Below are 57,671 nucleotides of genomic sequence, written 5' to 3'. Positions count from 1 at the left end.
TATCATCAATGTTCCCGCTCCTGCCGATGCAGAGCCCGAGCCTCCGACTCCTTCCGTTTCGTCTCAGCTGCGTGAAATAGCCCAGAAAGCGGAAAGTATCGCGCTGTCAGTATGCGCGGATGCCGAAGCGGGACGATTTAACGGAAAAAGCGCGTATGAATCCGCGTACAGCGGCGGATATGCGGGAACGGAAGCTGAATTCAATGCCGTTCTTGCCGGAGTTCTCAATCGAGAGATAGGCGCTTACATACGTTCCGAAATTCTTGACGAGGCGGTAAACAGTATAGAATATACGAATATAGGCGAATTTTCCGAATTTGATATTATTTTAGACGCTCCCGCGGCAGCAGCTTCGACAGCTTATATATATCTCACAATAAACGGATCAAAGTACTCTATGCTTGTGGGAGGCTTTGTAAAAACAAACGCTCCGTGTCAAACCAGCTTCACATTTAGAAAAATAGGCGATACCTGGATTAGTATGCTGCGCGCCGGGGGCAGCAATACTTATATCAAAATCAGCGACAGAGCATGGTGGGACGGATCCGACATAGCATCGTTCAAGCTCGAATGCTATGGCTCGACCGTATTCCCGGCGGGAACAAAAATCATAATGAAGGGAATTTAAAATATGAAAAAATACATAAACGGAAAGTACATTGAGCTGACCGCGGGTGAAATTTCGGAATTAGAATCGGAAGAAGCAAATGAACCGGTTATACAGCCGACGACCGAAGAGCGAATCGATGCGCTTGAAACGGAAAATTCACAGCTAAAGGCAGCGATCAATCTGTTAATTTCCGGGAACGCTTGACAAGCTGATATCTGATTAAAAATAAAAAAATGAGCGCCCGGCAGAAATATGTCTGCCGGGCACTTATTTGTTATTAAATCGGCAGAACGAGCTTATAGACTGAACGCAAAAACCCAAAAAATAACACCGGGCATGAATTCATACCCGGTGTTTTAATGGTGATCCATCGGAGAGTCGAACTCCGGACACCATGATTAAAAGTCATGTGCTCTACCAACTGAGCTAATGGATCATTTTTGTTTACTTTTTTACGCGCTTGTATATAATATCACAGGCTATAATGTTTGTCAAGTGCTTTTTTATGTTTTTTTAAGCCGTATTTTCTTCATATTACTTGAAATTCTACGCTGTTTGAGGTATACTTATTCTATTACAAATATTCTGCTTTGCGGCAGAAGTTCGGAGGCAAGTTATGGCACAGGATAAAAAGCCGCTCGAAATAACAATACGGCTTACCGACAAAAAGAAGACAAAGCCCGATTATACAAAGCTCGGCTTTGGCAAGTACTTTACCGACCATATGTTTTTATGGGACTACACCGAGGGAAAGGGCTGGCACGACGCAAGAATCGTTCCGTATCAGAACATTTCTCTTGATCCCTCCGCAATGGTCTTTCATTATGGCCAGGAAATGTTTGAAGGTCTGAAGGCATATAAAACCAAAGAAGGAAAGATTCAGCTTTTCAGGCCTCAGAAAAATATAGAAAGAATGAACAACACAAACGAACGCCTCTGCATTCCGCAGGTGGATCCGGATTATGTTCTCGACGCCATTAAAGCGCTCGTAAAGGTCGACAGCGACTGGGTTCCGAACGATGTCGGCACCTCGCTTTATATCCGTCCGTTTATCTTTGCGACGGATCCTCATCTCGGCGTATGCCCGTCCGACACATATATTTTCTCAATCATCCTTTCTCCGGTCGGCGCATATTATGCCGAAGGATTAAATCCGGTCAAGATTTATGTTGAGGACGAATATGTCCGCGCCGTCAAGGGCGGAATCGGCTTTGCGAAAGCCGGCGGAAACTATGCGGCTTCGCTCCGTTCGCAAAAAAAGGCGCATGACATCGGCTATTCACAGGTTCTCTGGCTCGACGGCGTTCACAGAAAATATGTCGACGAAGTCGGCACAATGAATGTTTTCTTCGTGATCGGCGACGAAATCGTCACACCGATGCTCGGCGGAAGCCTTCTTCCGGGCGTTACGCGTGATTCCTGTCTTGCCGTCCTCAGAAATTGGGGACTCAACGTATCTGAGAGACTTATTTCGATCGACGAGATCAAGGACGCGTATAAAAAGGGCGAGCTTAAAGAGGTGTTCGGCACAGGCACGGCCGCCGTTATTTCCCCTGTCGGCGAGCTTGCCGAGGGAAATTATAAAATGATAATCAACGACGGAAAAATCGGAAAGCTTTCACAGAAGCTTTACGACACTATAACCGCCATACAGTGGGGCAGCGCCGAAGATAAATTCGGCTGGATAGTCCCGGTAATCTGATCCGTGGAATATATTATCGGTGAGGAATGCGCCGGTATGCTTCTCCGCACCTTTGCCAGGAGCAAGGTGGGGATGGGGCGTATGGCGCTTTCCTCTCTGAAAGCGAAAAAGACCGGAATAACGGTGAACGGTGTTGAGGTTACCGTAAGATATATTCTGCGCGCCGGAGATATTGTCCGGCTTGAGATTGAAGACCTGCATTCATCCGCGGGAGTGGAACCATTTGACGCTCCGCTTGATATTATTTACGAAGACAGCGCGCTTTTATGCATAAACAAGCCGCCGTTTCTTGCCGTACATCCCGTAAAAAAGCTGCGTGGCGACACACTTGCCGCGCGCGTCACGGCTTATCTGCCGTCGCCTTATGTTTTCCGCTGTGCCACACGGCTTGACCGCGATACGAGCGGGGTTGTCGTCATATCGAAAAACCGCGTCGCCGCCTCGAAAATTTCCGGGTTGCTCGCTCTCCATGACGGCCGCTTTAAAAAGAAATATATTCTCATTGTCCGCGGAGCTTTTCCGGAAAACAGCGAAATCCGCGGAGAGATATCATTGAATATCCGTCGCGTCCCGGGCAATCCGATAAAGAGAGAGACGATTGAAAAAAAAAGCGATATTGCGGGAAGCGAAAACGATCCGGAAGGCTGTTTCGCTTTGACGAAATACCGCGTTTTGGTGTCTGTAAACGGATATCACCTGGTTCTGGTGAATCCGGTCACCGGGAGAACACATCAGATAAGAGCTCATTTTGCCGGTATAGGACTTTTACCTCTCGGTGACGCGCTTTACGGCGAAGAAAGCCGGCTGATCGGACGGCAGGCGCTCCATTGCCTGTCCGTTTCGTTCCCTCATCCGGAAACCGGAGATGATGTCGTTGCGGTCGCTCCTGTGCCGGAGGATTTTCGCGTCTGTGCGGAGGCTCTTTTCGGAGCTGAATATGTAAAATATTTTTCCGCAGCTTTAAACGCGGAGCTGAACTGATAAAAAGAACACGCCTTATTGAATCGCAGACAATATTATCCGCCGCGTTTCTCCTCAATGTCACGGCAAAGCTCGAGCTGAATAATGTATACTGAATAATGCCGTTTTTTAACGCAAATCGTTGATTTTGGAGTTCAGTATCCATTGATTGCCACCTGCGCAATCATTGTTTTATCATATTTTCCTCACTATCGTATGCGTTTTTATTATTTTTATATAAAAAATCATAAAATTTAATATTATTTCAGAAACAATCAGATAATAATTATTAACGCGTATCATTACGTCAAAAAGAGAACGCCTTTGACACATCGGCTTAATTATTATTTAATTAACAATAAACAGAATAACAAGTTATTGCGGGATCTTTTCATATTGTCACCGCAATTACCATATATACACGATCCGGGATCAAATGATCCCCTTATGATAATGAATAAGAAAAAGGCATCAAAAATCAAGAAGCAGCCAGGAAAACCGATTACTCTTTTTATAAAACGGCGTCCGGTTTTCTTTTCTCTCATATGTTTTTCCGCCATTTGCGCCGTGCTTTATGCCGTAATGGCTTATAACAGGGATTTTGCTGAATGGTTTTCTTCCCAAGCGGCGTCAAAAGTCAGATGGACTCTTGGAGCCGTTATGTCAGTCGCTCCGTTTTCGGTGGCGGAGGTTCTGACTTTGTTTTTCTGTGTCTTCACGGTTTTTGTGCTTATATCGCTTATAGTATACCTGTTCCGCGTGATATTCGGCGATGCGAGAGCACGGTTCCCACGCGGATTTTCCGTTATCGTTATGGTGTGCCTTGTCGTGCTTGACCTGTTTGTCATAACCTTTGCCCCATGTTACAGGCGCGTAAGCGTCGAGGAGCATCTCGGCATAGGCGGTGACATAGACGAAGATAAGCTTTTTAATGTGCTTGACTGGTTTATCGACGAGCTGAATACCTCCTGCGAAAAGGTTACATATAACGAGCGCGGAGCGTCCTTATGCCTGACGAGCTTTGCGGCGCTGTCCTCAAAAATCAACAATGCCGTTGATTCACTTTGCTCAAAATATGATTTTTTACAGAATAAAGGCTTCAGAGCAAAGCCTGTGATGCTTTCGGAGCCGTGGACATATACTCATGTATCCGGCGTATATACATTTTTCACCGGAGAATCAAACGTAAACATAAATTATCCTGATTATGTGATAGCATATTCCGCCGCGCACGAATGCGCGCATCAGCGCGGAGTCGCGTTTGAAAACGAAGCAAACTTTATCGCTCTTCTCGTGTGCCTTGAAAGCGATGACGATTTTATAAGATACGCCGGACTTTGCGATGTCTATTCAACGATAGCGAATTCCGCGTATAAAACAAACAAGGACCGTTATTACACCGCCGCCGCGAGGTTAAATAAAAAAATATCAGGCGAATACAGCGCTTTTTCGGAATTTTTCAAAAAATATGAAAAAAATATTTATGCTGAAACGGCCTCAAAAATAAACGACGGCTATCTTAAGAGTCAGGGGCAGCAATCCGGAGTGGTCAGCTATTCATTGATCACAAAAATGACCGTCAACTATATATACAAAACGTATCTTGCGGAGTAACGCCAATAATGCGGAGTAACGCCAATAAAATGAAAAACACTCGTGAGAAAAAGAAAAGATCCACAATCCATAATAATCGCTCGATGAAGCTCATTGCGTCGGTTTTATGCGTCGCGATGTGCCTTTCGGCCTCTCTGTTATTTTATACCGCACCCGGAGCGGAAGCCGCAGATATTCCAAAAATGTATGTAAACGACCGCGTCTTTACATCAAATCAAACTCAGCCGTATTTTAAAGACATTAATGAAAACTTATATATTCCGGTGGATATGTTTCTCGAGTTTTCTTATATAACATGGAGCTCGACGGGAGTTGGAGCATTTTATATAGAAAACACCCGAACACATTCTTACATTTCATACACCTCTCAACGGCCCGATAGAATCAAATATAACAACGGCTGGCTGCCTGTAAACACGGTAACCCACAACGAAGTGTCTTATCTGCCCGCTAAATATGCGCCGATTCTGGATGTAAAATTAGAAACTGACACATATGACGGAAAGCTTTATGTGAGGCTGAAGGATTCGTCGGCACAGCTGACGCTTCTTGAGCTGACAGAATCGTTCAGACCTGTTGTGATCCCCGATCCTCCCGATCCACCTGATCCTCCCGATACAACGGATCCGACGGAAACCATAGATCCGACGGAAACCATGGATCCTCCCAATCCCCAGGAGCCGGAGGTAAACACCAGCGCGATCGCGCTCACTTTTACGGATTTTTCCGGTGACAGAGCGGAAAGCATATTAAAATATTTGCGCGAGAATGATTTATCGGCAACAATATTTTTTACAGCTGACGAGATTATATCATCGCCTTCGCTTGTGAGAAGAGCCGCCATTGACGGTCATGTCATAGGAATAAGGATAGATTCCGGAAACGAATACAATGCCGTAATCGAGATAAACAGCGCTCAAAGCGCGCTGTTGAAGGTATTAAAGCGAAAAACTCGCCTGATCAGAATATCCGACGGAGTTGATTACGATGCGGATATGCTAAATAATAAGCTGTCGGCGATGGGATGTTCGCTGTGCGAGGTTAATATCCCGTCCAAGGACGGTAAGTACAAAGTTTCCGCCTCATTTGAAATGCTGAAGAATCAGATGAATGAATCGGACATTTCAATAATAGGATTTACCTCTGCAAACAATACATTGGAAATCCTGAAGCTTTTACACGATTATGTCGGAGAGCATGACGTGCTGTCGTTTTTTACCGTAGACGAAACCAACGCGGTAATTTTTGATAAGGCAAATTAATTGGGGGAAGAGGTACGCCCGGAGACTTTTTCGCGAAAAAGTCCCCGGCCCCAAAAAGCTCATTTTAAAGATATCAATTCCGCTTTGCTTTTTCAAACGCAACCGCCTTACCGGCATGTGAATTCAAACTTTGTCCTCTAAAGAATTCCCTATTCTTATGACCCCTCTCCAAAAATAGCTTTAACATTATCCCTCAGTATAAGCGACAACAACACATACAAACCCAATATGAGTTTTAGGGGATTCTTAAGGCCCCTTTTCCAAAAAAGGCTTTAACATTATCCCTCAGTATAATACAACAACACGTACAAACCCAATATGAGTTTTAGGGGATTCTTAAGGCCCCTTTTCCAAAAGGGGCCTTAAGCGTTACCCCGAAGGAGCATAAAATGTTTTTGCATGCGGGCAATAATTTTTCGATATTGAAGCGCGATGTAATCGCGATAATCGACGCTGATAATTCAACAGTGTCGAAGGTGACACGCGCTTTTTTAAAAAAAACACAGGATGACAAAAAGCTCACGGTAATTTCCAACGACATACCCAAATCCTTTATCCTTGCGGGTACGCGCAAAAAGGGCGTGCGCCTCTATCAAACGAATGTTTCTCCCGCCACGCTTGCCGGAAGGGTGGAGCGTTATTAAAACGGCAATAAGATAATAATTTATTAAAAGCGCGGGTTTATTAACTCGGCAATTAAATAATTACCGCTAAAAGAGAGAAAAGGCTCTTGTATATGGATTTTCTTTCTTATAAAACAAGACTTATTTAATTACTGTTTTAATAATCGCCGCGTTAACAAATATAACCGGAGGATAAGCCTTAATGGATAAAAAAACCAGTTCACCGGCTGTTGAAAAAAAGAGAATACTCATTGTCGAGGATGAAAAGAACATAGCCGAGATATTATCATACAACATAAAACGTTCCGGCTTTGACGCCATGTGCGTTTATGACGGAAAATGCGGACTCGAAGAGGCTCTTGACGGCAAATATGACCTCATTTTACTCGACCTGATGCTGCCGATAATGGACGGCTTTGAGGTATGCCGCCGAATCAGAAGACAAAAGGACACGCCGATAATAATGCTTACCGCAAGAGAAGAAGAGACCGACAAGATAACGGGGCTCGAGCTTGGCGCGGACGATTATCTTACAAAGCCCTTCAGCATACCAGAGCTTATCAGCCGCATAAAGGCGAATATCAGGAGATATTCGAACGAGCTTGTTCAGGAACGCCTCAGCGCGGATATAATAAAGGTCGGAGAGCTTGTGATAAACAATACGAGCTATGAAGTAACGCGCGCGGGAGAAAAGCTATCTCTTTCGAAAAAGGAATATGAGTTGCTTGTTTTCCTGGCGAAAAATGCAAACCGCGTTTATACCCGCGAGGAATTAATGGAAAAAGTGTGGGGATACGAAGGGTTTTACGGCGACATACGCACGGTTGACGTTACCGTGACCCGCCTGAGAAAGAAAATATCCGGAAATTCCGAATATCCGGAATATATAGAAACGCGGCGCGGAACAGGTTATATATTTATAGCCCCGTAATGCACAAATGGAATTATGTATAAACGCCTTCGAGTTAAAATCGTTCTGATTCTCGTTCTGTTCATCTTTTCTGTCATGACCGTCGTAGGAACAATACTTTTAAACAATGTGTTTGTTTTTTACACAGACGGCTTTGTCAGGCAGATGGACCAATGCTTTACGCCCAAAATGAAGGAGCGGCTTACGAAGGCGCTTGCCTCGGTTAATTACGAGACAGAGCTTTACGATATACTCAACGCCTTTTCCGGACAGCTCGGAATAGATGTCAATCGTGATTTTTATGTGCTCGACGCTTCTGGCGAGGTGTTGAAAACGTCGTCCTCATCGACAAATTCGGTTAAAAAAACAAACAACCTGCTGTCCGCCATCAACGGCAGGAATTCTTCAAAACAGCTCGTCGGAAGCGACGTCATGGATTATGCCCTCTGCCTTTCCGCAAATCTGACAGAATCTGACGATGTCGTTTCCACGCGCTCGTGTATTATTTATATTTCAGATACTCGGGAGGAGATGCACGAATTCGCATGGACCGTTTTTACCATTATAATGCAGGCGCTTATCATCGGTCTTGTTATAGCGCTTGTGCTGTCGTTCTCGCTTTCGCGGGCGATCACTTCTCCGATACTTGATATTACCAAAGGCGCCGCCAAGCTTGCGTCGGGAGACTTTTCTGAAAAGCTTCCGGTTCATTCGCGAGATGAGATCGGAGTGCTGACACGGACGTTCAACAAGATGGCCGGAGAACTGAAGAGGACGCTGGACGAGGTGACGGGAGAACGCGAAAAACTCGAAACTATTTTTGCTTATCTGAACGACGGCGTCGTCGCCTTTGACCCCTCCGGCGCGCCGATACAGATAAATCAGACGGCAGTGAAGCTGCTTGATCTTTCCGAGACAAAAAAAGGAATACCGCTTGGCGAGTTCATATCGCTTTTATCACTTCCGACATCGTCAGAGGTAATATTTTCACCGGATTTCCGTTCTATTGCTTTCAGAGAAATTTCATACAAAGGTAAAATGATAGACATAAGCATAGGCAAATTCAATATAGAGCTCGATAATAAACCGTATGGCGGAATCATAGCCGTTCTGCATGATGTTTCGGAGCATTTCGAACTTGAAAAGTCAAGGCGTGAATTTGTCGCGACCGTTTCACATGAACTGAGAACCCCGCTTACAGGCATAAAAGGCGCGACAGAAAGCGTGATAGAGGATCCTGATATGCCGCCGGAGATACGAGCGCATTTTCTTGAAATGGTCGTAAACGAATCAGACAGAATGACGAGGATCGTCCGCGATTTGTTGATGATCAGCCGGCTTGACAACAACCGTCTATCCTGGGATCCGTCGTATTTTGATCCTGCCGCGTTAATGCGCGACTGCGTGGAAATGCTCGGCACCGAAGCCGGACAGCACCGGCACAGCCTTGTTGCCTCCTGCTCAGACGAAAGCGTTCCTATGCTTTACGCCGACCGGGAACGAACAGCGCAGGTGATGATCAACGTGATTCAAAACGCAATAAAGTACACTCCGGACGGCGGAAATATTGCAATCAGCGTATTCTACAGATATTGTGATAATATTGAAGGACTGCCAAAGGCCAACTATGTTGTATATATCGTAAAGGACAACGGAATCGGAATACCAAAGGAGGATATCCCGCATATTTTCGATCGTTTTTACCGTGTTGAAAAGGCGAGATCCTCACAGACAGGAGGCACCGGGCTCGGCCTTTCGATCGCAAACGAAATCGTCTGCGCACACGGAGGCAAAATCGTCATAGAAAGCGAGCTTGATAAGGGAACGACGGTATATATATTCATTCCGGAGGCGCACACGGTGAATTCCGCAGGGAAAAACGGCGCGAATACGGAGATTAACGGAACAAGAAAGCCTTGAAAAACGAAAGATCAAAGCAAAGGATCAAACAAATGGGTAAATTATGACAGACAAAAAAACAATAAATGACAGCTTGCCCGGAAGAATAGCCGTGCGACATGTATTGTTCGACAATGTCACTATGGATCAGGCCCGGGACGTTGTCGCCGCCGCTCTGGAACGCAGGGAACATACGGGCTTTACGGTTTTCACGCCAAACGCGGAGATCGCGCAAATATGTGAGGAAGACGCGGAGGTCGCCAAGCTCATAGCATGCGCCGATCTTGTTATACCGGACGGAGCCGGAGTTGTTTTAGCTTCAAGAATTCTCGGAACTCCGCTGAAACAAAAGGTCGCGGGATATGATCTCGGATTGAAAATGTGCGAATATGCCGCGAATCACGGCAAAACGGTATATTTCTTCGGAGCGAAGCCGGCACGGGAAGGACAAAAAGCGGTTGCGGAAACCGCGGCGGAAAAGTTGTGCGAAAAATATCCGGGGCTGTGTGTCGCCGGATGGAGAGATGGATTTTTCAAGCCGGAAGAAACGCGGGAAATAATAAAAGAAATAAATGCGGCGTCTCCCGATATTCTGTTCGTATGCCTCGGCGCGCCGCGCCAGGAAAAGTGGATATGCGAAAATATTAAAAAAATCAATACCGGCGCGATACTTGCGCTTGGCGGAAGTCTTGACGGGTATGCCGGACTGGTAAAGCGCGCGCCCCGACTGTTTATAAAATGCAACGCGGAATGGCTTTACCGGCTTATCAAACAACCGTCGAGAATAGGACGCATGATGAAGCTGCCTAAGTATATTTTTGGCGCGGTCGTATATAAAATCAAAAGAAATCACCGGAAGGTTAGATAGATAATGGGAATAATGATAGCCATAGACGGGCTGGACGGTTCGGGTAAAAAAACCCAGTGGGAGCTTCTGTATGAAAAGCTTATAAGCGAAGGACTCGCTGTCAGAAAGCTCACTTTTCCTCAATACGGCTCCCCGGCTTGCGCATGTGTGGAGCAATATTTGTCAGGAGCTTACGGTACCGATCCAAACATCGTCAATCCATATGCCGCATCCTCGTTTTACGCGGTCGACAGATATGCGTCATATATGCTTGACTGGAAAAAGGATTATGACAACGGAACTATAATATTATCAAACAGATATACCACCGCTAACGCCATTCATCAGCTTGCGAAGCTGCCAAACGAAAAGAGAGACTCTTTCCTGGAATGGCTTTACGGATATGAATTCGGGCTTTTGGGGCTGCCAAAACCGGATATGACGCTGTTTTTTGACGTACCGGTCGAAAATTCACTCGCGCTTATTGAAGCGCGCGGAGATAAAAAGGATATCCATGAGACGCGCGTCCATCTTTCCGCCGCGCGCTCCGCAGCTATCTTCGCCTGCGAAAAGCTCGGATGGACGCGGATAATATGCACAGACGATGGCAAAATGCTCTCACGTGAGGAAATTGCCGACCGTGTATATGTTTACGTCAAGGGATTTTTCGAAAAGAAGGAGCTTATGTGAAATGAATTTGCCGGAATTCAGAGAAGCCGGATTACACGATATACCGAAGCTCGTTGATTTATGGATTCAGGCGTTCGGAGAAAATGACAGAGCGTTTTCCGAAAGATTCTATAAAATAATCTGGAAGCCCGGCATGACGCTCGCCGCTTTTTACGGAGCGGAGCCGGTTTCAATGGCGCAATTCGTACCTGTTATAATCAAGCTCGGAAAGCGTGAACACAGGGCATCGTATATGTATGCCTGCGCAACCGCTCGCGAATTTCGCGGGGGAGGGCTGTTTTCCGGGCTGTATGCGTTCGCTTCCGAAAAGCTCAGAACCGAAGGCATCGAAGCGATTATAACGATTCCCCAAAGCCCGCCGCTGTTCGGCTTTTATTCCAGGTTTGGATTCAAGACCGCTTTCGATACTGAATATACGGTGATCTCCGAAGACGAATTCTCTTCCAGGCAGGGAAAGCCCCGCGGATTTGTACGTCTGAGTGATAAGTTTACAAATATTTCACCCATTGACAGTCGAATAATATTATTATTATATGAAGAATATACTTCCGCCGCCAAAAGATCGTATGCCTCCGTTATTTTTTCTCCCGAAGCATACGCGCTGACATTGGATTCAAAAACAGCTTATTCATTTTCATTTTCATTTGGCGAACAGCTTTTACTGGCTGAAAAAATACATGACGGGATCAAGCTTACGTCGGCATCCGACAGCGCTTTTCCCAAAGGAACCGGACTTGCTGTACTCAGAAAGCCATGCGCGATGGCCGCGGTGATATCCCGGGACAGTGGGCTTGATATAAAAGATATCACCGACTGCGGCGGAACGCTTAATTATCTTCTTAACTGATGTGGAAAGGCTGGTATAAATAGATTTGGATACAATATACGTTTTTTTTGCCGACGGCTTTGAAGAAACAGAGGCTGTGACCCCTGTCGATATACTCAGGAGAGCTGGAGCGCAGGTGAAAATGGTTTCGGTTTACCCGCAGCGCAAAACCGTAAAAGGCTCGCATGGGATAGAGATTGTTTGCGACATGACAATTTCCGAATCTCACGCCTTTGCCGATACATGTGTGATGATCCTTCCCGGCGGAGGGCTGGGAGTTGAAAACTTAAAAAAATGCGCCGCCCTTTCCGCTTTATTGACGGAAGCGGATAAAAAAGGTGTCATGCTGGCCGCGATATGCGCGGCTCCGACTGTTCTTTCCGATCTCGGAATATTGAGAGACAAGTCGGCAACATGCTATCCTTCAATGACCGGAGAGCTTGAATGCGCGGACATACGCGGCGAAGCGGTTGTAATAGACAAAAATATCATAACCTCCCGCGGAGCCGGCACCGCGGCCGATTTCGGATTCGTCATAACCGCCGAAATATCAGGTGATAAAAAGGCCGAAGATATCCGCCGCGCCATGTGTTATCCTCCATCAGCTCCCATATACCGCGTAAAATGAACACAAAGGCACAAAAAGCACTTATAAGGCGCGAATATCTTAAGCGCCGCGCTTCTCTGGAAAGCGGATATATAAATTCCGCTTCCGCCGATATTTCCGCCAGGATTTCCGAACTGGACGAATATCTGGACACAAACATTATACTTTTGTATTATCCGATCAATAACGAAGTCGATATACGGCATTTATTCAGAAAAGCCATTTCTGACGGTAAGACAGTCGGATTCCCAAAGTGCATTAAAGGCGGAAAAATGGATTTTTATGCCGTCAAATCAGAAAACGAGCTCGAACCGGGACTTTTCGGAATTCCCGAACCGACAGAAATATGTCCGGTGATAACAAATCCGTCGGGCGCTCTTTGCGTAACACCGGCGGTCGTCGCGGGATGCGACGGACGAAGGCTGGGATACGGCGGGGGATATTACGATAGATTTTTCGCAAAATTCAACGTCACCGTGCTGTGCGCGATCTTTGAAAAGCAGCTCGTTCCTGCCGGAAATATACCTGAGGGAATTTACGACGTCAGATTCGATATCCTTGTCACCGAAAGGAGCACGATCCGTCCATGAAGGTAAAGCCCGCGCTTACCACGCCGCTGTATATCTGTGTCATATTCATACTGACGAGCTTTTCGCCTTCGCTTATCAGCTTTGCAAACAGCATAAGCGCAAATCCGTTCCTGTCTGTGGCGATCATTCAATTCCTCGTATTTCTCCTTCCCACGGCGTTCTATTGTCAGGTCAGGAAGATTCGCTTTTTCGGAGCGTCGGGATTTAAAATAAAAGATATAAACGCGGTCCCGCTTACCATCGAGGGCTTTCTGATGTATTTCGCAGGCATAGCGATTCTTAAATATGTCGGATATTTCTTTCTCGACGGCGCGTATGTAAACACTCCGAACGCGGTTGACGCTTCGGTATACGGCTCTAATAAGTTGCTTGTCGTGATTTGTCTGATTGCGCTGCCCGCCATTTTGGAGGAGCTTGTATTCAGACGCGTGATCCTCGGCGAATACAGGATGTACGGAGGCGGCGTCGCGGTGATCGTCAGCTCGCTTGCGTTCGCGATGCTCCATTTTTCCTTTGAAAACTTTTTATTTTATTTCTATGCCGGGCTTGTATTGGGAATGCTCACTGTCGTATGCGATTCGTGCCTGCCAGCCATAATACTGCACGTAGCAAACAACGCGATAAATATCACGTTTGAAGAGAGCTTTCTTGTATACATACGACAGCTTGGCGGAATGGTCGTATTCCTGTTTGCCCTGATTGCGATATTTTTAATTTTTTTAATTCTCATGCTCTCAAGAGCAGAACATATGTATTTCCGTAAATCGGAGCATACGCGCGCGGGAAAGCGGCACGCGCTCGAATCCAGGATGATAGCCGCGGAGCCCGCAGGCGGCGACGGCGGCGAAAGCGGGATCGAATTGACTTTCGGAAAGCTTCCGGCGCGTTTGCGCGAGGTATTTCTGTCTCCAACGCTGTTTGTTATGATCGCTTATTTTCTGCTGAAAGCAGCGGAATTTCTATAATAAAAGCCTCCCGGCAAAAAAGCCTCCGGCATCAGACCGTGAGGCGGAAAGGTAAAAATGGCCGATAATTCTGAACATATGAATAAAAATGTCCGCCGCCGTGCCGTAAGAGACATTGCAGCCGACTCAAAAAAAGCGGATGGCGAGCTCCGGACTCCCGATAAAGCGGCGAAGGTCAAAGCTCAGGATAAATTTGAAGAGAACATACTCATATCCGATGTCATAAATCGGAAAAAATCCGAGGTTATACCTGAGGCGGCTTCAAATGCGGTACGTAAAACCGAAACCGCGGCAGTATATGAACGCGACACAGCATATTCAGGTAAAAATGCCGCGGCGAAGGAAATTTCCGACCCGGAGCTTAATAAGGCTGAACATAAATCAGACTCAGAAAACAAGTCGAAAAGCAAGAATAGTCCGCGCAGACACATCAGCCCGGAAAACAGGAGCAAATCCGAAAAAGCCTCGGTGAAAAAGCCCGGCATATCAGCATTAAAAGCGAGCAAAACGCTTAAAACCGCGTTTGCCGCGGCAGCGGCCATGCTTTATGTCTTCTGGAGCTTTATTAAAAAGCAATGTGCCGCCGGATGGCGGTCTATAAAAAAAGCCTTATTGAAATTCATGTCAAAAAACAAAAAGAGTCCGAGGGGGAAAGCCGAAGCCTTCGAAAAACGCTCTCGGCATCCGCAGGAAAACCGCTCCTCCGCGGAGAAGCAGACAGAAAAAGCTCATGGCACTTCCGGCTTAAATACCGGTGTCGCCGGTGCGGATGACTTGGGAAAAACAAGAATATCGACGACAGTAAATACGGTGTCTTCATTTTCAGAAAGAGACTCGCGGACAGTCATCGGAACAAAAGCAGCCCTGGTCAAAAAACCGGACATCGAAAAGCCCGCGGTATATGATCCGTCCGCAGCAGAGACAAAAAAGAAAAAATTCAACGAAACGGATGAAAATGTCGAGGTGCGCGACAAGGGCGGCGTAATCGCGGTACTTATAAAGGCCTTTGTATATCTTGCGGTCATTATTGCCATTTCGGTGGGACTTGCCATCGTCGGAATACGCACGGCAAACGATGTATTTGCCTTTGTAAAGGATGATATAACCTCGGAGGTCACTATCCCGGAACTGGCGACAGTGTCGGAGGTGGGCGATATACTCGAATCTGACGGTTTAATTAAATATGCCGACGCATTCAAGCTTTATATCGGATATAAATACCGCAACAAAAATCTTACCTTCGTGGCGGGAACATATACGCTGAACGCTAAGATGAATTATGACGAGCTTGTTTATGAAATAAAACTCAAAAAGCCAAAACGCACGATTAAAACAATCGTCTTTGCCGAGGGCATGACCGTTGATGAGATTATAGATATGCTTGTCTCCAACGGAATCGGCACCAGAGAAAAATATATCGATGCCATCCAGAATTATGATTACAAATATACCTTTATGGACAATATCGATTTCGCGTCGCTTTCTTCTGACAGAAAATATCGCCTTGAAGGATATCTGTATCCGGATACGTATCAATTCTATTCCGATTCGGGAGAGGTTGCCGTAATAGACAAGTTCCTCTCCAATTTCGAAGGCAAATTTACGCAGGCAAAATATGACCGGATCAAGGAGCTGGGCATGACGCTCGATCAGGTTATAACTCTTGCGTCGATAATACAAAAAGAAGCCAAGTTTTACAGTGAATTCGCCAATGTTTCAAGCGTCTTTCACAACCGCCTCAATTCGTCGGCATTTCCAAAGCTTGAATCAGACGCCACGATCCAGTATTTGCTGCCGGAGCATAAGGAAGTGCTTACGCATGATGATACGCTGATCAATCATCCGTACAACACATATCAGATTAACGGGCTTCCCCCCGGAGCTATATGCAATCCGGGACTTGAGGCGATAAACGCCGCGCTTGACCCGGCAAATACGAATTATTATTACTTCCTCGCCGCGACCGACGGCACGACCGTATTCGCGAAGACGCTTGCCGAGCAAAACGAAAACATCAGGAAGAAAAAAGAAGGATCGCTTTGAGCTTGCAAGCTTTGCCCGGGACGCGGACGCAGAGTCTTCTGCCCGCGTGGCAGCGTATTGAGCGGTAACCCGGACAGGAAATAATATCCGAAGGATATAAAGAAATGAAGGCAATATGGACACAGCAGCAATAATTCTTTCGGCGGCCGCTCTTGCCGTTTCGATCACCGCGTTTACGATTATTTACATCCGCCTTTTGAAAATCAAATCGGATTCCGCCGGAAGCGAGGATATCAGAAGACTGATGATCCGTTTCGAGGAGAGCGACCGTCGATCCGGCGATGAGCTGTCCCGGCTTAAGCAGGAAACCTCCGGAGCATATCAGACCGCGATGAACGGCTTTGCCGCAACCCTTTCAGAATCCCAACGCGCCGTGTTCTCCGCGCAGGAAAAGCGCATTGAGGATATGCGTGTTTCGCTCACCCAAAGCCAAATCGCATTAAGAGCAGCCGTTACGGAATCAATCGCCTCGCTTGACGAGCGCAGCGCGCAGCTCAGACGCTCGCTTGAGCAGAACAGCGAGGAGCTCAGACGCTCGCTTGAAACAACGTCAGAAAAGCAAAGAGCCGAAAACGCAAAGAGCCTTTCGGAGATACGCTCCACTGTAGACGAAAAACTGCAGACGGTGCTTGAAGAAAGACTAAGCCGCTCTTTCAAGGATGTCAGCGAACGGCTTGAGCAGGTTTACCGCGGACTTGGAGAAATGCAGACGCTTGCAAACGGTGTCGGAGACCTTAAAAAGGTGCTGTCAAACGTAAAAACGCGCGGCATATTGGGAGAAATACAGCTTGGCGCGATCCTCGAGCAGATATTGTCGCCTGAACAATATGTTTTAAACGCAGAGATCGTAAAAAACCGCCGGGTTGAATTCGCGGTGAAGCTCCCCGGAGCGGAAAACGGCGCACCCGTGCTGCTTCCTATCGATTCAAAATTCCCCACGGACGCTTATCAAAGACTGCTCGACGCGTATGAAACGGGATCTCCCGAAGCCGTTGAAAGCGCACGCGCGGTTCTGGAACGAAGGATAAAGGATTTCGCCAAAGAAATAAGAGATAAATACATATGCCCGCCCGCGACGACTGATTTCGCCATAATGTTCCTCCCGACCGAGGGACTTTACGCTGAGGTCGTCAGGATGGGAATGATTGAAACACTCCAGAATGAGTTCCGCGTGAATATTGCCGGGCCGACGACCACCGCCGCGCTGCTGAACAGCCTGCAGATGGGCTTCAAGACGCTCGCCATTCAAAAGCGCAGCTCGGAGGTATGGGAGACGCTGGGAGCGGTCAAGACGGAATTCGGAAAATTCGAACAGGTGCTTCAATCCGTCAGCACGAGGATCGAGGCCGCGCATGACGATCTGGACAAGCTCATTACCACCCGTACCCGCGCAATAAACCGCAGGCTACGCGATGTCTCCGCGTTGGAATCCGAGGAGTCGGCAAAGCTGATTGACGAATAAGCCAGCCGGAGACCTAAAAGAAAACCGGAAATACCGGTCATGAAAGGAATCGTTGATTATGCCGGAGAAGACAGGCATTAAGATAATATCAAACAATAAAAAAGCGTATCACGATTACTTCGTAGAGGAAAAATACGAGACCGGCATAGAGCTTTGCGGCACCGAAGTGAAATCAGTCAGAGCCGGTAATGTCAATCTCAAGGATTCCTACTGCGAAGTAACCGGCGGACAGATATTCGCGTTGAATATACACATAAATCCATATGACGCCGGGAGCTTTTCAAATGAAGATCCGAGAAGAAAACGCCGGCTTTTGATGCATAAGCGCGAAATTCTCAAGCTCATGAGCCTCTCCCAAAAGGACGGATATACGCTCGTGCCGCTGGCTGTTTATCTGAAGGGATCGCTTGTCAAAATGGAAATCGGTCTCTGCAAGGGTAAAAAGCTGTATGACAAGCGTGAAGCCTCAGCCGAAATAGACCGCGAACGCGAAACACAGCGCTTTGAAAAGAATGGCGGACGCGGAGAATAAAAAGGACGGCTTCTTTGAAAAGAAGCCTGTAAGAAACTCAATTTTGTTTTAAGCCGGCAATTAAAAATTTGAACTGAACGCCGCAGTAAATAAATACGGCGCGCCTTAAGAAGAAAATAATATGAATCGAAAAGACAAAATCAGAAATTTCTGTATAATTGCGCATATCGACCACGGCAAATCCACGCTTGCCGACCGGCTTCTCGAGCTTACCGACACCGTAAGCTCACGTGACATGGAAGAACAGCTTTTGGACAATATGGATATCGAGCGTGAGAGAGGCATTACGATTAAATCCCGCGCGGTTAAAATGTCATATAAAGCTGACGACGGCGAGATATATGAGATGAACCTCATCGACACTCCCGGGCATGTGGACTTCAACTACGAAGTCTCGCGTTCATTGGCCGCCTGCGAAGGCGCACTGCTCGTTGTCGACGCGACTCAGGGCATACAGGCACAGACCCTTGCCAACGCGTATCTCGCGATAGACCACAATCTCGAGCTTGTGCCGGTAATCAACAAAATCGATCTGCCCGCCGCCGATATTGAAAACGCGAAAAAGGAAATAGAGGAGATAATCGGAATACCCGCCGATGAAGCTCCGTGCGTATCCGCAAAGACCGGTCAGAATATAAAGGACGTGTTGGAATCGATCGTTAAATACATCCCAGCTCCGACGGGAGATGCGGACGCGGCGCCAAAGGCGTTGATTTTCGATTCGTATTACGACGCGTATAAGGGCGTGGTCGTTTATTACAGGTTATTTGAAGGCACTCTCAAACGCGGACAGCTGGTAAAAATGATGGCCGGAGGAGCGGAATTCGAAATAATCGAGCTCGGATATCTAAGGGCGTTCGGCTCTGAGCCGACTGAAAAGCTTGAAGCCGGAGAGGTCGGATATCTGACCGGTTCTATAAAAAATCTGTCCATGGCGCGTGTAGGCGACACAATAACGAGCGCGGAAAATCCCGCGGACGAGCCGATGCCGGGATTTAAAAAAGCGCTGCCGGTGGTTTTCTGCGGCATATATCCGGCAGACGGCGCAAAATATGCTGATCTGCGCGACGCGCTCGAAAAATTAAGGCTCAATGACGCCTCTCTTTCGTTCGAGCCGGAGACATCGGTCGCTCTCGGCTTCGGATTCAGATGCGGCTTTTTGGGATTGCTGCATATGGAAATAATAGAGGAGCGTCTTGAGAGAGAATTCGATCTTGATCTCATCACGACCGCTCCGAGCGTCATATATAAAGTAGAGCTTACAAACGGCGAAACCGTTTCTATAGACAATCCGACGAATTATCCGTCCGCGGACACGATAAAGACGGCTTTTGAACCCGTCGTGAAGGCGTCGATAATGACGCCGGTTGAATTCGTAGGAAATATAATGGAGCTGTGCCAGGAAAGAAGAGGCATATTCGTCGACATGAAGTACCAGCCGGGCAACCGCACAGAGCTTCATTACCTGATGCCGCTCAACGAAATAATATATGACTTTTTTGACGCTCTTAAATCAAAGAGCAAAGGATACGCTTCGCTTGATTACGAAACGCCGGTATATGAAAAGTCCGAGCTTGTAAAGCTCGATATACTTTTAAACGGTGATATCGTGGACGCGCTTTCGTTCATTGTGCATTCCGAAAAGGCATATGCCCGCGCACGCAGGATCGTGGAAAAGCTCAAGGACAACATACCCCGCCAGCTCTTTGAAATTCCGGTACAGGCGGCAATAGGCGGACGAATAATCGCAAGGGAAACCGTCAAAGCGATGAGAAAAGACGTGCTTGCCAAATGCTACGGCGGAGATATAACAAGAAAAAAGAAACTGCTTGAAAAGCAGAAGGAAGGCAAGAAAAAGATGCGCTCGCTGGGAACGGTCGAGGTTCCTCAGGAGGCGTTTATGGCGGTATTGAAGCTTGATGAATAAAAAGCTCGGGATATATATTCATGTCCCGTTCTGCAAAAGGAAATGCGCGTACTGTGATTTTTATTCTGTGACGGACTCCGCGCTTATGCCGGAATATATCGATAAGCTTTTAAATGATATCGCTGAATCAGGCGATATTACGTACGGTTACGAGGCGGACACCGTTTATTTCGGCGGAGGCACGCCATCGCTCATCGATCCCGGCGACATATACAGGATTATTTCGGCCATTGATAAATCGGTTCATATTTCACCGGGCGCGGAAATAACGTCGGAGGCAAATCCGGTGGTCGCCTCCGGGGACGGCGACCGGATCAAAAAATATTTCGATTCTCTGTCGGCGGCGGGCGTAAACCGGGTCAGTCTCGGAATGCAAAGCGCGTCTGACAGCGAGCTTGAGACGCTTGGACGCCTTCATCGGAACACGGACACGCTGCGCGCCGTCCAGGCTGTCAGAAGCTCTGGCATTAAGGAGCTTTCGCTCGATCTGATGTACGCTCTGCCGTATCAAACGCTTGAAAGGTGGATGAATTCGGTCAATGCCGCTCTCGGTATGCACCCGGAGCATCTTTCGATGTACGCGCTGACGCTTTCCGATTCCGTTCCTATGGCATCGGCGAAATACGATTATCCGAGCGATGATATTCAAAGAGAGATGTATCTTTCCGCGGTGAAGGCGGCCGGAGACGCCGGATTGACGCAGTATGAAATATCAAATTTCGCGCAGCCAGGTCACGAAAACCGTCATAATCTTAAATACTGGCGCCGCGATGATTATCTCGGCTTCGGACCTGGGGCGCACTCGTTTATGAACGGCTCGCGGTTCCACGCCGAACCGGATATACGCGGATATATCAACGGCGGGGGACAACGCATATATGACGCAGTGAGCATGAAGCCTTCCGAAGCGGCGGAGGAATATATAATGCTTTCGCTTAGGACAACCGAAGGCTTGAAATTTGAAAAGCTAGCCGAAATCATATGCGACAGAGCGGAATTTGAAGAAAAAAGGATAAGGATTCTCTTGTCCGCCAAAAAGTTTGCTTCCCTGGGGCTTTGCGCCGTATGCTCAGCGGAGGATGGAATCAGCTTCACTCCAGAGGGCTTCTTCGTTTCAAACTCAATGATTGCCGAACTAATATAAAGGGGAAATACAAATGAAATCAAGAAAAGGTCTCGCGCTTGTTGCCGCGCTTCTGATTGCCGCGCTGTCGGTATTCTCGCTTGTCTCATGCACTGAGGCGGTGAACAAGGAAACGGATACGCCCGAAGGCTATGTCCTCGCGGAAAACCCCGCGGTTGATTATAATTTTTATTATCCCAAGGGCTGGATTCTTGACAAAAATGAAGGAATGACAGGAGTATACGCGGGCATATCAGATCCGTCAAGCGTTTCTGTCGCGACATTTACGCCGGATAAAGATTTCGAAAGCAAGGGATTAAAGTCATATGTCGAGGGGCTTTTTCCGGACGAATATGAAAAGAATTTCGGAAATGTGGAGCTTGTCGGCGACATGACCGAAGGTAAGATCGGCGAATATTCTGCATATTCGGTTGTCTTCAAGGGAGATATCTCGGGAAACAGATATCAATTCAAGCAAACCTTTTGCGTCCACGGAGGCTATTTATATATAATAACCTATACCGCTCTTGCGGATAATTACGAGCTTCACCTGAGCGAAGCGGACGCCATGGTATCATATATAAAATTCAAATAAAGGAACGGCGATTAAAGTGAAATCAAAGCAGGAAAAAACGCGGAATCCGAGAATTGCCTCTGTCGGAGGTCAGGCCGTCATCGAAGGCGTGATGATGCGGGGCAAAAAACAACACTGCACGGCGGTAAGAACGCCCTCCGGCGGAATTGTGACCGACACGCACAAAAACGACAGTATAAAGGATCGTGTAAAAATTTTAAAGCTGCCAATACTCCGCGGAGTCGTAAACTTTATAGAGATGATGACGCTGTCGTTTTCGACGATAAATTTTTCGGCAGACGCCGCAACCGGTGGAATCGAGTCTGAAACGAAATTTGAAAAATGGCTTGACAAGACGTTCGGGAAATCGCTTATGACAGTCGTGTCCGCAATCGGAATGGTGCTCGGGCTCGTCCTTTCCGTCTTTTTATTCATATATCTGCCGGCTATTTTATCCGGCGCCTTGTTCAAATCCTCCGATATGCGCGTCCCGGCAAAGATCTTCGAGGGATTAATCAAGATAGTTATTTTCATCGGATACATATCGCTCGTTACGCTTATGAAGGATATGCGCCGGACCTTTGAATACCACGGAGCGGAGCATAAAAGCATTTTCTGCTATGAAAAGGGATTGCCGCTTACGGTTGAAAATATCAAAAAGCAAAAGAGATTCCATCCCCGCTGCGGCACGAGCTTTCTTATTGTAATGATGCTTCTCGGCATCGTGCTTTCGATAATCATTTCGTCGCTTATGGGCGACGCGGCAAAAAACAGCATACTCTATACGCTTTATAAGGTTCTTTCGATTCCGCTTCTTGTCGGCATAGGATACGAGATAATCATATACTCCGGAAAACACGACAATGCATTCGTGCGTGCGTTAACCGCTCCTGGTCTGTGGATGCAGAGGCTTACCACGCGCGAGCCGGACGCCAGCCAGATTGAGGTCGCCATTGTCGCGCTTAAATCCGCTTTGCCCGACGAATTCGGGCCGCAGGATATTTTTGAGGGAATAAAGCTTCCCGACGCTCAGAAGGACATTCAATCAGGATCAGAAGCGCCGGCGGCGCAAGATCAAGGCGAAAAATGACATCAGCCGCGCTTAAATCATCTCTCAGAGCGGTATATTCTGAAAAGCTCCCCGATTATTTCACCTTCGGCACAATGCTTCGCGCACTGTGCGAAAAACACGGATATGCTTATCCGGAGCTTGTCGGGGCGGGAAACGCGGAAATATCCGATGAAACGGCCGGAGTAATGATAAAAGACGCTTCGAGGCTTTGCGGCGGATATCCGCTTCAATATTATATAGGAAGCGAATATTTTCTCGGCAGAGAATTCGAGGTATGTGAAGGGGTTTTGATCCCGCGTCCCCAAACCGAGGCTCTCGTGAAACTGTGCGCGGATAAGCTGCCTGATAACGGAAGATTTTCCGATCTGTGCTGCGGCAGCGGATGCATCGCCGTGTCGCTTCTCTGTGAAAGAGAGGATGCTTCAGGTGTTGCCGCCGATATATCGGATACAGCCGTTTCGCTGTCGTCGAAGAACGCAATGCGCTTTTCCGTTTCTGACAGGCTGACGGTTTTAAAAACGGATATTTTTGAAGACGGCATAAAAGAGTGCGGAGAATTCGACGCGATATTATCAAATCCGCCGTATATTAAATCCGCCGACATATCTGTGCTTCCCCGCAACGTAAAATCAGAACCGGCGCTTGCTCTCGACGGAGGTGAGGACGGACTCAGGTTTTACCGAAGGATTTTTTCGGTCGCGCATTCGCTTCTGCGCGAAGGCGGAAGGATATACCTCGAATGCGGATACGAGGCCGAAGACGACGTATGCGCGATCGCGAAGGAATTCGGGTTTGACGCGTGCGCCGCCGGAAAACAGATAATAGAAGCAAAACAGTATTGCATTACGCAAAATGATATGATATAATCAACTCATAAACGAAATTTCGTAATTTACATAAAAGGACGGAAAAAAATATGAGCGCAAAAAAGGCATCGACAAAAAAGGTCGACGAAGAAGATCTGCTTGACGGTGAAGACGAAAAGCTCGATCCCGCGGCGGCCAAGAAAAAGGCGCTTGCGACAGCGATCAGCCAGATAGAAAAGAAATGCGGAAAAGGCTCAATTATGAAGCTCGGGGACAATGTCGGCATGACAGTCAGCGCAATTTCCACCGGCAGCATTTCGCTCGATATCGCACTCGGTATCGGAGGGGTTCCGCGCGGAAGAGTCATTGAAATTTTCGGTCCTGAATCCTCCGGCAAAACCACCGTTGCCCTTCATATAATAGCGGAGGCGCAGAAGGAGGGCGGAGAGGTCGCCTTTATAGACGCGGAGCATGCTCTCGATCCTTTATACGCGAAAGCTCTCGGCGTGGATATAGACAATCTTCTTATAAGCCAGCCGGATTGCGGCGAACAGGCTCTTGAAATCGCGGAGGCTCTTGTGCGAAGCAACGCGATAGACGCGCTCGTCGTCGACTCGGTCGCGGCTCTTGTTCCGAAATCCGAAATCGAGGGCGACATGGGTCAGAACTCAATCGGAGTTCAGGCCAGGCTCATGTCTCAGGCGCTGAGAAAGCTGTGCGGCGCTGTGTCAAAGAGCAAATGCGTTCTGATTTTCATCAACCAGCTACGCGAAAAAGTCGGCATAGCGTATGGCAATCCCGAGGTCACAACCGGAGGCAAGGCGCTTAAATTCTACACCTCTGTGAGAATCGACGTGCGCCGCGGCGAGCAGCTTAAAAACAAAACCGACATTATCGGCAACCATATAAAGGCGAAGGTAGTCAAGAACAAGGTTGCGCCGCCGTTCAGGCTTGCGGAGTTTGACATACTCTACGGAAAGGGAATTTCCAAAGAAAGCGAGCTTGTGGATATGGGCGTCGCGCTTGACATAGTCGGCAAGAGCGGAGCTTGGTTTTCATATGAGGGAACGCGTATCGGTCAGGGCAAGGATAACGCCCGTCAATGGCTAACGGAGCATCAGGATGTGGCGAAGGTAATAGAAAAACGCATCCGCGATCAAGCCGACAAGCTCAACGAATCCAGCGCGTTTGCGGTAAGCGAGGCGCTTGAGGACGACGAAGAAGAAAATGACGATCTTTTCGAATAATACGATATGCGCGACGATATAAAAAAGAAAGCATATTCACTGCTTGAAAGAGTCGATCTGACGCCGAGGATGCTGCTTGACAGGCTTTCCGAAAGGATGCCTGATGAAAGCAGGGAGGAAATCAAATCGGTTATACGCGAGCTAACGGAACGCGGAGTCGTGAATATCGCGAGATTCGGAGAACGCGTTATCGAAACGCAAAAAGCAAGGCTTTACGGACATCGACGCATAGAAGATGCTCTCATTATCAAACGGTTTCCGAAAAAATATATAGAATCTGTCTCCGGGATGATAGAATTCGACGAAGCCGAAAGAGCTTTACGCTGTCTTGAGGCACGCGCGGGAAGGATTTTCGCAAATTACGATATAAATCCCGAAGAAACAAAAAAACTTTTCAATTACTTGATCAGACAGGGATACGATTACCGGACAGCGGGCGAAGCCCTGGAAAATTATAAAAAGGGCAAGGAACAGGCATAGAATGATAAAGGTCGGATTTATGACAATGGGCTGTCCGAAAAACCAGACGGACACAGAGCTCATGCTTTCGAGGCTTGAAGACGCGGGCATAGAGATCGTGGATGAGGATATTAAGGCCGATATAATGATAGTGAACACCTGCGCGTTCATTAAAAGCGCGAAGGAAGAATCTATCGAGGCCATTCTCGATCTCGGATGGCTTAAACAGAACAGAAATCTTAAGGGTATAATAGTTACCGGCTGTATGGCGCAAAGATATTTCGAGCAGATAAAGAAAGAACTGCCGGAGGCGGATGCCGTGCTCGGACTCGGCGCGGAGTCCGAAATAGCAGAAACAGTTAAAAAGCTTTACGAAACCGGAGAGGGCACTTATGAGTGCGGCGCTCCGGAGGAGCTTGTCATGGAGGGCGGCCGCATTCTGTCCACGCCCGATTATTACGCATATCTGAAAATCTCGGAGGGCTGCGATAATCGCTGTTCGTATTGTGCGATTCCATCCATACGCGGCGCGCACAGATCACGCACGATGGAGAGCATACTTGAGGAAGCAAAGCTGCTCAGCGAGAACGGCGTAAAGGAGCTGTGCCTTGTCGCGCAGGATACCACGCGTTACGGTCTCGACCTGTACGGAGAATACAAGCTTGCCGATCTTCTCGAAGCGCTGTGCACAACGCCCGGCATAAATTTCGAATGGATCAGGCTTTTATACTGCTATCCGGACAAGATCACCGACAGGCTATGCGAGGTCATGGCGAAATACAGCATGATAGCCAAATATATTGATCTTCCGATACAACACATTTCCGATCATGTTCTGGAAGCGATGAACCGTCACGGCGGCGCGGAGATCATCCGTTCGGCAATCGAGCGCCTAAGAAGCCATATGCCCGAAATAATGATTCGCACCACGGTCATGGTCGGGTTTCCCGGAGAGACAGACAAGGACTTTGCTTTGCTAAACAGCTTTGTACGGGACACGTTGTTCGGACGCCTCGGAGCTTTTGAATATTCGCGTGAGGAAAATACCGCCGCGTATATGATGCCAAAGCAGATTTCAGCCAAAACGAAAGCCGTCAGGCTTGACAATATTATGAATACACAATATACTGTAGCTCAGGAGATAAATTCTTCTTATATCGGGCGTACAGTCCGCGTGTTATGTGAGAGCTATGACAATGTGAGCGAGTGCTATTTCGGACGTACAGAAGCTCACGCCCCCGAAATAGACGGAGGAGTGTATTTCACCTCGCGCAGGAAAATACCGGCGGGTGAATTTGTAAGCGTTCTTATAAAAGACGTCTGCGATTATGATCTTACCGGAAGAGAAACCGGAAAATAATTCAGAACAGAAGGCAATAAATGAAGATTAATTTGCCCAACAAGCTTACGTTGATGCGCATATGCATCGTACCTGTTTTTATGCTGTTTATGCTCGTACCGGTCATAAACGAGACATGGTCGAGGGCGATCGCATGCGCTTTTTTTCTGTTTGCCGCATTGACTGACTTTTTTGACGGGCGCATTGCAAGAAAGCTCGGTCTCGTCACTGATTTCGGTAAATTTTTAGATCCTGTTGCGGATAAATTTATGATTTTCGGCGCTCTGTTCGCTATATGCGCATCGGATATGTACAGAAATATATATCCTTATATTGTCATCGCAGGCACGATAGTCATATTCCGCGAGCTTGCCGTCACATCGCTCAGGCTTGTCGCCGCCGCGGGATCACATGAGGTTATATCGGCCAATATACTTGGCAAGCTTAAAACACTTACGCAGAGTATTTGTGTGGTCGTTGTCATTCTTGAACCGATCGTCATTCCGCAATCCTCAAAGCTGCACGATATGCACCTTTTCAGCATAATTTTTATCGTTCTTATGACAGTTATGACGATATGGTCAGGCCTTTCATATTTTAAAAAATATATAAATCTGTTTTCCCCGGGTAAATAATATGGATATAATGAAAGCTTTTTACGGCACCGTTCAAAAAATCAAGGATGAAGTCGCTTCCATACGTGAACGGGATCCCGCGGCGGAAAGCGACGCGGAAGTGCTTCTCTTATATTCGGGTCTGCATGCCGTAATGTATCACAGATGCGCTCATATGCTTTATGAGAACGGACACAGCTTCGCCGCCCGTCTCGTCTCGCAGCATGCGCGCTTCATCACCGGAATCGAGATACATCCGGGCGCGCAGATCGGCAACGGACTGTTTATCGATCACGGCTCGGGAGTTGTCATCGGTGAAACAACCGTCATAGGAGATAATTGTACCATATATCAGGGCGTTACTCTGGGAGGAACGGGAAAAGACACCGGAAAACGCCACCCGACACTGGGGGACAATGTCCTGGTCGGGGCGGGAGCAAGAGTGCTCGGCCCTGTTAAAATCGGCAGCAATGTAAAAATTGCCGCCGGCGCGGTCGTGCTATGCGATATTCCGGACGATTGTACCGCCGTAGGCGTGCCCGCACACATAGTGAAACGCAGCGGGGTCAGAATCAACAGGCCGTGTGATCTCGACCAGATACATGTGCCGGATCCTGTCTCTCAGGAGATTTGCAGATTGAGAGCTCTGATAACCGAAATAGGAAAAAACACAATGAGCCCTGAACAGCTTTCCGAGCTGCTTTCAAGACTCGGTGAAAAATAAACATGAATTAGCAAAGGATTGATATACATCTATGAAGCTTTATAATTCACTGACCGGAAAAAAAGAAGAATTCGAGATTCACGACAGCCATGTGCGGATGTATGCCTGCGGACCGACGGTATATAATTACTTCCATATCGGAAACGGCCGTTGCTTTGTCTTGTTTGATATGCTTCGCCGATATCTCGAATATCGCGGAAACAAGGTGGATTTCGTTCAGAATTTTACCGATATTGACGATAAAATGATCAAACGTGCCGCCGAGGAAAAGACGACTGTAGCAAAGATCGCGGAAAAATATATTGCCGAATACTTCATCGACGCTCGTGGGCTTGGCATACTCCCCGCGACAGTACATCCGCGCGCGACCGAAAACATAGATGAAATTATTTCCATAGTAAAGACCCTTATCGAAAAGGGACACGCATATGAATCAAACGGAGACGTCTATTTTTCCGCACGCAGTTTTCCGGAATACGGAAAGCTCTCAAAGACGAATATAGACGATCTTGAATCCGGAGCGCGAATAGATGTAAGCGAGATAAAGAGAGATCCGCTGGATTTTGCGTTATGGAAGGCATATAAGGTGGGCGAGCCTTTTTGGGAAAGCCCGTGGGGTAAAGGGCGTCCGGGATGGCATATTGAATGCTCCGCGATGGTAAACCGTTACCTCGGAAAGACGATAGACATTCACTGCGGCGGAGCCGACCTTGCTTTTCCGCATCATGAAAATGAAATCGCGCAGTCAGAGGCCTGCTTCGGCTGCACCTTCTCCCGCTTTTGGCTGCACAACGGATATATCAACGTCGACAATCAGAAAATGGGCAAATCGCTTGGCAATTTCTTTATGGTGCGCGATGCCGCCGCGAAATACGGATATGACGCGATCAGATTTTTCCTGCTGTCCGCGCAGTATCGCAGCCCGGTGAATTTTTCCGCCGATGCTTTGATTCAATCGCAAAACGCGCTTTCAAGGCTATATAATTGTGAGGACAACCTGAAATCGGCGATAAACGCCGCCGAAAGCCGTCCGGAGACAGCCGATGAAGCTGCGGAGACGGATAAAATACTGACGCGCAAAGATGATTTTATCAAAGCGATGGACGACGATTTCAATACAGCAGATGGAATATCGGCAATCTTTGAGCTTGTCAAGGATATAAACATATTTATATCCGTTCCGCGCGCCGTAAAATCCGTTGAAAAGCTTTGCTCGCTGTATTATGAGCTTGTCACTCTTATGGGCTTTAAAAAGCCGGCCACGTCTTATTCGATTCCGGTTGAAGAAATCGAAAGGTTGATTGAAGAACGTATTTCAGCTAAAAAATCAAAAAATTTCACCCGTGCCGATGAAATACGAGCATATCTGAAAGAAAAAGGAATTTCTCTTGAGGACACCGCGCAGGGAACCAAATGGAAATGACCCACTGATTATTAAACAGGAGGCGCGTATATGAATCAAAAATTCAACAAGCGGTATTTTACTATAGCGCTGTATGCTTTTTTGACCGTATGCGCGTGCATCCTGTTTTATCTGTTAATAAACAATTTCTATATAATCGGCGTTACGTTCAGATATATCGGCAATCTGACGGGCCCCTTGATCTATGCCTTTGTCATTGCTTACGCGATCAATCCGATACTCAATTTTTGGGAGAGGATACTGAAGGAGAACGGAAAGCATAAATTAAAAACGCAGAAAGCTCTTCGAGGCTGGTCTGTCGTTCTTACATATTTATGCGTTATCATTATATTATCGATGTTTGTGCTCATAATAGCACCGAATCTCGTCACGAGCATGAGCATATTTATCAGCAACATTTCAATATATACGAAAAATCTCTCTGAGTGGATAGAAAAGACAGTAAAGGTCATCGAAGATTACGCTATTAAGAATCCGGTTATTTCAACTCAGCTGGATAATTTCGAGAACATGCTTTCTGAATTGATGGGAGTCGCCGTCAACTGGCTTAAAAACATCTTCCCTGACGCGATAGACTTTCTCGCGAAAGTTTCCGTAGAAGTCAAAAACCTTACAATCGGATTGATCGTTTCCGTATACATGCTTATTGACAAAGAGAAATTCATCGCGCAGCTTAAAAAGCTCGGGGCGGCACTTTTCAAGGAAGAACGCGTGGCAAAGGTTGTCGGCGTCATGAGGTTTACTCATGAAACTATCGGAAGCTACATCGTCGGAAAAATTGCGGACAGCGCGATAATCGGAGTTATTACATTTTTTACTCTTGCGGTATTCGGAATATCGTTCCCGCTTTTACTCAGTGTTATCGTGGGCATAACCAACATAATTCCGTTTTTCGGACCGTTTATCGGCGCTATTCCGTGTATAATCATCCTTTTGATGATAGAGCCGGTTCAGGCTTTTTGGTTTGCGATACTTATATTAATAATTCAACAGATAGACGGTAATATCATCGGCCCGAAAATAATCGGCAAATCCACGGGGATATCCGCGTTTTGGGTTGTTGTCGCAATTACTATCGGCGGCGGACTTTTCGGATTCTGGGGAATGCTCCTCGGCGTGCCGGTGTTCGCGGTAATATATTCGCTTGTTAAAAACGCGGTTGTAAAAAAGCTGGAGAAAAAGGGGCTGCCGACAGAAACTTCATATTATGTCAATTATCTGCATAAGGAGCCAAAACTGTTGATGTTCGACTCCGCGGATGCCGACGGACAAACTGAAGACGAGGGCGTAAGAGCGCCCCTTACCGTCAAAATATGGAGCTCGATAAAAAAACGTGCCGTCCGTATATGGGAAATTATTAAAAAGATTCTTTATGCTTTCGCGAACGGAGCGGCAAGGATTTGGAAATATCTCAGAACTGCGGTGTTCGGAACAGAAAAGAAAAAGAGAAAGAAAAAATAATGAAAGCAGTTGTCAGGATCAAAAAGCTTCGCCGCGGCGCCGTGATGCCGCGTTATATGACAGCAGGTGCCGCGGCCGCCGATATATGCGCATGCCTGGATACACCTGTAACAGTAAATCCAGGAGATAGGATATCCATCCCGACCGGTCTTGCGATTGAGCTGCCGGCGGACACCGCGGGATTTGTATATCCGCGCAGTGGGCTGGCTTCAAAAAACGGTATTTCACTTTCAAACTGTGTCGGCGTAATTGACAGCGATTATCGCGGCGAGCTTATGATCGCTCTCATAAATCAATCGGGCAACGATTTTGAAATTACCCCCGGTATGCGCATAGCGCAGCTTGTCGTCGCTCCGGTCCTTGAGACCGAATTCATGGATGCGCAGGAAGAAGTTCTCTCGGAAACAGGTCGCGGTGCCGGCGGATTCGGGTCAACGGGAACTGAAAGATGAACGGCAAAGAAACTCCATGCGGGCTTCTTCCCATGTATAAACCATCGGGCATAACAAGCCATGACGCAGTCAACATCATTCGCCGGTCGTTCGGAATAAAAAGAGTCGGTCACACCGGAACGCTGGATCCAATGGCATGCGGAGTTCTACCCATACTTATTGGAAGCGCCGTAAAAGCGGCCGAGCTTATTGTATCTGAGGATAAAAGATACATAGCCGAAATGAAATTCGGTTATGAGACAGACACACTCGATATAACCGGAAAGATTATCTTACCATTATCAGACGGACGCATTCCGAGAGAGGATGAAGCAGTACGCGCCGCCGAAGCATTTAAGGGGAGCTATATGCAAACGCCTCCAGCTTATTCCGCAATAAAGCATAACGGGAAAAAGCTGTATGAGCTTGCCCGCAGCGGCATCATCATCGAAACCGAGCCGCGCAGAGTTGAAATATTTTCGATCTCCGCCGTTATGACAGAACCGGATACCTGCCGGATTGACGTTTCATGCTCAAAGGGAACGTATATCCGTTCGCTTGTGCGCGATATAGCGCGTTCCATAGGAACATACGCGACAATGAGCGCGCTTGAACGGGTATCGGTCGGAAAGTATACTAAAGATATATGCTTCACTCCGGATGATATTACCTCCGCATCCGCGGAAGACAGATCTCGGATGCTGATCCCTATTGATAAAATATTATGTGATTTAAAACGCGCACAGCTTTCAGAATTTTACACAAGGCTCGCGAAAAACGGAGCAGAAATATATTTAAAGCGCGCGGGACTCGGCGAAATTCTGAAAACCGGGGAATACTGCCTGATGACCGATCACAATGGAGAACTTTTTGGAGTTGGGATGGTTTCGGAATATCCCGATGGAACCGCGGTAAAAGCTGTCAAACGTTTCGATACCTGATCTATGTGTTCGTTATTAATAATAATTGTTTTACATTGTAAAAAGCCTGTATACCAAAGTCTTTTATCTTAACAGCAGTAATTGTTTATAATAATCGACGCATTAACAGATTGTAATAAATTATACAATAAATGAAAAATCCGAAGCGTCAGCCTTCGGATTTTATCATAGTAAACGAGGTTAATTTTCGTTGCCGGGGGTTTCTTCGATCATTTCGCATAGTTTTTTGATTGACCTTACAAAACTGGGGTCGCTTTTCATCCTGTCGAGGCGGCCAAAATTGCAGATTACATTGTGACGTGTGACACCGTCATTGTCGCGGTAGGATTCGACCAGCTTTACGTACTCGAAGTCTTTGATCCTGGTGATTTTCAAAAACATGTTGTTCCTCCGGTTATAGTATCGCATCCATGCCGCGCTTTTCGCAGAGATCGCTTTGTTATTGACCGGATTTCCCATGTGATATAGCCGTTTTGTCATAAACAAAGCTTTATTCAGAGCAAAGCCCTCTTGACGCAGCCGGGAACGCGAATTATTAACAAATATTATTATACTGCAAAAAAATTAAAAATGCAACCGTTAATTTAAAAAATAACTAATGTTTTCCTGCTTTTTATTTGACATGAAGGATGTGCGGTAAATGATAAATTTTGAACACTACAGAATATTCTGCACGGTTTGTGAAGCCGGCGGAATATCCAAAGCCGCAGAACAAATGTTTGTTTCACAGCCAGCCGTTACCTCGGCTATCAAGCATCTGGAGAACCAGCTTTCGGTAAAACTTTTTTACCGTACACAACGGGGCGTCGTGCTTACAAACGAAGGTGAATTGTTGTATTCATATGTAAAGGACTCGTGTAAAAAGCTGTCCGAGGGTGAGGAAAAGCTTGTTGCCGTCGCAAATCTCCATGGCGGCTTGCTTCACGCGGGCGCGTCGGATATGACATTGAAGTTCTTCCTTATGGACTATCTTTCAAAACTAAGGGCAAATTATCCGGAGGTGTCGCTTAGGGTTACAAACGCGCCTACTCCGCAGACAATACGGAGCCTTAAAGAGGGCAGGATAGATATTGGTTTTGTCAGCGGACCGCTTGAGCAGGACAAGGATATAAAATATGTTCCCGTGCGTCCTGTACGAGATATTGTCATATGCGGCGAAAAATACTTTGATCTTGCGGACAAAGCAAGATCATTTGACGAGCTCAGGCAGTATCCTTTCATCATGCTTACAAAGGACACCTCGACGCGCAGCTTTACTGACAGCTATATGTCCAAATGCGGCGCGAATATTTGTCCGGAAATCGAGCTCGCGACCAGCGACCTGATAGTTGAATTCGCGGCACAATGCATGGGGCTGGCGTTTGTGGCGGAGGATTTTGCGCTTCCGGCTATAAACAATGGAAGGCTGCGGGAAATAAAACTTACAGCTCCGTTTCCGGAACGGGCTTTTTACATGGTCACAATGGAAAATCATCCTTTGCCGCCTTCCGTGAAGCTGTTAATCTCATATATCCGCTCTGATATAGAAAAAAGTAATAAAAATATGCCATAACAGGACTGATATGTGTTAAAGCGGTCTGTAACTGTTATTGACTCCTGCATTAAGCAATGGTAAAATTAATGCTGAATATTATTAAAAAGCAATAAATAATTGATGTTTATATTTAACCCGCGACATGAGAGAAAAAGCTACAGAGGGCTTTTTCATAAGCGATTATTTTATTGCGAAGAAATAATAACGAAAATAATTTACAGGAGCTTAATCACAATGAAGTTTAAACGGAATAATGGTTTGTTGCTTGCCGTTGTGTCGGTATTTTTACTGACAGCAATGCTTTTAACTGTTGTTGCATGCTCAAATATTGATTCAAAGAAATCCGCGACAAAAACCGCGGCGGAAAACAATTCTGATCCGATAACATCGACCAATGATCCTTCGGATACGGAGATGTCGCGTGAGAACATACCGGATAAGCTGCCCGAAGATCTCGATTATGAGGGAGCCACGGTGAATATGTACTGCCGTGATAACTGGGCAGGCGAATTCTATGCTGAAAATTATGACAATGAAATCGTAAACGACGCGTTGTATGAACGCAAAGAAGCTGTCGAAACAAGACTCAAGGTTGTATTGAAGGTCACCGCGATAGGCGATAATTATAAATCAGCCGAAACTATAAAAAACATCGCACTGTCAGGCAGCAATGAATGCGATATATCCTCAATAAGAATGTATGAAGCGTATGGCCTGATCCTTGATAAGGTTTTTAAGAATTTGCATGAGACTCAATATATCGATTTCAAAGCTCCATGGTGGTCTCAGGGGCTGATAAAAGCATCAACCGTAGGTAATGACAAGCTTTATCTCCTGATTGGAAGCATAGCAACTTCAAGCATCAGCCGTATGCAGGGCGTCTTTTTTAATAAGGGTGTGTATGAAAAATACATAAGCACCAATCCGGATGAGCTCTATCAAACGGTCATAGACCGTAAATGGACGCTGGATAAGCTCGTGTCTCTTTCGAAGCAGGTGCATGACGACGTAAACGGTGATGGGCAAAAGGACAAAGGCGATATATACGGTTACGGCGCGTCGCCTTGCGCAAATCAGGCCGCTTCTATAAACGGAGTCGAAATCCAGTTTTCAAAATTCAACCAAGACGGATATCCTGAGTTTGTTTTAAATAACGAGCATACTGTTGAAGCCATATCAAAGCTTTATGACGTCATGTGGAACAACGAAGGCGCTTATATAACAGCCGCATCGCAAACGGGTCTTGACGAGCTCACGGATAAATTCAGAAACGGCACATTGATGTTCCTGAACGAATCAGTCGAGGATCTTGCCACATATCGAGAGCTTGACGATGATTATGCGATTTTGCCGATGCCTATGCTCGACGAGGATCAGGGCGAATACTGCACTCAGGTCTCGGAGGGCGCTTCCGCGTTCGGCGTCCCTGCTTCCGCAGCTGATCCTGATATGTCAAGCGCTGTCATGGAGGCTCTTGCTGCCGAAGGATACAGAAAATTGATTCCGAAGTACTATGAAGAAGTATTGAAATGTGCATATGCCCGTGATAATTATCTTGCCCAGATGCTGGATATAATGAGCAGTACGGTTTATTTTGACTTCGTTTTTCTTTACGGAGCTCAATTCGACAATATAGGCAATTTTATTCCGGTCAATTTACTGAAAAAAGAAAACGCCGGATTTGCTTCCGAATATGACAAAGTCGATGATATGTATAAAAATAAATTGGACGAAATAGTCGCGATCTACTCAAAAAATAATCCGTAAACAACATATTGATATAAAAATTTAAAGAAAATACCGCATGCGGTATTTTCTTTTTTTTATCCGTATGATATAATATTAAACAGCAATTAAATAACGCCTACTGAAGGTTTCGGGAGTCTGCCAATTTAGATGTACATGATTTTAAACTGTAAGTCTTAATAACCTTGAACCTGAATAATCATTTTAATCATTTCCTTGCCGTCGTATGTGTTTTATGATTTTTCAGCAGGCAATAAATAATCCTTGGTTTATGAGAAAAAAGCCAATATGCCAAAGCCTTTTTCTCTTTAAGCGGAAGTATTAAATTGCTGTGTTAATAATAATTTTATAAAGTCGAAAGGCACAAACAATAAATGAGACCCAACGAGCTTGCGTCCGGAATTCTCTCGGGCGCGCATGACGAAGCGCTTAAAGCTGTATACGGCAATTCAGCCGATATTAACGCGATCCGCGTCAGATACGCCAAATGTATTGATAAATTTTCGGATAATTACGGGAAAGACCACGATGTTTCAGTGTTTTCGGTTTCCGGACGAAGCGAAATATCCGGAAATCATACCGACCACAACCGTGGAAGAGTTATCGCGGCGTCGATAAATCTTGACATTATTGCCGTGGCGGCCAAAAATGAAAACGAGGTCATCAGAGTAAAAAGTCTCGCTTTTGCCGAGGATGTTTTTAAACCCGGAGACCGCATACGTAAAAATAACTCTCATGCGCTTATCGCCGGTGTATACGACGGTTTCATTAAAAACGGTTATAAAGCAGGAGGCTTTTACGCTTATACCGAATCTCATGTTCTGAAGGGCAGCGGATTATCCAGCTCCGCCGCGTTTGAAAACGCGATCGGAACTGTGCTTAACTACCTCTACAACGATGGCGGAGTAGATTTCGTTAAGCTTGCGCAGATATCGCAATACGCGGAAAACGTATTCTTCGGAAAGCCGAGCGGACTCATGGATCAGATCGCCTGCGCCTCAGGCGGCTTTGTGGGAATTGATTTTCGCGATCCGTCCAATCCCGAGATAACCAGACTGGGCGTCGATCTGGACGATTACGGCATTAATCTTGTTATAATCAATACAGGCGGAAGCCACGCCAATCTCACCGGCGATTATGCCTCGGTACCTTCCGAAATGAAATCGGTGGCGGCATTTTTCGGAAAAACCGTGCTCAGAGAAGTCGAAGAAGATAAATTTTACGCTTCGCTTTCTGCCGTGAGGACCGCGTGCGGCGACAGAGCCGTGCTCAGAGCTCATCACTTTTTCTGCGAGAACAGACGCGTCGCGTCTCAGCTGGATGCGCTGAAAGCAGGAGACATCGATCAATTCCTGTCGCTCGTACGCGAGTCCGGACGTTCAAGTCAAATCTGGCTGCAGAATATTTTCGCCTGCTCCGCTCCGTCGGAACAGGGGCTTTCCGTCGGTCTCATGCTTTGCGAACGACTGCTTTCAGACAAACGCGCGGCGTGGCGCGTGCACGGCGGAGGATTTGCCGGAACGGTCCAGGCATTCGTGCCCAAAGAATACATCTCTGAATTCGTGCGCACTGTATCCGAGGTCTTCGGAGAAAATTCGTGTCTTGTTCTCGGAATAAGATCGGCCGGCGCCACAAAGGTGATCTGATGATGAAAAAGCTCGACAAAACGCACTTGATGCTTTATCTTATATTGTGGTTCGTCGTCGTTTCCGCGGTGTATTACACAGCGGTCAGTCTCGAATTCATATGGATTGTTCCTATTTATATAGGAATCGTCTGTGTCGCGTGCGTATTGTTCCTGCTTGTCAACGGAGGAATCGGACCAATAATTAAAGCAGAACATAAAAAAGAAGATACTGCGCATAAAAAATATGTTCTTGATAAATCACATCAAAGGCTTTCACGCCGCACTAAATTTCGCAGATTCAGATTGGGCTCACAGGTGTCGGATAAAACAACACAAACAGAAGCAGACATAAAAACGGAAGCTCAGGAGCGTCCGAATCCGCTTTCGCTCGACGATATGCACAGAGAGCTGTATTCAAAAATAATTCTGATTATCGGAATACCGGTGTTTATCGTTTTTTTAATTGATTACATGCTGATTCTTTTCAATATTCAAATATAATTTTTCTAAGGCAAAAATAAAATGCTTACATGTCACAGCCTTTTTTCCGGCAGCAGCGGAAACAGTATATACATTAAAACAGAATACGGTCGGTTTCTGATAGATGCCGGCGGCTCTATGCGACGTATCAGCGAGGCGCTTCGCTTGTTTGATGATTCTCCGTCGGAATTGAGCGCGATATTTATCACGCATGAACACGGCGACCATACCAAGGCGCTCGGACAGCTCTGTAAACGTACCGCCGTACCGATATATGCGACTGAGCCAGTAGCGAGAGCTATATACGATCAGCTGCTTCCCCGCCCGGATGAAGCTCGTGCCTTTGCGGAGTCAGTCCTCACAATCAGACCGGATTCGAGATATGAGATATGCGGACTCGAGGTCGAGCCGTTTTCCACTCCGCATGACAGCGTCGGAAGTGTCGGCTTTGTGTTCGGAGAAGGGGCGTCGGAAAAGCTTCTCGGCGTTGCGACTGATATCGGCTGTATAACTCAAACGATACGCAGCTCTCTTTACGGATGCCGCGCAGTCGTAATAGAATCAAACCACGATATTGATATGCTGAAAAGCGGTTCATATCCGCAGTTTTTAAAAGAGCGGATTTTAAGCGATCACGGTCATCTTTCAAACGTAGAATGCGCAAAGCTATGTACTGAGCTTGTCGCGGGAGGAACCGATAAAATTACGCTTTTTCACTTGTCTGACGAGAACAACACGCCGGAAAAGGCATATCGAAGCACATCTTCCGCACTCAAGGCTTTCTGTGCCGCTGAAAGCGATGGAATTTCGCTGAATATTGCTTCAAGATACGCGGCGACCGATATACTGTCCGCAAATAATACTTTGCAAAACTTTTCTTTCACAAGCGGCCACATTAATAATAAATTGAGGTAACTGCCATGAAGTGTCCAAACTGCGGCTGTATCGAAAGTAAGGTGCTCGACTCGCGTCCCACCGAAGAAGGCGGCGCAATCCGCCGTCGCAGAGAATGCCTCGACTGCCAAAAGAGGTTCACCACATACGAGCGCATAGAGAACATACCGCTGATCATTGTCAAGAAGGATAAATCCAGAGAGGTTTACGACCGGTCAAAGCTGCTCAAGGGAATAATGCGCGCATGTGAAAAGCGTCCTGTTTCCGCTTCCGACATGGAAAGAATCGTAAACGAAATCGAATCCACTTTAAATAACAATATGCAAACCGAAGTGAGCTCCTCTTATATCGGAGAGCTTCTTATGGAAAAGCTGAAGAAGGTCGACGAAGTCGCGTATATCCGTTTTGCATCCGTATACCGTCAGTTCAAGGATATAAACACGTTTATGGATGAGCTTAAAATATTGCTTGGAGATAAAAAGCAGGAGGATAATCAGCAGAGATGAATATAATCGCAGCACTCGATTCGGCAAACGGGATCGGAAAAGACGGTAAGCTTTTATGCCGAATTCCCTCGGATCTAAAACGCGTTAAGCTGCTTACGCTCGGAAAGACAATCGTAATGGGCTATAACACGCTTGTGTCCCTTCCCCGGTCCGCTCCTCTGCCGGACAGACGCAATATCGTTTTGACATCAAAGCATATTGACATACCCGGCGCAGATGTATGTCACGGACTTGACGAGCTGAATGCGTGTCTGGCGGATACGCCCTCTGAGGATGTTTTTGTTTTCGGAGGACAGAGCGTGTACACGCAGCTTTTGCCTGAATGCAGCCGTATGTATCTCACGAAGATAAACGGGGTTTTCGGTGCGGACGCTTTTTTTCCTCCGTATGATGAAAGCGAGTGGAAGCTTGTTTATAAAAGCGAAACACTTTGCGAGAACGGAGTTTCATTCAACTTCACAGAATACGAAAAAAATTAACATAATATTAAGAATACTGTTTAATCTCCCTTCTACTTGGCAAAAATGATTTTGCACTTGTAATAAGAAGGGGGATTTATTTATGAGAAACACCGTTGTTGAAGGTGTGTTGTTTGTACTTATATCTGTAATTTTAATAGCTTACGCTTTGCCGATGAAGACCGCCGGAGAAATATATGACGGGGTTATAAGGCTTCATGTCATAGCGGATTCCGATTCCGATGACGATCAGGCGGTTAAGCTTAATGTACGCGATGCCATACTTGAATTTGCCAGAAATAACTTCGGCTCCGTCAGTAATGTCACCGAAGCGAAGAGATTGTTTTTACTTGAAGGTGACGCGCTTAAGTCTGTGGCGGACGGAGTCCTTGAGGAAAAGGGCTTTGACGACAAAGCCGAAGTAGAGCTTTGCACGGAGTATTATCCGATGCGCATATATGAAGGTGTAAGTCTCCCGGCAGGCGAATATATTTCCCTGAAGGTGATCATAGGCTCCGGCAAGGGCAAAAACTGGTGGTGTGTGTTGTTTCCGCCGCTTTGCCTGAACAGTGCGCGAGCAACCGAAGCTCTTTGCGGAGTGGGTATTTCAGAAGAAACCGCAAAGATGCTGACCTCCGGACGAAACCGGTATAAAATCAAATTCTGGATTGTAGACAAACTCGGAGAGCTTTGTGAAAGGAAGAAGTGCAAATGAAAGCCATTCTGAAATACCCCTCCATTTTCGCCGTCGGTGCGGCCGGATACAGCCTTATTGAACTTGTATACCGCGGACGTACGCATTGGAGCATGGCTCTTACCGGAGGAATATGTCTGTGCGGAATATATGCGATAAACCGGCTGTCAATGCTGCGTCTTTCAATAAAAGCCGCCATCTGCGCCGTGTTTATTACCGAAGTCGAATTTATTGTGGGCTGCCTTGTAAATATTGTATTTAAAATGGAGGTGTGGGATTATTCCGCTCAACCCGGAAATATACTCGGACAGGTCTGCCCGCTGTTCTGCTTTTTATGGATGCTTCTTTCCGTCGGCGTTCTCACGGCACTTAATATAATGGCGGATAAGGAACCAAGCGGCGCTGCCGTTTGACTCACCCAAGAGGACATGATCATTAAGAAATAAAACGCTTCCCCGGAATTGGTATTTAACCGTTCCGGGGAAGCATTGTTTACATAAATCTTAATAAAATTCATATCCGCGCAACGCGAATAATGTTTTCGCATATCCGGGACCTTTGTAAAAGGCATCCGGAAAGCTATAACTACTTTATCTCAGAGAGTAACAAGAGTTCCGGTCTCGCCGGACTTGTATGCGGCTTCTACGACCTTCTGAATCCATACGGCGTCTGTCATAGGCACCTGAACCGGGGCTCCGGTGAGGATGGAATTCGAGAAGGATTCAATCTCACGCGTATACATATTGCCGAAATCCACTTTTACTTCGAGCGGAGTGACATCGTTGCGATTTTGGGCGGCATCGTAACCGCCGGCTTCGGAAATGACGACGTCAATTTTCCCGCCGTCAATCTGACCGATAGTTCCTTCGGCGAGAATGCTTCCGCGCGTACCATAGAATTCGAGGCGGCATTTGGCGGCCGCGTCGGGTATGTTGAAGTTGGAGTCGACATACGCCGTGGCGCCGTTGGAGAGCTTGAGTAGAATATTGGAAGAATCGTCGACATTATATTTGAATGTCTTGGTTTCGTTTATTCCGAAGGTTGCGACGGTCTTTGATCCGGTGATATATTCGATTAAATCGATGCAATGGATGCCCATATCGATGAGCGCGCCGCCGCCGGAAAGCGATTTGTTCTGACGCCAAGCGCCCGGAATTTCGGGATACCAGCAGGTGAGCTGTCCTCTGGCGGAGACGATCTGTCCGATAGCGCCTTCGGAAACAAGCTTTTTCATTGCCATATTATATGCGCCGTAACGCATCATGAATCCGGTTGCGCTCAATACGCCCGCTTTATTGCATGCATTGACAAGCTCGTTGCAATCGTCTATGGTCATGGCGATTGGCTTTTCTACGAGCAGGTGCTTTTTCGCTTTGGCAGCCGCGATGACCTGCTCCTTGTGATAGATAACGGGAGAGGCGATGTAAATCGCTTCAATTTCGGGATCATTGACAAGGTCCTGCGTATTGTCATAAGCGCGCTTTGCATTGTATTTAACGCGGAGCTTTTCCGCGAAATCCTTGTTGACTTCCATTACCGCGACAAGCTCGGCGTTATTGGCGAGCATCATTCCGGGAAGCGTTCTCCTGTCGGCAATTCCTCCGGCGCCAAGGACGCCCCATTTTACTTTTTTCATTACTAAAATTCCTTTCGAATTATGGTTATTATATTATTTTTTTTTAAGGTGAGCCTTTATTACGGTCGTAAGACCCTCTATGCAGCGTTCGATGTGAATCTTTTCCCACGACGGATGAAGGAAAAGACAGACCGTCTCAAAACGCAGCTTGTGAGCGACGGGGCATTTGTATTTCGCGTAATCAACAGCGGACGGATCGGTGTATTCTTCGGAATCGAAGGGAAAATTCGCCTCTCCGAAGCCCTTATGCTCAATATATGCCTTTTCTTCGTATGCTTCGGGCCACTGTATGCCGTAGCAGGGGATTTTAATGGCGAGAAGATCCTTGAGGATTGTGTCGGCCTGACAGTCAAGCGAATCAAGGTCGATCAGTATCGGATACCACCAGTACGAGCACTTCCGTTCTGCCGTGTTTACGGGCAGTTTTTTAATGCCTTTCATGCCGGCAAAAGCCTTGTCGTACATCGCCGCGTATTCAAATCTGCGTTTGAGATTCCAGGAATCGAAACGCTTCAGCTCGTTGATTCCGATCACGGACTGAATTTCGGTCATTCTGTAATTAAAGCCTATTCTTGTGTGTATATAAGGGAGCTTTTCTTCCAGTGCAAGCATGTTCATACGCTTTTTTACATCATAGCCGTGGTCGCGGAAGCTGCGGCATTCCCAGCCGAGATTCTCATTATTGGTGACGACCATTCCGCCTTCCCCGCCGGTCGTGAAGTGCTTTGACTGACAGAAGGAGAAGCAGCCGACATCGCCTATCATGCCTGATTTAATTCCGTTGTATTCGCCGCCGAAGCATTGCGCACAATCTTCGATGACCTTAAGATTGTTCTTTTTCGCAATCGCGAGTATCGGCCCCATATCGGCGATGATGCCGTACAGATGCACTACGACGATACCTCTCGTGCGCTCGGTAATGAGAGCTTCGATGCAGGCGGGATCAATGGTGTGATCCTCTGTGACATCGCAGAAAACCGGGATTGCTCCGGCCTGTACAATAGCGAAGGAGGAAGCAATAAACGAATATGAAGGAACGATCACCTCGTCGCCGGGGCCGATGCCGAGCGATGATATTGCGATATGAAGCGCGGAGGTTCCGTTGGTGCAGGAAATGGCCATCTTCGCGCCGATCCATTTTGCCCAGGCTTCTTCAAATTCCATCCCTTTATGACCAGTCCAATAATTAACTTTTCCGGTTTTCAAGGGCTCGAGAATGTCCGTATATGTATCCGGATTAAACTGAGGCCACATCGGAAATCCGATTTCAGATATTCCGGCGCCATTCATTGCGAGATCTTTTTTTTCTGCCATGATTTAAAATCCTTTCAGCTTTCAGCCGTTATATTTACTCTGCGTAATGTCTTATATTCGCAAAATTGCTTTGAATTACTATCGCTTTAATTGTACAATTTTTATGTTAAAAAGTCAATGGGAATTTCAAATAATGCGTATTAAATAACATAATCAAAAGACTGTTTTGTCATTATGATGCTTCGACACGGAAAATTTCATTGACAAAAAGAATCGCAAAAAGTATAATATAGTTATTAAAATGGCAATTAAATAATCTTTATCTTGCGGTAATTATTTAATTACCGAGTTAACAAAACGAATATAAATACTACTCTGAAGGGATTCGATGAAATGTCTGAAATCGCTGAAAAAGAAAAATCGGCTGATGTCGCCGCGTGGTATGCATCCATAAAGAATCATAGATTTCCGAGATACAGCGATCTGCCTGATATAGATCTATATATTGACCAGCTCGTCAGCATTCTCGACAAGAATTTGTCGGTTCTGTATTTAAGCGACGGAAAAATATGTGAAACGCCAATAACCGCTTCGATGATTAATAACTATGTGAAGCACGAGGCCGTTCCGCGTCCGAAAAGAAAGCGATACGGCAAGGATCATTATGCGTATCTTTTTATTATTTGCGCTTTAAAACAGGTATACTCAATAAATGAGATTGGAGACTTCATGTCTCACAATCTAAAAACTCGCAGCGTCGGAGAACTTTACGATAAATTCTGTGAAGAAACCGAAAAGGCCATCGCTGTTATAAATGAGCTGATCTCAGGAGAGATCCCTGTTGCTGACGCGAAAAGCAGCGAAAAAGATTTTGTCACGGTAAAGATGGCTATATTTACGGTGATAATGAAGCTTTTTGTGAAAAAGAGCACTCAGAATCTTCAGAAAAAGTAATATTTGCCGCGCATCGGAATATAAGTTGTAATAAATAAAAAACTTGCCTGTTCCGGAGCGTGAAATGACGAACACCGAATCATATATTTTTTTGCCGCTCGCGGCTCTTATACTGATCTGCGGAGCGGTATATTCTTTTCGCACCCGTTTTATTCAGATGCGCGGATTGGCGTGCGGGCTTAAGCTTACTTTCGGATCTTCCGGCTCTGTTTCGGATAAAGACGGAGCGGCAATCGCGCCTTTCCGTGCGCTTTGCACCTCACTTTCCGCCACCATAGGGACCGGTAATATCGTCGGAGTGTCCGCCGCGCTCACAACCGGCGGTCCCGGCGCGCTTTTCTGGATGTGGGCCGCGGCGTTTTTTGGCATGGCTGTAAAATACGCCGAAGCTTTTCTGGCGGTCAAATTCCGAGAAACCAGAAGCGGACAAATTATCGGAGGTCCGTTTTTTTATATATCAAAGGCGTTTTCCGATTCGCGTGCCGCGCGTACAGGAGCGAAGCTGTTCGCGTTTTTCGGCGCATGCGCCGCGCTTTTCGGAATCGGATGTGCCGCGCAGTCAAATTCGGTGGCTGTTGCAGCGCAAAACATATTTGATCAAAAATGTCTCTCTTTCGTTTATATATTCGGAGAATGTGTTCCGACGGTACGTCTCGTCTCGGGTCTGATCGTTGCGGCGGCCGGATATGCCATTTTTTCCGGCGGTATAAAAAGAATCGGCGCGTTTTCCGCGGCTGCGGTGCCGGTCATGGGCGGGCTTTACATCCTTGCATCTGTCGCGGTTATTATCATGAATCGTGAGGCTATTCCCGCCGCTTTTTCATTGATATTTAAAAGCGCGTTCACTCCGGCGGCTGCGGCGGGCGGCTTCGGCGGCGCGCTGGTCAGAGATGCCGTGGCAAAAGGAATCACCCGCGGAATATTCGCAAACGAAGCCGGGCTCGGCAGCACGCCTATTGCGGCGGCGGCGGGCTCGGCAACACCTGGAGAACAGGGTCTTGTATCAATGAGCGGCACTTTGTTCGACACCTTTATCGTATGCACACTTACCGGACTGTGCGTACTCATAACCGGGGCATGGACACAGGGGCTTTACGGCTTTGACGTGACGCTTTTCGCGTTTACAGGTACTCTCGGTGAAATGGGACGGCTTCTGCTTTCATCATGCCTCGCGCTGTTCGCGTTCACTTCAATAATCGGCTGGAATTATTATGGCGAAAGATGTTTTTCGTTTTTAAGCAACGGTCGATGGAAAAAGGCATTTAACGCCGCGTTTTCCGCGCTTCTGTTTGTCGGAGCACTTATGACGACCAAGAATGCGTTTTTCCTCGCCGATATTTTAAATGCGCTTATGGCGTTGCCGAACCTTTCCGCGCTATTGATTCTTGCGCTCAATGATAAATTATATAGGAAAACGGGATTGTGAGCGTAGGGACAACCCTTGCGGTTGTCCGCTACGGCGGTTGTCCGCTATAACGATGTAAATAAACATATAACGGTACGATGAAGGCATCGTACCCTACACAATCAATTTTATAAATAAAAGGGAGCGAAGAGATCATCCTTCTTCGTTCCCTTTTATTATTTTACGTTATCGACACCACATCGAATCCGAGCGCTTCGACGGCTTCTTTAAGTGCCGAATCGCTCACCGCGCTTTCGGAAGGATCGAACGTCACCGTCGCTGTCCCTTTTTCAAGAGAAACCTCGGCTTTGACGCCTTTTATGGCGTTCAGTGCCTTTTCGGTTCGCATTTTACAATGAGCGCAAGACATCCCTTTTATAACAACAGTCTTTTTCATGATTTTTTCTCAAACTTTCTGACAAATAATTTATCATAACGCTGGCGGACAACCGCAAGGGTTGTCCCTACAAGATACCCATATCGAATCCGGACAGCTCGTCTGTGCAGGGTATGGTGGCGGCGGCGCCCTTGCGGGTGATCGTTACGCCCGCGGCAAGCGAAGCGCGCTTCATCGCTTCAAAAATTGATGTTTTGTTTGCGATGCCATTGAAGAAATATCCGGCATATGCGTCCCCCGCGCCGGTTGTGTCGACAGTTTTATCCACATGAAACGCCTGACAGGTCACAAAATCCTCGCCGTCATAACAGCGCGAGCCGTCCGCGCCGAGCGTAAGGATAATACGCGATTTCGGATATTTTTTATACATCTTTTTCATTGCCCTTACCGGGTCTTTTTCCTCTGTAAAAGCATATATTTCCGTTTCGTTGAGTATGAACCAGTCGACCATTGACAGCTCCGAGCATTCAAGAAGCTCCTTTGTGACGGGCGAAGGATTCATGACGATCACCATTTGATTCTCCCGCGCTTTTCTTATTATATACGGGATATTATTGATTTCGTTCTGAAGGAAGATATAATCTCCCCTAGTAAAGCCAGATAAAACCTTTTTGGCTTCGTCCTCTGTGATTGAAATGTTTACGCCGCCGTATACGATTATGCAGTTATTCCCCTCTGAATTAATCTGAATTATCGCGTGTCCGGTGGGAATATTATTATCTCCGCAAATATTTATATAATCCGTTTTAACACCGAAATAAGACAGATCCTTTGTGAGAAAAACTCCGTCCTGCGCTATTTTCCCGGCGAGATATACATTCTCAACATTTGAATAGCGTCCGTTTGCCTTTGCAAGCGCGACCGCCTGATTAAGCCCTTTTCCACCGCTGTGTTTTTCAAACTGATACGCCGGTATTGTTTCTCCGGCTTTCACAAATTGGTTGACATTGTAAACATAGTCGATATTCAAAGAGCCGTAGCATAAAAATTTCATTAGTCTGACCGTCCTGTTCTGGTATTTTTATAGCATTCTCAGCGGAATAAAGCTGCTTTTATAAAATCGCTCTGTTTAAAAATCCGGCATAAAAGTAGCCGTAAATCAATACAGAAAAATATTTTTATGACAATATGATTATACAATATTTCAAAAATAAGTCAATCCTTGCGATAAAATAAAGTATTGAGAAAGACTTTACCATATTGATATATGCTGATATTATGATATAATAGTAACATACTGTATTATGGAGGGATTTACATTGATATCCTCGTCAAATATTGCCGCGATCTGCTTTACGCTGGTCATTTCGATTCTCCTTCCTATAGCTATTTGGATATGGCTCGGAAGCACAAGAAAACGCGTTTCAATTCCGGTGATCGCAGGCGCCGCCGGATTTATAATTGCCCAGTTTGTGATACGCCTTCCAATACTGCAGCTTTTATGGAAGACCGATAGCTTTGCCAAATTTGTAAAAGGCAACAAACTGATTTATTTTATCTTTCTTGCTTTTACGGCCGCGCTTATTGAAACGGCGTTCAGGCTTCTTATTCTGAAGGGGCTGCTTAAAGACAGGCTGAGCTTTGACTGCGCGTTTGCCTGCGGTCTCGGTCACGGAGGTGCAGAATCGATTGCGCTGATCGGACTGACATATATAAATAATCTTGTCATCAGCATTATGATTAATTCGGGAGCCGCATCCGATCTTATAAACGATTCCGTTATCGCCGCGCTTCGCGATACTCCCGCTTCATCATTTATTGCCGCCGGGCTTGAAAGAGTATTCGTGCTTGCTTTTCAGATATCACTATCTGTAATTCTCTCTTATTTCATAGTAATGGGAAGAACCTGGACAGGAGCCGCATTGTGCTTCGGTGTACATTTTGCGGTAGATTTCGTTATACCTCTTTTTCTTTCAAGCGGTATTTCCGTATGGATCTGCGAAGCGATAACCCTCGCCGTCGCCGTCGCCGCCGTTGTCGTTTCTCTGCTTCTGAAAAAGATATTTCCCGTTATGGTCATACCCAAGGACGCGGCGGAAGACGCCCTGTCAAAGGGATTCTGAGCAAAAATCAGATCACATCTGAAAATTTTTATTGAAGGAGATAAAATATATGCTTATTGTCACCGTTGAATCTATCCCCGGAAAAACTTGCGTTCCTCTCGGCATGGTCAAGGGCGGAATTGTCCAGTCTAAGAATTTCGGCAAGGACTTTATGGCGGGCTTAAAAACGCTTGTAGGAGGCGAAATTGTGTCGTACACAGAGATGATGAATGAAGCCAGGGCTCTGGCAACCAAGCGTATGGTAGATGAAGCCGGCGCTTTGGGCGCTGATGCAATTGTCGGTGTCCGATATGTTTCCTCATCTATAATGCAGGGGGCCGCGGAGGTCGTCGCTTACGGCACGGCGGTTAAATTCCAATAAGGCAAAATAAAGGACCCTTTAAAAGGGTCCTTTAATAACTCGGCATTTAATCTGTTTAACGCAAAACGAGTATAAATATGGAATTACCATCAGCGATTATTAAACGGCAATTAAATAATTACCGCTTACATAATCTGCTTACAAATAAACAATAAAAATAATTTTTGTTAAATGAGGTGAATTAAAATATGCAATTTAAATTTTTGGATGAAAATACATTCTATAATACATTTTTATTTGAAATATCCGACGTACAATGCGGTGACCATTATGATGAAAATAATCCACAACATGTTGATTGGTTAAAGAGGTTTGTTTCAAATTTATTTTTATGTGGAGGTAAGGCATTGTGTCTATATTCCGATGATGATAATCCTATTGGATTTATTTATCTTTTATACGATAAAGGACTTGAAAAAGTAGCTTGCTTTGGTAAAAAAGCAACCATTTGTATGTTTGAAGTGAAAGAGCAATTTAGAAGTAAGGGTTATGGCAAATTATTATGCCAAGAAGCGGAAAAATATTTGCGTGATTGTGGTGCTGAATGCTTATATACAGATACACCCGACGACCCAGACGACAGGAGAGCATTAACGTTTTATATTCGTAACGGGTTTTCGCCAGTTGGATTTCATCCTTGTGTAAATGGAAAAGATGATGTGGCGCAGATATATTTATTTAAATATCTTTAATGAATACAACCGTTATCAGAATGCGGAAAAACTATTGATACAGAGATAAATGCGATTTCATCACATTATGAAAACGTGATTAATAATTTATATTAAGTGGTGAAGAGTTTATGACAACAGTATATTTTATCAGACACGCGCAATCGGATAATTCCGTTCGTGACGGTCGAATCAGACCGCTCACAGAAAAAGGGATGGCTGACCGTGTCTTGGTGACAGAATTTTTGCAAAATAAAAGCGTTGATGCCATTTTTTCCAGTCCATTCAAACGTGCCGTGGATACTATTGCAAATTTTGCGGAGAAAAATAGATTTCGTATAGAAGCCATTGAAGATTTCCGTGAACGTAAAAGTGATAGTAATATGGGTAAAGAAAATATAGAATTTACTTCATTTATGGAGCGGCAATGGGCAGATTTTAATTATACGTTCTCTGACGGCGAATGCCTTTCCGAGGTACAGCATAGAAACATAGTGGCATTGAATGAAATCTTGAATAAGTATAAGGACAAGTGCATAGTAATCGGAACACACGGCACAGCATTATCAACAATTATAAATTACTATGACCATACATACGGTTTTGAGGATTTTATGTCGATGGTCAATATCCTGCCTTGGGTTGTGAAAATGTCATTTGAAGAAAACGCCTGTGTTGAAATTGAAAAGATTAATTTGTTCGCAGTATGAGCATAATTTCAGCTTTAATTTGAATAGACAATATAATTTCATACATATAATTACCAATTAAGGAACGAAAAGTCTTTGGTATATGGTTTTTTCTCTCTTATAAAAACGATATTATTTAATTGATGTTTTAATAATGAAAGAATCAGAAGTTTATTTATATATTGTGAGGTAAAACAATGTCAGATGATTTATTTAATAATATATGTTTGGAATTGAATTTAGGTTGTTTAACGCGTATGCCTGAAAAACTTTCCGGTGGTTTTATGCACAAGATATATCGAGTGCAAACAAGTTTAGGTGATTATGCAATTAAATTACTTAATCCAGAGGTTATGAAACGGTCTGATGTTTTTGACAACTATAATATTGCAGAACAATTAGAAGAAAAACTACTTAATGCAGAAATTCCTATTGTACCAGCTTTGAAATTTAATAATAAAAAAATGCAATGTATTTCTGGACAATATTTTTATGTATTTGAGTTCATTGATGGAAAAGCTTTAAACTCGAATAAAATTGAATTAGAACATTGCAAATGCATTGGCGAATTATTAGCCAAAATACATAAAATAGAGTTGTCAAACAAAAGTATAACAAAATGCAAAATTAATATTGATTGGGATTATTATATTAACTTAGCAAAATCACAGGCAATTGAGATTGTTGAAATGTTACAGCAGCACAAAAAACTGCTGATCGAAAGCCAGGCAAAAGGCAATGAATCATATGAGAGATTACCTGTAATTTCAAGTATATCTAATGGTGATTTGGATGTCAAAAATGTGTTATGGGTTAATAACAAGCCATTCGTTATAGATTTGGAATGTTTAAAATATGGAAACCCATTTTTAGAGCTTTTAGAATTGGCATTGTGTTGGTCAGGATATGAGCATTGCAATATAAATTATAAATACATAGAACAATTCATATCATCATATTTTGCTATATTTGGAATGTGTAAAATAGATTGGTCGGTATTATATTACAGTAATAATGGCAGGCTCAAGTGGCTTGAATATAATGTTAAACGAGCTTTACGGATTGAATGCAATGAAGAAGAAGAAAGATTGCTTGGAATTGAACAAGTAAAAGATACTATACAGCATATTATTTATTATAACATAATAGGTGAAGAATTAATAAATAGATTATCAAGATTATTTTAATTTCACAGCATGAGCATAATTTCAGCTTTAATTGGAATAGACAATAATAAACAAACGACATAAGATAGTGGGGAACATAATGAAAAATCATCTGATTGAATTTGAGAAAATGGAGTGGGTAAATGCCGGTGTTGGAGTCCGATATAAAGCATATGTTAATGGTAATCAACGTATTAGGATGGTTGAATTTTCATATGGCTTTATAGAAACAGATTGGTGTTTACGTGGTCATGCCGGTTATGTTTTAGACGGAACTTTTGAATTAAATTTTAATGGTAATAAGGAGAGGTTTGTTTCGGGTGATATCTTCTTTATACCAAGCGGAGAAATCGGTAAACACAAAGCTGTTCTTGATGTAGGAGAAAAGGTTACATTACTCCTATTTGAATTAATTTAACCACAAAACTCATATTATTAACTCGGCATTTAAATAATAACCGCTTAAAGAGAGAAAAGGCTCTGATATATGGGTTTTTCTCTCTTGTAAAACAAGGCTTATTTAAATGCCGAGTTAATAACACATTTAAATAGGCGATAAAATAAGCGGCTAAGTAAAATAGCCGCTTATTAAAATTATTATTTCTCAACTGCTTGTTTTGACCGGTAGACTTTTTCACGAAAAAGTCTACCTTGTTTATTAATCAGGCCGCGATCAAATCCTTTCTCGCAAAGGCGCGGAAGGAAATTGCAAGAAGAACACCCGACATCAGAATAAGCGCAAATACATATACGACATTAAGCTGTCCGGAAACCAGCTCTCTTGACCGGAAATATTTAAACGGAGTCAAAAACCTTACTATTTCAAATTTAGTATCCATATCAAATACAACCGAAAGAGCATACGCAAACAGCAGCAAACCGTATGTGGACTGCACCGCCCGTTCTGAGCGTGTAAACAGCGCGGATAACGCCATGCTCAGCGAGAAGAAGAATAAAGAAATAAGCAGCATTGCCGCCGGGAAAAGAATCATTTCCGCGGAAATGGTGTTTTCAATATTATAAATGACAGGCGCCATATATGAGAATACTCCGCTCATTATAATTATTAAAACCAGATAAATCATACCTGAGATCATTTTGATCGACAAGATGTGAAGTCTGCCGCAGGGCTTGGTAAATAAAAACTCATATGTTTTATCCACGCTTTCCCGAAGGACACAGCTTGTGCCGAGATAAACCGCATAGCAGCATACGGCGATCAAAGCATAGAACTGCAGAACGGAGAAAAATCCGCCGAAGGATTCAATATTGACCTCGGACATACCGAATATGGCAAGGACAGGCTTTGGTATTTTGCCGAGAATATCGCTCATCGAGCCGCTTCCCGCTCCCTGCACCCCGGTGAACTTTACCATTCCTCCGAGAATCAGAAATCCGATCCCGGCAAGCCAGAATAAAAACGGCTTCAGTCCTTGCTTCAGTTCTTTTTTCAGAATATTCATTATCTCTTACTCACCTCACTTTACTGTGCCGCGATGTCGGCTTTTGTGTATATAAGATAGGCCGCGGCGGTAAGCCCCACGGTAAGCGCGACCGCTGTCAACACGCACGGTATATCATAGCTTCCGGCTTCCGCGACGGCATTCGGACTGAAATAATAAAGCGGTGAAATATACTTGAATATTTCTTTTTCTGTCAGAGAATATACTATGGACAGAAGAAAGGCAAACATACCGATTCCCACGCCCAGCGCCGAGGCAGAGCGGATACGGCGCAGGATCACGGCCGCGAAAATGCCGAAGGAGAGAAATACAAGCTGAGTGAAAAACAGACACAGCATACTGAGCGCCATTTGCTTTGTTGGCCCGTTTCCGTTGTTAAATTTCATGTAATCCACGGAAAAAAGAATAAGATAAGGAATATTTACCGCGGCGATAACCGTAAGGCAGCAGAGAAGCTTTTGCGCGAATACCTCCGAACGGCGCAGCGGCTTGGTCATAATGAAATCAACACATTTACTTTGCTTTTCACGAGCAAAAACGGCAATAGCTGCTCCTGAAGCCATGATTGCCGCCAGGATGCCCTCATACAGGTAAACCATTCCCGAAAAGCTCTCATAGCTGAACAAATCGTCGACATCAAAGCCGAACGCGGCGGCAAAGCCCTCCGGAAAGGCGGAAACCATCGCCTCAATTTCGGGCTTGCTGTCGAGAAATATCGGATAAAACCCGTTGAGCATCAGCCAAAGCACGCCGAGCAACACAATCATCCACACAAGCGTATTTGCAAACTGTTTTTTAAGTTCGAAGCTGTATACTTTCATTACGGCGCCTCCTCAAGCATAATAATGCAGGAATATCTCTTCCAGCGCCGGTTCTCCGATATCAATGTTAATAACTTTTTTATCCGAAAGAATTTTTAAAAGCTGACCGCAGTCGCCTTTGTACAGGAAAGAAAATTCATCGCCGTGCTTGTTAAAATTCACGGCGCCGCTTAGCTCCGCGGCATCAAGGCTTCCTTCAGACAGCGACACCGTAACTTTTTTACATGCATCGTTTCTAAGCTCCGCCATATCCTGAATCTTCACTATGCGACCATCCTTTATAATTGCGACGCGATCGCAAAGACGCTGTACCTCGCTGAGTATATGGGACGAGAACAAAACGGTTGCGCCATTTTTGTTTTCTCTGCGGATCAACTCAAAAAAAGTTTTCTGCATAAGCGGATCAAGGCCGCTTGTCGGTTCGTCGAGTATTATCAGACGCGGGCTGTGCAAAAGCCCCTGAACTATGCCCACCTTTTTCTTGTTTCCGAGGCTCATGTCCTCGATTTTTTTATTCAAGTCAAGCTCCAGAATTCCGGCAAGCTCTCTGATACGGGCAGAACATTCTTTGTTATAAAAGGATGCGGAATAATTAAGCAGATCTGCGGCGCGCATTTTATCATAATAAAATACCTCGCTGGGCAGATAACCGATCTGACACAAAATTTCCTTGCTTTCCTTCTCGCAGTCCATTCCGAAAATGCGCGCCTCGCCGCTTGTTTTATGAATCAGCGAGAGCAGCGTCCTTATTGTGGTGGATTTTCCGGCGCCGTTGGGTCCGATAAAGCCGAAAATTTCACCTTCCGCGATTTCAAAGGTGACATCCTCGATTCCGCGATGCTTTCCGTAATACTTTGTCAAGCCTTTTGTTTCGACTGCGTTCATACCAGTTTCCGCCTTTCCGCAATAATTATTTATACATAAAACAATGATAACTTTTAGCGGTAATTATTTAATCGCCGAGTTAATAAATGTAAGCTATATCTTTTGGCTTTAAAGTCAATCTTAAAATTGCTCTGCTTTTTCTCGAACGGCATTAAACTCATCCGCAACGCGGAGTGCCAAAGCGATCGCGGAGGATGACGCCAGATAACGGACATATTCACGTTCGTTTTTGCTCCTTCCGAGCGTGAGCTTTTCGCATACGACACCCGCTTCTGAGGCCGCGGCAATATATACAAGCCCGACGGGCTTTTCAGGTATTCCGCCTCCCGGTCCGGCTATTCCGGTCACGGATACGGCGATATCGCTTCCTGATACCCTGCGTACCCCGACGGCCATCTCCCGAGCCGTCTGCTCGCTGACTGCGCCGTATTTTTCTATGGTTTCCGGATTAACTCCGAGAAGAGAAATTTTCATGTCATTCGAATAAGCGACAATTCCGCAGCCGATAACCTGAGAAGATCCGGGGATTTCCGTAATACGCTTCGCGACGAGCCCCCCGGTGCATGATTCGGCCGTTGAAACAGTAAGCCCGCGTGCGGCAAAACGCGATACAAGCACGTTCTGCAGGCTTTCACCGTCGATGCCGTAAACATATTCGCCGAGTTCCGACGTGATTTTGTCAATCATGGCGTCTATCATGGCGGATGCCTCATGCTCTGAACAGGCGGAGGCGGTAATGCGCAAAAGCACCTCTCCGTCCTTTGCGTACGGCGCAACTGTCGGATTTGTCGAGGCTTTCATCAATTCGATAAGACGCGCCTCGACCGCGGATTCACCCATTCCGAATATATTCAATGTTTTTGATACGAAAACACGGTCGGTATGCAGCGAGCATAAAATAGGTTTGACGCATTTCAGAAAAAGCGGCTCAAGCTCGCGCGGCGGACCGGGCAGCATAAAAACTATTTTATTATCTTTTTTTATACACAGCCCCGGCGCGGTTCCGTTTTCGTTATATAAAACGGTTCCGCCTTCCGGTACGAGCGCCTGTTTCATGTTGTTTTCGGTCATAACACGGCCGCGGCGGATAAAATATTCCTCAATGTGTTTCTTCGTTTCCTCATCTGTAAGGAGAGGAATACCGAGCAGCTCGCATACCGTTTCCTTCGTTATATCGTCATATGTCGGGCCGAGTCCGCCGGAGGTTATGACTATATCGGCGCGGTTCAACGCCAGTGTAAGTGCATTGATAAGTCTTTCACGGTTGTCGCCGACGACCGTCTGAAAATAAACGCCTATACCTATCTGCGCGAGCTCTTTAGATAAAAACCTCGCGTTTGTATTGAGTATGTCGCCAAGCAGCAGCTCTGTCCCAACGGCTACAATCTCGGCATTGTATGACTTTGACATGAATACCGCTTCCTTTCAGGGAAAAGATTCTTGTTTACTTATTATAACATTGAGAAATAAAAAAAGCAACAAACTCATGCAAAGAAAGGAGCCGCCGCAGAATAAGCGGCAGCTCCGGAACAAAACCTATATTATAATTAATGGCAGAAGCAAACTTCGGTATCTTTGTCGAAGAGATGTATACGGGAAATGTCGAGCGCGACCTTGATTGTATCGCCGGCCTTTGATTTGGAACGGGAAGAAACTCTCGCGACGAGATTCTGTTCGTCGTTGACGAGGAACAGGAATATTTCCGCGCCCATAAGCTCGGTGACTTCGATATATGTTTCGATGACCCAGTCGGACATCTGGCTGAGATACATGGGTTCGTCATGAATGGATTCGGTACGGAGACCGGCCACAACTTCCTTGCCGATATATGCCTGGACCTCGGGCTTGTTTGACTTTTCGGCGGGAAGCTTAAGCTCATGCGTACCGAAATTAAAGTATATATCCTCGCCCTTTTTCTTGAGAGAACCGTTTATGAAGTTCATTTGAGGTGTGCCGATAAATCCGGCGACAAATTGGTTCACCGGGAGGTCATAGAGGTTTTGCGGAGAATCGACCTGTTGGATAACGCCGTCCTTCATAACAACAATGCGCGATGCCATGGTCATAGCCTCGACCTGGTCATGGGTAACGTAAACAAACGTGGTGCCGAGACGCTTATGAAGCTTTGTGAGCTCGGTTCTCGTGGAAGCGCGGAGCTTTGCGTCAAGGTTGGAAAGCGGTTCGTCGAGAAGGAATACCTTCGGTTCACGGACGATTGCGCGTCCGAGCGCGACACGCTGTCTCTGACCACCGGACAAAGCCTTCGGTCTTCTGTCAAGCAGGTGAAGGATGTCGAGTATTTTTGCGGCCTCTTCAACGCGGCGCTTAATTTCTTCTTTAGGTGTTTTACGGAGCTTGAGTCCGAAAGCCATGTTTTCAAACACGGTCATATGCGGATAAAGAGCGTAGTTTTGGAACACCATCGCGATATCTCTGTCCTTCGGGGCAACGTCGTTTATAAGACGGTCGCCGATAAAGAGCTCGCCCTCGGATATTTCTTCAAGGCCGGCGATCATACGGAGCGTTGTGGATTTTCCGCATCCGGAAGGTCCGACGAGAATAATAAATTCCTTATCTTTGATTTCGAGGCAGAAATCCTTGACAGCGACAACGCCGCCCGGGTATTTCTTATACAGATGCCTCAATGATAAACTTGCCATATATGTCCTCCTGTGTATAAAAAGCACTACAACATTCTGATTTTTTGCTTTATACTAATATAACAGAAAAAAGAGAAAAATGAAAGAGTTTATTTCCCCAAATATTAATCGCCTTTTTTAGTCACTTTGCATAAAATATTTTTAACCGCTTGCGCTTTGTGAACGGAGCTTAAGAGCTTTTGACGGAATATACATATTTTGTACATAATCAATACTCAAAACTTGAACCTTCCGCGGCTTTAAGCGCTTCTTCACGGCTCACGTCTTTCATAAGCAGAACAACAAAAACATCCTCTTTGGTCCAGCTTAACGGATAGGGCGGCAAAAGGCAGCCGTAATCTGATATAAAACCGTTAACTCTGCATACAGCATAATCATATTCGGAATTATCTGAAAGCGTCAGCAGAAATTGCGTCGGGCTTTTTTGTTCTGCCGACAAAACCTCGAATTTGCCGGTAACAATCTTAACGACAGCCTCCTTGGGCGTATATCCGTTAAAAAGATAATTACAGTAGATTCCTTTCGTGAGATAAAGACTGCATTTGGGTATATCGGTATTTCCGTCATCCCTTGATATGAAGAAATCATATTTATTTCCAAAGCAGAAAAGCTTTTGAGAGGTTTCTTCCGGACATCCCGGAATAATGGTGCAAAATGTGGGACTTATTAAGTCGGAGGTAAAAGCGTAAAATCCAATATCGTATTTTCCATGACTTAATGAGATGATTCCGTCGGGCAGCAGGCGGTGTTGTTGTGACTTATGATTAAAAAAAGTCTCGTTATTTGATTTCGCGGCTTCATGGGCTTTCGCGTAGATTGCCCTGATCTCCGCGGATTCTTCCTTTGTCAGTAGACGTTCTCCGTAATCTGTCAACGAAACAATGACACGACCGTCAGAACCCGGGCATTCCCATATGCTGAGCTCTGCAGTGGGAAATCTGGCCGCTTCGCTAAATAAAAACCCCAATTCATAAAGCTTAACCGCACCATCCGTATAATCATAATCCTTGAGAGTCATAAGAGC

Annotated in this window: 60 protein-coding genes and 1 tRNA gene (1 of these 61 running past the window's edge); 49 read left to right on the top strand and 12 right to left on the bottom strand. The window is 45.7% G+C overall.

The window, feature by feature from the left end; translation table 11 throughout:
* Both VB118_04230 and VB118_04225 read left to right on the top strand, forming a co-directional pair.
* Positions 1-628: the 3' portion of a hypothetical protein gene (locus VB118_04230; protein ID MEA4831810.1), read on the top strand. 290 nt of this gene lie to the left of the window's left edge; the window shows 628 of its 918 coding nt (coding positions 291-918); its start codon lies beyond the left edge, outside the window; its stop codon occupies positions 626-628.
* 3 nt (positions 629-631) lie between these two features.
* The gene (locus VB118_04225) at positions 632-814 is read left to right on the top strand and encodes a hypothetical protein (protein MEA4831809.1); all 183 of its coding nucleotides are present in this window, start codon (positions 632-634) and stop codon (positions 812-814) included.
* 156 nt (positions 815-970) lie between these two features.
* Here VB118_04225 and VB118_04220 read toward each other — a convergent pair.
* Positions 971-1,046 (bottom strand) — tRNA-Lys (locus VB118_04220).
* A gap of 180 nt (positions 1,047-1,226) precedes the next feature.
* Here VB118_04220 and VB118_04215 point away from each other — a divergent pair.
* From VB118_04215 to truB, 30 genes are all read left to right on the top strand, one after another.
* Positions 1,227-2,312 (top strand): branched-chain amino acid aminotransferase, encoded by a 1,086-nt coding sequence (locus VB118_04215; protein ID MEA4831808.1) that lies wholly within the window; start codon positions 1,227-1,229, stop codon positions 2,310-2,312.
* Between the two features lie 36 nt (positions 2,313-2,348).
* Positions 2,349-3,293 carry an RluA family pseudouridine synthase gene (locus VB118_04210; protein ID MEA4831807.1) on the top strand — a complete coding sequence of 315 codons (945 nt, stop codon included), beginning with the start codon at positions 2,349-2,351 and terminating at the stop codon, positions 3,291-3,293.
* Between the two features lie 426 nt (positions 3,294-3,719).
* Positions 3,720-4,886, top strand: a complete 1,167-nt coding sequence (locus tag VB118_04205) for a DUF3810 domain-containing protein (GenBank protein ID MEA4831806.1) — start codon at positions 3,720-3,722, stop codon at positions 4,884-4,886.
* A gap of 29 nt (positions 4,887-4,915) precedes the next feature.
* Positions 4,916-6,148: a polysaccharide deacetylase family protein gene (locus VB118_04200; GenBank protein ID MEA4831805.1), complete on the top strand. Its 1,233-nt coding sequence runs from the start codon at positions 4,916-4,918 to the stop codon at positions 6,146-6,148.
* Positions 6,149-6,537: 389 nt separating this feature from the next.
* Positions 6,538-6,792: a DUF370 domain-containing protein gene (locus tag VB118_04195; protein MEA4831804.1), complete on the top strand. Its 255-nt coding sequence runs from the start codon at positions 6,538-6,540 to the stop codon at positions 6,790-6,792.
* 181 nt (positions 6,793-6,973) lie between these two features.
* Complete coding sequence (locus tag VB118_04190) at positions 6,974-7,702, top strand: response regulator transcription factor (protein ID MEA4831803.1); 729 nt, start codon at positions 6,974-6,976, stop codon at positions 7,700-7,702.
* Positions 7,703-7,717: 15 nt separating this feature from the next.
* Positions 7,718-9,601: an ATP-binding protein gene (locus VB118_04185; GenBank protein MEA4831802.1), complete on the top strand. Its 1,884-nt coding sequence runs from the start codon at positions 7,718-7,720 to the stop codon at positions 9,599-9,601.
* Positions 9,602-9,644: 43 nt separating this feature from the next.
* Entirely contained in the window at positions 9,645-10,448 is an 804-nt protein-coding gene (locus tag VB118_04180) for a WecB/TagA/CpsF family glycosyltransferase (GenBank protein ID MEA4831801.1), read from the top strand.
* Positions 10,449-10,451: 3 nt separating this feature from the next.
* Positions 10,452-11,117: a thymidylate kinase gene (locus VB118_04175; protein ID MEA4831800.1), complete on the top strand. Its 666-nt coding sequence runs from the start codon at positions 10,452-10,454 to the stop codon at positions 11,115-11,117.
* Between the two features lies 1 nt (position 11,118).
* Positions 11,119-11,964 (top strand): GNAT family N-acetyltransferase, encoded by an 846-nt coding sequence (locus VB118_04170; GenBank protein ID MEA4831799.1) that lies wholly within the window; start codon positions 11,119-11,121, stop codon positions 11,962-11,964.
* A 25-nt stretch (positions 11,965-11,989) separates the two neighbouring features.
* Positions 11,990-12,571 (top strand): DJ-1 family glyoxalase III, encoded by a 582-nt coding sequence (locus tag VB118_04165; protein MEA4831798.1) that lies wholly within the window; start codon positions 11,990-11,992, stop codon positions 12,569-12,571.
* Positions 12,568-13,140: a 5-formyltetrahydrofolate cyclo-ligase gene (locus VB118_04160; protein ID MEA4831797.1), complete on the top strand. Its 573-nt coding sequence runs from the start codon at positions 12,568-12,570 to the stop codon at positions 13,138-13,140. The genes VB118_04165 and VB118_04160 overlap by 4 nt, the downstream gene beginning before the upstream one ends.
* Complete coding sequence (locus tag VB118_04155) at positions 13,137-14,105, top strand: type II CAAX endopeptidase family protein (protein ID MEA4831796.1); 969 nt, start codon at positions 13,137-13,139, stop codon at positions 14,103-14,105. The genes VB118_04160 and VB118_04155 overlap by 4 nt, the downstream gene beginning before the upstream one ends.
* Before the next feature lie 57 nt (positions 14,106-14,162).
* Entirely contained in the window at positions 14,163-16,148 is a 1,986-nt protein-coding gene (mltG, locus tag VB118_04150; GenBank protein ID MEA4831795.1) for an endolytic transglycosylase MltG, read from the top strand.
* A 115-nt stretch (positions 16,149-16,263) separates the two neighbouring features.
* A complete protein-coding gene (gene rmuC, locus VB118_04145; GenBank protein ID MEA4831794.1) occupies positions 16,264-17,610 on the top strand; it encodes a DNA recombination protein RmuC in 1,347 nt (448 codons plus the stop codon).
* A gap of 58 nt (positions 17,611-17,668) precedes the next feature.
* Positions 17,669-18,142 (top strand): SsrA-binding protein SmpB, encoded by a 474-nt coding sequence (gene smpB / locus VB118_04140; GenBank protein ID MEA4831793.1) that lies wholly within the window; start codon positions 17,669-17,671, stop codon positions 18,140-18,142.
* 121 nt (positions 18,143-18,263) lie between these two features.
* Positions 18,264-20,069, top strand: coding sequence for a translation elongation factor 4 (lepA, locus tag VB118_04135; GenBank protein ID MEA4831792.1), 1,806 nt, complete (start codon positions 18,264-18,266; stop codon positions 20,067-20,069).
* Positions 20,062-21,213 (top strand): radical SAM family heme chaperone HemW, encoded by a 1,152-nt coding sequence (gene hemW, locus VB118_04130; GenBank protein MEA4831791.1) that lies wholly within the window; start codon positions 20,062-20,064, stop codon positions 21,211-21,213. The genes lepA and hemW overlap by 8 nt, the downstream gene beginning before the upstream one ends.
* A gap of 13 nt (positions 21,214-21,226) precedes the next feature.
* On the top strand, positions 21,227-21,787 hold the full coding sequence (locus tag VB118_04125) for a hypothetical protein (GenBank protein MEA4831790.1): 561 nt from the start codon (positions 21,227-21,229) through the stop codon (positions 21,785-21,787).
* 16 nt (positions 21,788-21,803) lie between these two features.
* Positions 21,804-22,856, top strand: coding sequence for a DUF1385 domain-containing protein (locus VB118_04120; GenBank protein MEA4831789.1), 1,053 nt, complete (start codon positions 21,804-21,806; stop codon positions 22,854-22,856).
* Positions 22,853-23,704: a peptide chain release factor N(5)-glutamine methyltransferase gene (prmC, locus tag VB118_04115; protein ID MEA4831788.1), complete on the top strand. Its 852-nt coding sequence runs from the start codon at positions 22,853-22,855 to the stop codon at positions 23,702-23,704. The genes VB118_04120 and prmC overlap by 4 nt, the downstream gene beginning before the upstream one ends.
* Before the next feature lie 50 nt (positions 23,705-23,754).
* Positions 23,755-24,891, top strand: a complete 1,137-nt coding sequence (recA, locus tag VB118_04110; protein ID MEA4831787.1) for a recombinase RecA — start codon at positions 23,755-23,757, stop codon at positions 24,889-24,891.
* Between the two features lie 6 nt (positions 24,892-24,897).
* Entirely contained in the window at positions 24,898-25,371 is a 474-nt protein-coding gene (locus VB118_04105) for a RecX family transcriptional regulator (GenBank protein ID MEA4831786.1), read from the top strand.
* A 1-nt stretch (position 25,372) separates the two neighbouring features.
* A complete protein-coding gene (rimO, locus tag VB118_04100; protein MEA4831785.1) occupies positions 25,373-26,710 on the top strand; it encodes a 30S ribosomal protein S12 methylthiotransferase RimO in 1,338 nt (445 codons plus the stop codon).
* A gap of 20 nt (positions 26,711-26,730) precedes the next feature.
* On the top strand, positions 26,731-27,324 hold the full coding sequence (gene pgsA / locus VB118_04095) for a CDP-diacylglycerol--glycerol-3-phosphate 3-phosphatidyltransferase (GenBank protein ID MEA4831784.1): 594 nt from the start codon (positions 26,731-26,733) through the stop codon (positions 27,322-27,324).
* A gap of 1 nt (position 27,325) precedes the next feature.
* Positions 27,326-28,027, top strand: coding sequence for a serine O-acetyltransferase EpsC (gene epsC, locus VB118_04090; GenBank protein MEA4831783.1), 702 nt, complete (start codon positions 27,326-27,328; stop codon positions 28,025-28,027).
* 31 nt (positions 28,028-28,058) lie between these two features.
* Positions 28,059-29,450 (top strand): cysteine--tRNA ligase, encoded by a 1,392-nt coding sequence (gene cysS, locus VB118_04085; protein ID MEA4831782.1) that lies wholly within the window; start codon positions 28,059-28,061, stop codon positions 29,448-29,450.
* A gap of 30 nt (positions 29,451-29,480) precedes the next feature.
* Positions 29,481-30,911 (top strand): AI-2E family transporter, encoded by a 1,431-nt coding sequence (locus tag VB118_04080; GenBank protein MEA4831781.1) that lies wholly within the window; start codon positions 29,481-29,483, stop codon positions 30,909-30,911.
* Positions 30,911-31,363 (top strand): dUTP diphosphatase, encoded by a 453-nt coding sequence (dut, locus tag VB118_04075; protein ID MEA4831780.1) that lies wholly within the window; start codon positions 30,911-30,913, stop codon positions 31,361-31,363. Before VB118_04080 ends, dut begins: the two co-directional genes overlap by 1 nt.
* Positions 31,360-32,283, top strand: a complete 924-nt coding sequence (gene truB / locus VB118_04070; GenBank protein ID MEA4831779.1) for a tRNA pseudouridine(55) synthase TruB — start codon at positions 31,360-31,362, stop codon at positions 32,281-32,283. Before dut ends, truB begins: the two co-directional genes overlap by 4 nt.
* A 180-nt stretch (positions 32,284-32,463) precedes the next feature.
* Here the strand turns inward: truB and VB118_04065 are convergent, their stop codons facing one another.
* Positions 32,464-32,763, bottom strand: coding sequence for a hypothetical protein (locus VB118_04065; GenBank protein MEA4831778.1), 300 nt, complete (start codon positions 32,761-32,763; stop codon positions 32,464-32,466).
* A 160-nt stretch (positions 32,764-32,923) separates the two neighbouring features.
* Here VB118_04065 and VB118_04060 point away from each other — a divergent pair, with 160 nt between their 5' ends.
* The 9 genes from VB118_04060 (at position 32,924) to VB118_04020 (ending at position 40,635) form a co-directional block, all read left to right on the top strand.
* Positions 32,924-33,835, top strand: a complete 912-nt coding sequence (locus VB118_04060; GenBank protein MEA4831777.1) for a LysR family transcriptional regulator — start codon at positions 32,924-32,926, stop codon at positions 33,833-33,835.
* Positions 33,836-34,051: 216 nt separating this feature from the next.
* A complete protein-coding gene (locus VB118_04055) occupies positions 34,052-35,584 on the top strand; it encodes a hypothetical protein (protein MEA4831776.1) in 1,533 nt (510 codons plus the stop codon).
* A 353-nt stretch (positions 35,585-35,937) separates the two neighbouring features.
* Positions 35,938-37,209, top strand: a complete 1,272-nt coding sequence (locus VB118_04050) for a galactokinase family protein (GenBank protein MEA4831775.1) — start codon at positions 35,938-35,940, stop codon at positions 37,207-37,209.
* Positions 37,209-37,691, top strand: a complete 483-nt coding sequence (locus tag VB118_04045) for a hypothetical protein (protein ID MEA4831774.1) — start codon at positions 37,209-37,211, stop codon at positions 37,689-37,691. Before VB118_04050 ends, VB118_04045 begins: the two co-directional genes overlap by 1 nt.
* A 21-nt stretch (positions 37,692-37,712) precedes the next feature.
* On the top strand, positions 37,713-38,585 hold the full coding sequence (locus VB118_04040) for an MBL fold metallo-hydrolase (protein ID MEA4831773.1): 873 nt from the start codon (positions 37,713-37,715) through the stop codon (positions 38,583-38,585).
* Between the two features lie 5 nt (positions 38,586-38,590).
* Entirely contained in the window at positions 38,591-39,070 is a 480-nt protein-coding gene (nrdR, locus tag VB118_04035; GenBank protein MEA4831772.1) for a transcriptional regulator NrdR, read from the top strand.
* On the top strand, positions 39,067-39,549 hold the full coding sequence (locus tag VB118_04030) for a dihydrofolate reductase (protein ID MEA4831771.1): 483 nt from the start codon (positions 39,067-39,069) through the stop codon (positions 39,547-39,549). Before nrdR ends, VB118_04030 begins: the two co-directional genes overlap by 4 nt.
* Positions 39,550-39,631: 82 nt before the next feature.
* Positions 39,632-40,243, top strand: coding sequence for a stage II sporulation protein R (locus VB118_04025; GenBank protein MEA4831770.1), 612 nt, complete (start codon positions 39,632-39,634; stop codon positions 40,241-40,243).
* Complete coding sequence (locus tag VB118_04020; GenBank protein MEA4831769.1) at positions 40,240-40,635, top strand: hypothetical protein; 396 nt, start codon at positions 40,240-40,242, stop codon at positions 40,633-40,635. Before VB118_04025 ends, VB118_04020 begins: the two co-directional genes overlap by 4 nt.
* Before the next feature lie 182 nt (positions 40,636-40,817).
* On the opposite strand, the gene VB118_04015 is transcribed toward VB118_04020, so the two are convergent.
* Both VB118_04015 and VB118_04010 read right to left on the bottom strand, forming a co-directional pair.
* On the bottom strand, positions 40,818-41,858 hold the full coding sequence (locus VB118_04015; GenBank protein ID MEA4831768.1) for a Gfo/Idh/MocA family oxidoreductase: 1,041 nt from the start codon (positions 41,856-41,858) through the stop codon (positions 40,818-40,820).
* A gap of 33 nt (positions 41,859-41,891) precedes the next feature.
* Positions 41,892-43,172 carry a DegT/DnrJ/EryC1/StrS family aminotransferase gene (locus tag VB118_04010; protein ID MEA4831767.1) on the bottom strand — a complete coding sequence of 427 codons (1,281 nt, stop codon included), beginning with the start codon at positions 43,170-43,172 and terminating at the stop codon, positions 41,892-41,894.
* Between the two features lie 333 nt (positions 43,173-43,505).
* Between VB118_04010 and VB118_04005 the strand changes: the two genes are divergently transcribed.
* Both VB118_04005 and VB118_04000 read left to right on the top strand, forming a co-directional pair.
* Entirely contained in the window at positions 43,506-44,066 is a 561-nt protein-coding gene (locus tag VB118_04005) for a DUF1836 domain-containing protein (GenBank protein MEA4831766.1), read from the top strand.
* Positions 44,067-44,130: 64 nt separating this feature from the next.
* Complete coding sequence (locus VB118_04000) at positions 44,131-45,492, top strand: amino acid carrier protein (GenBank protein MEA4831765.1); 1,362 nt, start codon at positions 44,131-44,133, stop codon at positions 45,490-45,492.
* A 160-nt stretch (positions 45,493-45,652) separates the two neighbouring features.
* On the opposite strand, the gene VB118_03995 is transcribed toward VB118_04000, so the two are convergent.
* Positions 45,653-45,868 (bottom strand): cation transporter, encoded by a 216-nt coding sequence (locus tag VB118_03995; GenBank protein MEA4831764.1) that lies wholly within the window; start codon positions 45,866-45,868, stop codon positions 45,653-45,655.
* 67 nt (positions 45,869-45,935) lie between these two features.
* On the bottom strand, positions 45,936-46,862 hold the full coding sequence (locus VB118_03990) for a ribokinase (protein MEA4831763.1): 927 nt from the start codon (positions 46,860-46,862) through the stop codon (positions 45,936-45,938).
* 265 nt (positions 46,863-47,127) lie between these two features.
* Here VB118_03990 and VB118_03985 point away from each other — a divergent pair, with 265 nt between their 5' ends.
* The 6 genes from VB118_03985 to VB118_03960 all read left to right on the top strand — a co-directional run bounded on the left by VB118_03985 (position 47,128) and on the right by VB118_03960 (position 51,236).
* Entirely contained in the window at positions 47,128-47,931 is an 804-nt protein-coding gene (locus tag VB118_03985) for a YhfC family glutamic-type intramembrane protease (GenBank protein MEA4831762.1), read from the top strand.
* A 49-nt stretch (positions 47,932-47,980) separates the two neighbouring features.
* Positions 47,981-48,292, top strand: coding sequence for a YbjQ family protein (locus VB118_03980; GenBank protein ID MEA4831761.1), 312 nt, complete (start codon positions 47,981-47,983; stop codon positions 48,290-48,292).
* A 188-nt stretch (positions 48,293-48,480) separates the two neighbouring features.
* Positions 48,481-48,984, top strand: a complete 504-nt coding sequence (locus VB118_03975; protein ID MEA4831760.1) for a GNAT family N-acetyltransferase — start codon at positions 48,481-48,483, stop codon at positions 48,982-48,984.
* Between the two features lie 110 nt (positions 48,985-49,094).
* A complete protein-coding gene (locus VB118_03970) occupies positions 49,095-49,673 on the top strand; it encodes a histidine phosphatase family protein (protein ID MEA4831759.1) in 579 nt (192 codons plus the stop codon).
* Positions 49,674-49,849: 176 nt separating this feature from the next.
* Positions 49,850-50,839 (top strand): phosphotransferase, encoded by a 990-nt coding sequence (locus tag VB118_03965; protein ID MEA4831758.1) that lies wholly within the window; start codon positions 49,850-49,852, stop codon positions 50,837-50,839.
* A gap of 79 nt (positions 50,840-50,918) precedes the next feature.
* Positions 50,919-51,236: a hypothetical protein gene (locus tag VB118_03960; GenBank protein MEA4831757.1), complete on the top strand. Its 318-nt coding sequence runs from the start codon at positions 50,919-50,921 to the stop codon at positions 51,234-51,236.
* A gap of 244 nt (positions 51,237-51,480) precedes the next feature.
* Here VB118_03960 and VB118_03955 read toward each other — a convergent pair whose 3' ends face one another.
* The 6 genes from VB118_03955 to VB118_03930 all read right to left on the bottom strand — a co-directional run.
* A complete protein-coding gene (locus VB118_03955; GenBank protein MEA4831756.1) occupies positions 51,481-52,281 on the bottom strand; it encodes an ABC transporter permease subunit in 801 nt (266 codons plus the stop codon).
* Between the two features lie 20 nt (positions 52,282-52,301).
* Positions 52,302-53,102, bottom strand: a complete 801-nt coding sequence (locus tag VB118_03950; GenBank protein MEA4831755.1) for an ABC transporter permease subunit — start codon at positions 53,100-53,102, stop codon at positions 52,302-52,304.
* A 12-nt stretch (positions 53,103-53,114) separates the two neighbouring features.
* A complete protein-coding gene (locus tag VB118_03945; protein ID MEA4831754.1) occupies positions 53,115-53,987 on the bottom strand; it encodes an ABC transporter ATP-binding protein in 873 nt (290 codons plus the stop codon).
* A 120-nt stretch (positions 53,988-54,107) separates the two neighbouring features.
* Complete coding sequence (locus tag VB118_03940) at positions 54,108-55,397, bottom strand: competence/damage-inducible protein A (GenBank protein ID MEA4831753.1); 1,290 nt, start codon at positions 55,395-55,397, stop codon at positions 54,108-54,110.
* 137 nt (positions 55,398-55,534) lie between these two features.
* Entirely contained in the window at positions 55,535-56,647 is a 1,113-nt protein-coding gene (gene ugpC / locus VB118_03935; protein ID MEA4831752.1) for a sn-glycerol-3-phosphate ABC transporter ATP-binding protein UgpC, read from the bottom strand.
* Positions 56,648-56,855: 208 nt separating this feature from the next.
* On the bottom strand, positions 56,856-57,671 hold an 816-nt coding region (locus VB118_03930), incomplete at its 5' end, for a hypothetical protein (GenBank protein ID MEA4831751.1).

This window comes from Oscillospiraceae bacterium (genome assembly GCA_034925865.1).
GTDB lineage: Bacteria > Bacillota > Clostridia > Oscillospirales > SIG627 > SIG704.
This window is presented reverse-complemented; position numbering and strand designations above follow the sequence as displayed.

Coding starts and splice junctions, on each gene's coding strand:
- VB118_04225 (MEA4831809.1), top strand. CDS start 632: ATGAAAAAATACATAAACGGAAAGTACATTGAGCTGACCGCGGGTGAA.
- VB118_04215 (MEA4831808.1), top strand. CDS start 1,227: ATGGCACAGGATAAAAAGCCGCTCGAAATAACAATACGGCTTACCGAC.
- VB118_04210 (MEA4831807.1), top strand. CDS start 2,349: ATGCTTCTCCGCACCTTTGCCAGGAGCAAGGTGGGGATGGGGCGTATG.
- VB118_04205 (MEA4831806.1), top strand. CDS start 3,720: ATGATAATGAATAAGAAAAAGGCATCAAAAATCAAGAAGCAGCCAGGA.
- VB118_04200 (MEA4831805.1), top strand. CDS start 4,916: ATGAAAAACACTCGTGAGAAAAAGAAAAGATCCACAATCCATAATAAT.
- VB118_04195 (MEA4831804.1), top strand. CDS start 6,538: ATGTTTTTGCATGCGGGCAATAATTTTTCGATATTGAAGCGCGATGTA.
- VB118_04190 (MEA4831803.1), top strand. CDS start 6,974: ATGGATAAAAAAACCAGTTCACCGGCTGTTGAAAAAAAGAGAATACTC.
- VB118_04185 (MEA4831802.1), top strand. CDS start 7,718: ATGTATAAACGCCTTCGAGTTAAAATCGTTCTGATTCTCGTTCTGTTC.
- VB118_04180 (MEA4831801.1), top strand. CDS start 9,645: ATGACAGACAAAAAAACAATAAATGACAGCTTGCCCGGAAGAATAGCC.
- VB118_04175 (MEA4831800.1), top strand. CDS start 10,452: ATGGGAATAATGATAGCCATAGACGGGCTGGACGGTTCGGGTAAAAAA.
- VB118_04170 (MEA4831799.1), top strand. CDS start 11,119: ATGAATTTGCCGGAATTCAGAGAAGCCGGATTACACGATATACCGAAG.
- VB118_04160 (MEA4831797.1), top strand. CDS start 12,568: ATGAACACAAAGGCACAAAAAGCACTTATAAGGCGCGAATATCTTAAG.
- VB118_04155 (MEA4831796.1), top strand. CDS start 13,137: ATGAAGGTAAAGCCCGCGCTTACCACGCCGCTGTATATCTGTGTCATA.
- mltG (MEA4831795.1), top strand. CDS start 14,163: ATGGCCGATAATTCTGAACATATGAATAAAAATGTCCGCCGCCGTGCC.
- rmuC (MEA4831794.1), top strand. CDS start 16,264: ATGGACACAGCAGCAATAATTCTTTCGGCGGCCGCTCTTGCCGTTTCG.
- smpB (MEA4831793.1), top strand. CDS start 17,669: ATGCCGGAGAAGACAGGCATTAAGATAATATCAAACAATAAAAAAGCG.
- lepA (MEA4831792.1), top strand. CDS start 18,264: ATGAATCGAAAAGACAAAATCAGAAATTTCTGTATAATTGCGCATATC.
- hemW (MEA4831791.1), top strand. CDS start 20,062: ATGAATAAAAAGCTCGGGATATATATTCATGTCCCGTTCTGCAAAAGG.
- VB118_04125 (MEA4831790.1), top strand. CDS start 21,227: ATGAAATCAAGAAAAGGTCTCGCGCTTGTTGCCGCGCTTCTGATTGCC.
- prmC (MEA4831788.1), top strand. CDS start 22,853: ATGACATCAGCCGCGCTTAAATCATCTCTCAGAGCGGTATATTCTGAA.
- recA (MEA4831787.1), top strand. CDS start 23,755: ATGAGCGCAAAAAAGGCATCGACAAAAAAGGTCGACGAAGAAGATCTG.
- VB118_04105 (MEA4831786.1), top strand. CDS start 24,898: ATGCGCGACGATATAAAAAAGAAAGCATATTCACTGCTTGAAAGAGTC.
- rimO (MEA4831785.1), top strand. CDS start 25,373: ATGATAAAGGTCGGATTTATGACAATGGGCTGTCCGAAAAACCAGACG.
- pgsA (MEA4831784.1), top strand. CDS start 26,731: ATGAAGATTAATTTGCCCAACAAGCTTACGTTGATGCGCATATGCATC.
- epsC (MEA4831783.1), top strand. CDS start 27,326: ATGGATATAATGAAAGCTTTTTACGGCACCGTTCAAAAAATCAAGGAT.
- cysS (MEA4831782.1), top strand. CDS start 28,059: ATGAAGCTTTATAATTCACTGACCGGAAAAAAAGAAGAATTCGAGATT.
- VB118_04080 (MEA4831781.1), top strand. CDS start 29,481: ATGAATCAAAAATTCAACAAGCGGTATTTTACTATAGCGCTGTATGCT.
- dut (MEA4831780.1), top strand. CDS start 30,911: ATGAAAGCAGTTGTCAGGATCAAAAAGCTTCGCCGCGGCGCCGTGATG.
- truB (MEA4831779.1), top strand. CDS start 31,360: ATGAACGGCAAAGAAACTCCATGCGGGCTTCTTCCCATGTATAAACCA.
- VB118_04065 (MEA4831778.1), bottom strand. CDS start 32,763: ATGACAAAACGGCTATATCACATGGGAAATCCGGTCAATAACAAAGCG.
- VB118_04060 (MEA4831777.1), top strand. CDS start 32,924: ATGATAAATTTTGAACACTACAGAATATTCTGCACGGTTTGTGAAGCC.
- VB118_04055 (MEA4831776.1), top strand. CDS start 34,052: ATGAAGTTTAAACGGAATAATGGTTTGTTGCTTGCCGTTGTGTCGGTA.
- VB118_04050 (MEA4831775.1), top strand. CDS start 35,938: ATGAGACCCAACGAGCTTGCGTCCGGAATTCTCTCGGGCGCGCATGAC.
- VB118_04045 (MEA4831774.1), top strand. CDS start 37,209: ATGATGAAAAAGCTCGACAAAACGCACTTGATGCTTTATCTTATATTG.
- VB118_04040 (MEA4831773.1), top strand. CDS start 37,713: ATGCTTACATGTCACAGCCTTTTTTCCGGCAGCAGCGGAAACAGTATA.
- nrdR (MEA4831772.1), top strand. CDS start 38,591: ATGAAGTGTCCAAACTGCGGCTGTATCGAAAGTAAGGTGCTCGACTCG.
- VB118_04030 (MEA4831771.1), top strand. CDS start 39,067: ATGAATATAATCGCAGCACTCGATTCGGCAAACGGGATCGGAAAAGAC.
- VB118_04025 (MEA4831770.1), top strand. CDS start 39,632: ATGAGAAACACCGTTGTTGAAGGTGTGTTGTTTGTACTTATATCTGTA.
- VB118_04020 (MEA4831769.1), top strand. CDS start 40,240: ATGAAAGCCATTCTGAAATACCCCTCCATTTTCGCCGTCGGTGCGGCC.
- VB118_04015 (MEA4831768.1), bottom strand. CDS start 41,858: ATGAAAAAAGTAAAATGGGGCGTCCTTGGCGCCGGAGGAATTGCCGAC.
- VB118_04010 (MEA4831767.1), bottom strand. CDS start 43,172: ATGGCAGAAAAAAAAGATCTCGCAATGAATGGCGCCGGAATATCTGAA.
- VB118_04005 (MEA4831766.1), top strand. CDS start 43,506: ATGTCTGAAATCGCTGAAAAAGAAAAATCGGCTGATGTCGCCGCGTGG.
- VB118_04000 (MEA4831765.1), top strand. CDS start 44,131: ATGACGAACACCGAATCATATATTTTTTTGCCGCTCGCGGCTCTTATA.
- VB118_03995 (MEA4831764.1), bottom strand. CDS start 45,868: ATGAAAAAGACTGTTGTTATAAAAGGGATGTCTTGCGCTCATTGTAAA.
- VB118_03990 (MEA4831763.1), bottom strand. CDS start 46,862: ATGAAATTTTTATGCTACGGCTCTTTGAATATCGACTATGTTTACAAT.
- VB118_03980 (MEA4831761.1), top strand. CDS start 47,981: ATGCTTATTGTCACCGTTGAATCTATCCCCGGAAAAACTTGCGTTCCT.
- VB118_03975 (MEA4831760.1), top strand. CDS start 48,481: ATGCAATTTAAATTTTTGGATGAAAATACATTCTATAATACATTTTTA.
- VB118_03970 (MEA4831759.1), top strand. CDS start 49,095: ATGACAACAGTATATTTTATCAGACACGCGCAATCGGATAATTCCGTT.
- VB118_03965 (MEA4831758.1), top strand. CDS start 49,850: ATGTCAGATGATTTATTTAATAATATATGTTTGGAATTGAATTTAGGT.
- VB118_03960 (MEA4831757.1), top strand. CDS start 50,919: ATGAAAAATCATCTGATTGAATTTGAGAAAATGGAGTGGGTAAATGCC.
- VB118_03955 (MEA4831756.1), bottom strand. CDS start 52,281: ATGAATATTCTGAAAAAAGAACTGAAGCAAGGACTGAAGCCGTTTTTA.
- VB118_03950 (MEA4831755.1), bottom strand. CDS start 53,102: ATGAAAGTATACAGCTTCGAACTTAAAAAACAGTTTGCAAATACGCTT.
- VB118_03945 (MEA4831754.1), bottom strand. CDS start 53,987: ATGAACGCAGTCGAAACAAAAGGCTTGACAAAGTATTACGGAAAGCAT.
- VB118_03940 (MEA4831753.1), bottom strand. CDS start 55,397: ATGTCAAAGTCATACAATGCCGAGATTGTAGCCGTTGGGACAGAGCTG.
- ugpC (MEA4831752.1), bottom strand. CDS start 56,647: ATGGCAAGTTTATCATTGAGGCATCTGTATAAGAAATACCCGGGCGGC.